Source organism: Thalassorhabdus alkalitolerans, from assembly GCF_042656525.1.
GTDB lineage: Bacteria > Bacillota > Bacilli > Bacillales > Marinococcaceae > Thalassorhabdus > Thalassorhabdus alkalitolerans.
Map to the genome: position 1 here is coordinate 229,608 of NZ_JBHSOZ010000005.1, position 56,289 is coordinate 285,896.

Annotated in this window: 60 protein-coding genes (2 of these 60 running past the window's edge); 17 read left to right on the forward strand and 43 right to left on the reverse strand. The window is 41.0% G+C overall.

The genetic code is table 11. The features are described 5' to 3' along the window. On the forward strand, positions 1–1,381 hold the 3' portion of the coding sequence (gene spoVB / locus ACFPU1_RS11985) for a stage V sporulation protein B (RefSeq protein WP_385941438.1). The gene continues 176 nt to the left of window position 1, outside the view; the window shows 1,381 of its 1,557 coding nt (coding positions 177–1,557); its start codon lies beyond the left edge, outside the window; it ends in the stop codon at positions 1,379–1,381. A 12-nt stretch (positions 1,382–1,393) separates the two neighbouring features. Here spoVB and ACFPU1_RS11990 read toward each other — a convergent pair whose 3' ends face one another. Together ACFPU1_RS11990 and ACFPU1_RS11995 are read right to left on the reverse strand one after the other, a co-directional pair. Continuing rightward, positions 1,394–2,044 carry a DUF421 domain-containing protein gene (locus ACFPU1_RS11990; protein WP_385941945.1) on the reverse strand — a complete coding sequence of 217 codons (651 nt, stop codon included), beginning with the start codon at positions 2,042–2,044 and terminating at the stop codon, positions 1,394–1,396. A gap of 154 nt (positions 2,045–2,198) precedes the next feature. Continuing rightward, on the reverse strand, positions 2,199–3,491 hold the full coding sequence (locus ACFPU1_RS11995) for an ArsB/NhaD family transporter (RefSeq protein WP_385941948.1): 1,293 nt from the start codon (positions 3,489–3,491) through the stop codon (positions 2,199–2,201). Between the two features lie 235 nt (positions 3,492–3,726). Between ACFPU1_RS11995 and ACFPU1_RS12000 the strand changes: the two genes are divergently transcribed. After that, complete coding sequence (locus tag ACFPU1_RS12000) at positions 3,727–4,104, forward strand: TIGR04086 family membrane protein (protein ID WP_385941441.1); 378 nt, start codon at positions 3,727–3,729, stop codon at positions 4,102–4,104. 173 nt (positions 4,105–4,277) lie between these two features. Here the strand turns inward: ACFPU1_RS12000 and yajC are convergent, their stop codons facing one another. The 10 genes from yajC to safA all read right to left on the reverse strand — a co-directional run bounded on the left by yajC (position 4,278) and on the right by safA (position 12,988). Continuing rightward, positions 4,278–4,532 (reverse strand): preprotein translocase subunit YajC, encoded by a 255-nt coding sequence (gene yajC, locus ACFPU1_RS12005; RefSeq protein ID WP_054635545.1) that lies wholly within the window; start codon positions 4,530–4,532, stop codon positions 4,278–4,280. Positions 4,533–4,572: 40 nt separating this feature from the next. Continuing rightward, the gene (gene tgt, locus ACFPU1_RS12010; RefSeq protein WP_054635546.1) at positions 4,573–5,712 is read right to left on the reverse strand and encodes a tRNA guanosine(34) transglycosylase Tgt; all 1,140 of its coding nucleotides are present in this window, start codon (positions 5,710–5,712) and stop codon (positions 4,573–4,575) included. Beyond that, positions 5,693–6,751, reverse strand: coding sequence for a tRNA preQ1(34) S-adenosylmethionine ribosyltransferase-isomerase QueA (gene queA / locus ACFPU1_RS12015; RefSeq protein ID WP_385941444.1), 1,059 nt, complete (start codon positions 6,749–6,751; stop codon positions 5,693–5,695). The genes tgt and queA overlap by 20 nt, the downstream gene beginning before the upstream one ends. 78 nt (positions 6,752–6,829) lie before the next feature. Continuing rightward, on the reverse strand, positions 6,830–7,048 hold the full coding sequence (locus ACFPU1_RS12020) for a DUF2905 domain-containing protein (RefSeq protein WP_385941447.1): 219 nt from the start codon (positions 7,046–7,048) through the stop codon (positions 6,830–6,832). Continuing rightward, positions 7,041–8,045, reverse strand: a complete 1,005-nt coding sequence (ruvB, locus tag ACFPU1_RS12025) for a Holliday junction branch migration DNA helicase RuvB (RefSeq protein WP_385941449.1) — start codon at positions 8,043–8,045, stop codon at positions 7,041–7,043. The genes ACFPU1_RS12020 and ruvB overlap by 8 nt, the downstream gene beginning before the upstream one ends. A gap of 19 nt (positions 8,046–8,064) precedes the next feature. Next, a complete protein-coding gene (gene ruvA / locus ACFPU1_RS12030; RefSeq protein WP_385941452.1) occupies positions 8,065–8,664 on the reverse strand; it encodes a Holliday junction branch migration protein RuvA in 600 nt (199 codons plus the stop codon). A gap of 342 nt (positions 8,665–9,006) precedes the next feature. After that, complete coding sequence (locus ACFPU1_RS12035; RefSeq protein WP_385941455.1) at positions 9,007–9,603, reverse strand: BofC C-terminal domain-containing protein; 597 nt, start codon at positions 9,601–9,603, stop codon at positions 9,007–9,009. Positions 9,604–9,675: 72 nt separating this feature from the next. Next, positions 9,676–10,431, reverse strand: a complete 756-nt coding sequence (locus ACFPU1_RS12040) for a YebC/PmpR family DNA-binding transcriptional regulator (protein WP_385941458.1) — start codon at positions 10,429–10,431, stop codon at positions 9,676–9,678. Positions 10,432–10,603: 172 nt separating this feature from the next. Continuing rightward, positions 10,604–11,695, reverse strand: coding sequence for a YhcN/YlaJ family sporulation lipoprotein (locus tag ACFPU1_RS12045; protein ID WP_385941461.1), 1,092 nt, complete (start codon positions 11,693–11,695; stop codon positions 10,604–10,606). Positions 11,696–11,803: 108 nt separating this feature from the next. Then, entirely contained in the window at positions 11,804–12,988 is a 1,185-nt protein-coding gene (safA, locus tag ACFPU1_RS17095; protein ID WP_465310009.1) for a SafA/ExsA family spore coat assembly protein, read from the reverse strand. A gap of 259 nt (positions 12,989–13,247) precedes the next feature. Between safA and ACFPU1_RS12060 the strand changes: the two genes are divergently transcribed. Next, a complete protein-coding gene (locus tag ACFPU1_RS12060) occupies positions 13,248–13,790 on the forward strand; it encodes a transcription repressor NadR (protein ID WP_385941464.1) in 543 nt (180 codons plus the stop codon). A gap of 29 nt (positions 13,791–13,819) precedes the next feature. Here the strand turns inward: ACFPU1_RS12060 and pheA are convergent, their stop codons facing one another. The 4 genes from pheA to ACFPU1_RS12080 form a co-directional block, all read right to left on the reverse strand. After that, a complete protein-coding gene (gene pheA / locus ACFPU1_RS12065) occupies positions 13,820–14,710 on the reverse strand; it encodes a prephenate dehydratase (RefSeq protein WP_385941466.1) in 891 nt (296 codons plus the stop codon). A 41-nt stretch (positions 14,711–14,751) separates the two neighbouring features. After that, a complete protein-coding gene (locus ACFPU1_RS12070) occupies positions 14,752–15,159 on the reverse strand; it encodes an ACT domain-containing protein (protein ID WP_054635639.1) in 408 nt (135 codons plus the stop codon). 231 nt (positions 15,160–15,390) lie between these two features. After that, positions 15,391–16,674, reverse strand: a complete 1,284-nt coding sequence (obgE, locus tag ACFPU1_RS12075) for a GTPase ObgE (protein ID WP_054635554.1) — start codon at positions 16,672–16,674, stop codon at positions 15,391–15,393. Positions 16,675–16,684: 10 nt separating this feature from the next. Beyond that, a complete protein-coding gene (locus ACFPU1_RS12080; protein WP_054635555.1) occupies positions 16,685–17,227 on the reverse strand; it encodes a Spo0B C-terminal domain-containing protein in 543 nt (180 codons plus the stop codon). Between the two features lie 203 nt (positions 17,228–17,430). Here ACFPU1_RS12080 and ACFPU1_RS12085 point away from each other — a divergent pair, with 203 nt between their 5' ends. Continuing rightward, positions 17,431–17,691, forward strand: coding sequence for a hypothetical protein (locus tag ACFPU1_RS12085; protein WP_054635556.1), 261 nt, complete (start codon positions 17,431–17,433; stop codon positions 17,689–17,691). A 201-nt stretch (positions 17,692–17,892) separates the two neighbouring features. Beyond that, positions 17,893–18,858 carry an agmatinase family protein gene (locus ACFPU1_RS12090; RefSeq protein WP_385941470.1) on the forward strand — a complete coding sequence of 322 codons (966 nt, stop codon included), beginning with the start codon at positions 17,893–17,895 and terminating at the stop codon, positions 18,856–18,858. 41 nt (positions 18,859–18,899) lie between these two features. Here the strand turns inward: ACFPU1_RS12090 and hemY are convergent, their stop codons facing one another. From hemY to ACFPU1_RS12110, 4 genes are all read right to left on the reverse strand, one after another. Next, positions 18,900–20,321: a protoporphyrinogen oxidase gene (gene hemY, locus ACFPU1_RS12095; protein WP_385941473.1), complete on the reverse strand. Its 1,422-nt coding sequence runs from the start codon at positions 20,319–20,321 to the stop codon at positions 18,900–18,902. A gap of 15 nt (positions 20,322–20,336) precedes the next feature. Further along, a complete protein-coding gene (gene hemH, locus ACFPU1_RS12100; protein WP_385941476.1) occupies positions 20,337–21,275 on the reverse strand; it encodes a ferrochelatase in 939 nt (312 codons plus the stop codon). Next, complete coding sequence (gene hemE, locus ACFPU1_RS12105) at positions 21,272–22,327, reverse strand: uroporphyrinogen decarboxylase (protein ID WP_385941479.1); 1,056 nt, start codon at positions 22,325–22,327, stop codon at positions 21,272–21,274. Before hemE ends, hemH begins: the two co-directional genes overlap by 4 nt. A gap of 457 nt (positions 22,328–22,784) precedes the next feature. Beyond that, a complete protein-coding gene (locus tag ACFPU1_RS12110; protein WP_385941481.1) occupies positions 22,785–24,905 on the reverse strand; it encodes a transglycosylase domain-containing protein in 2,121 nt (706 codons plus the stop codon). A 272-nt stretch (positions 24,906–25,177) separates the two neighbouring features. Between ACFPU1_RS12110 and ACFPU1_RS12115 the strand changes: the two genes are divergently transcribed. Together ACFPU1_RS12115 and ACFPU1_RS12120 are read left to right on the forward strand one after the other, a co-directional pair. Then, on the forward strand, positions 25,178–25,903 hold the full coding sequence (locus ACFPU1_RS12115; protein WP_385941952.1) for a cytochrome c biogenesis CcdA family protein: 726 nt from the start codon (positions 25,178–25,180) through the stop codon (positions 25,901–25,903). Positions 25,904–26,071: 168 nt separating this feature from the next. Then, positions 26,072–27,241 carry a M20 metallopeptidase family protein gene (locus ACFPU1_RS12120; RefSeq protein WP_385941484.1) on the forward strand — a complete coding sequence of 390 codons (1,170 nt, stop codon included), beginning with the start codon at positions 26,072–26,074 and terminating at the stop codon, positions 27,239–27,241. Positions 27,242–27,253: 12 nt separating this feature from the next. Here the strand turns inward: ACFPU1_RS12120 and ACFPU1_RS12125 are convergent, their stop codons facing one another. From ACFPU1_RS12125 to ACFPU1_RS12145, 5 genes are all read right to left on the reverse strand, one after another. Beyond that, positions 27,254–28,009 (reverse strand): EcsC family protein, encoded by a 756-nt coding sequence (locus ACFPU1_RS12125; protein ID WP_385941486.1) that lies wholly within the window; start codon positions 28,007–28,009, stop codon positions 27,254–27,256. Between the two features lie 44 nt (positions 28,010–28,053). Beyond that, positions 28,054–29,271: an ABC transporter permease gene (locus ACFPU1_RS12130; RefSeq protein ID WP_385941489.1), complete on the reverse strand. Its 1,218-nt coding sequence runs from the start codon at positions 29,269–29,271 to the stop codon at positions 28,054–28,056. Next, positions 29,268–30,011 carry an ABC transporter ATP-binding protein gene (locus ACFPU1_RS12135; RefSeq protein ID WP_054635562.1) on the reverse strand — a complete coding sequence of 248 codons (744 nt, stop codon included), beginning with the start codon at positions 30,009–30,011 and terminating at the stop codon, positions 29,268–29,270. The genes ACFPU1_RS12130 and ACFPU1_RS12135 overlap by 4 nt, the downstream gene beginning before the upstream one ends. A gap of 167 nt (positions 30,012–30,178) precedes the next feature. Beyond that, entirely contained in the window at positions 30,179–30,670 is a 492-nt protein-coding gene (locus tag ACFPU1_RS12140; RefSeq protein ID WP_385941492.1) for a PCYCGC motif-containing (lipo)protein, read from the reverse strand. 159 nt (positions 30,671–30,829) lie between these two features. After that, entirely contained in the window at positions 30,830–32,422 is a 1,593-nt protein-coding gene (locus ACFPU1_RS12145) for a long-chain-fatty-acid--CoA ligase (RefSeq protein ID WP_385941494.1), read from the reverse strand. Between the two features lie 226 nt (positions 32,423–32,648). On the opposite strand from ACFPU1_RS12145, the gene ACFPU1_RS12150 reads away from it, so the two are divergent. The 4 genes from ACFPU1_RS12150 (at position 32,649) to ACFPU1_RS12165 (ending at position 35,566) form a co-directional block, all read left to right on the forward strand. Continuing rightward, complete coding sequence (locus tag ACFPU1_RS12150) at positions 32,649–33,077, forward strand: HIT family protein (RefSeq protein ID WP_385941496.1); 429 nt, start codon at positions 32,649–32,651, stop codon at positions 33,075–33,077. Positions 33,078–33,303: 226 nt separating this feature from the next. Further along, positions 33,304–34,389 (forward strand): 3-phosphoserine/phosphohydroxythreonine transaminase, encoded by a 1,086-nt coding sequence (serC, locus tag ACFPU1_RS12155; protein ID WP_385941499.1) that lies wholly within the window; start codon positions 33,304–33,306, stop codon positions 34,387–34,389. A gap of 141 nt (positions 34,390–34,530) precedes the next feature. Next, the gene (locus ACFPU1_RS12160) at positions 34,531–34,905 is read left to right on the forward strand and encodes a YtxH domain-containing protein (RefSeq protein WP_385941502.1); all 375 of its coding nucleotides are present in this window, start codon (positions 34,531–34,533) and stop codon (positions 34,903–34,905) included. 97 nt (positions 34,906–35,002) lie between these two features. Next, on the forward strand, positions 35,003–35,566 hold the full coding sequence (locus ACFPU1_RS12165; RefSeq protein ID WP_100398199.1) for an HTH-type transcriptional regulator Hpr: 564 nt from the start codon (positions 35,003–35,005) through the stop codon (positions 35,564–35,566). Positions 35,567–35,590: 24 nt separating this feature from the next. Here the strand turns inward: ACFPU1_RS12165 and ACFPU1_RS12170 are convergent, their stop codons facing one another. Next, the gene (locus tag ACFPU1_RS12170; protein WP_385941504.1) at positions 35,591–35,929 is read right to left on the reverse strand and encodes a DUF1878 family protein; all 339 of its coding nucleotides are present in this window, start codon (positions 35,927–35,929) and stop codon (positions 35,591–35,593) included. A gap of 311 nt (positions 35,930–36,240) precedes the next feature. On the opposite strand from ACFPU1_RS12170, the gene ACFPU1_RS12175 reads away from it, so the two are divergent. Continuing rightward, complete coding sequence (locus ACFPU1_RS12175) at positions 36,241–36,795, forward strand: DUF3267 domain-containing protein (RefSeq protein WP_385941505.1); 555 nt, start codon at positions 36,241–36,243, stop codon at positions 36,793–36,795. 17 nt (positions 36,796–36,812) lie between these two features. Here the strand turns inward: ACFPU1_RS12175 and ACFPU1_RS12180 are convergent, their stop codons facing one another. Further along, positions 36,813–37,388 carry a YpmS family protein gene (locus ACFPU1_RS12180; protein ID WP_385941508.1) on the reverse strand — a complete coding sequence of 192 codons (576 nt, stop codon included), beginning with the start codon at positions 37,386–37,388 and terminating at the stop codon, positions 36,813–36,815. 146 nt (positions 37,389–37,534) lie between these two features. On the opposite strand from ACFPU1_RS12180, the gene ACFPU1_RS12185 reads away from it, so the two are divergent. Continuing rightward, on the forward strand, positions 37,535–37,720 hold the full coding sequence (locus tag ACFPU1_RS12185) for a hypothetical protein (RefSeq protein WP_054635569.1): 186 nt from the start codon (positions 37,535–37,537) through the stop codon (positions 37,718–37,720). Positions 37,721–37,932: 212 nt separating this feature from the next. Here the strand turns inward: ACFPU1_RS12185 and ACFPU1_RS12190 are convergent, their stop codons facing one another. Continuing rightward, positions 37,933–38,016 (reverse strand): YjcZ family sporulation protein, encoded by an 84-nt coding sequence (locus ACFPU1_RS12190; RefSeq protein WP_035710302.1) that lies wholly within the window; start codon positions 38,014–38,016, stop codon positions 37,933–37,935. Between the two features lie 155 nt (positions 38,017–38,171). Between ACFPU1_RS12190 and ACFPU1_RS12195 the strand changes: the two genes are divergently transcribed. Next, a complete protein-coding gene (locus ACFPU1_RS12195) occupies positions 38,172–39,065 on the forward strand; it encodes a foldase protein PrsA (protein ID WP_385941511.1) in 894 nt (297 codons plus the stop codon). A gap of 47 nt (positions 39,066–39,112) precedes the next feature. On the opposite strand, the gene ACFPU1_RS12200 is transcribed toward ACFPU1_RS12195, so the two are convergent. From ACFPU1_RS12200 to ACFPU1_RS12250, 11 genes are all read right to left on the reverse strand, one after another. Beyond that, the gene (locus ACFPU1_RS12200) at positions 39,113–39,388 is read right to left on the reverse strand and encodes a sporulation YhaL family protein (RefSeq protein ID WP_385941513.1); all 276 of its coding nucleotides are present in this window, start codon (positions 39,386–39,388) and stop codon (positions 39,113–39,115) included. 82 nt (positions 39,389–39,470) lie between these two features. Further along, positions 39,471–40,817: a sensor histidine kinase gene (locus tag ACFPU1_RS12205; protein WP_385941516.1), complete on the reverse strand. Its 1,347-nt coding sequence runs from the start codon at positions 40,815–40,817 to the stop codon at positions 39,471–39,473. After that, positions 40,814–41,494: a response regulator transcription factor gene (locus ACFPU1_RS12210; protein ID WP_385941518.1), complete on the reverse strand. Its 681-nt coding sequence runs from the start codon at positions 41,492–41,494 to the stop codon at positions 40,814–40,816. Before ACFPU1_RS12210 ends, ACFPU1_RS12205 begins: the two co-directional genes overlap by 4 nt. 123 nt (positions 41,495–41,617) lie before the next feature. Beyond that, a complete protein-coding gene (locus ACFPU1_RS12215; protein ID WP_385941521.1) occupies positions 41,618–44,506 on the reverse strand; it encodes an ATP-binding protein in 2,889 nt (962 codons plus the stop codon). A 5-nt stretch (positions 44,507–44,511) separates the two neighbouring features. Then, positions 44,512–45,747 carry a metallophosphoesterase family protein gene (locus tag ACFPU1_RS12220; protein ID WP_385941524.1) on the reverse strand — a complete coding sequence of 412 codons (1,236 nt, stop codon included), beginning with the start codon at positions 45,745–45,747 and terminating at the stop codon, positions 44,512–44,514. Between the two features lie 143 nt (positions 45,748–45,890). Next, positions 45,891–46,481: a hypothetical protein gene (locus tag ACFPU1_RS12225; protein WP_385941527.1), complete on the reverse strand. Its 591-nt coding sequence runs from the start codon at positions 46,479–46,481 to the stop codon at positions 45,891–45,893. A 61-nt stretch (positions 46,482–46,542) separates the two neighbouring features. After that, positions 46,543–47,271 (reverse strand): membrane protein insertase YidC, encoded by a 729-nt coding sequence (yidC, locus tag ACFPU1_RS12230; RefSeq protein ID WP_385941529.1) that lies wholly within the window; start codon positions 47,269–47,271, stop codon positions 46,543–46,545. Between the two features lie 28 nt (positions 47,272–47,299). Next, entirely contained in the window at positions 47,300–47,563 is a 264-nt protein-coding gene (locus ACFPU1_RS12235; RefSeq protein ID WP_385941531.1) for a hypothetical protein, read from the reverse strand. A gap of 134 nt (positions 47,564–47,697) precedes the next feature. Next, a complete protein-coding gene (locus ACFPU1_RS12240) occupies positions 47,698–48,375 on the reverse strand; it encodes a lytic transglycosylase domain-containing protein (protein ID WP_385941534.1) in 678 nt (225 codons plus the stop codon). 225 nt (positions 48,376–48,600) lie between these two features. Continuing rightward, positions 48,601–49,866: an ABC transporter permease gene (locus ACFPU1_RS12245; RefSeq protein ID WP_385941536.1), complete on the reverse strand. Its 1,266-nt coding sequence runs from the start codon at positions 49,864–49,866 to the stop codon at positions 48,601–48,603. Further along, positions 49,859–50,758 (reverse strand): ABC transporter ATP-binding protein, encoded by a 900-nt coding sequence (locus tag ACFPU1_RS12250; protein WP_385941539.1) that lies wholly within the window; start codon positions 50,756–50,758, stop codon positions 49,859–49,861. Before ACFPU1_RS12250 ends, ACFPU1_RS12245 begins: the two co-directional genes overlap by 8 nt. A 223-nt stretch (positions 50,759–50,981) precedes the next feature. Between ACFPU1_RS12250 and ACFPU1_RS12255 the strand changes: the two genes are divergently transcribed. Next, positions 50,982–51,164 carry a YhzD family protein gene (locus ACFPU1_RS12255; RefSeq protein ID WP_100398184.1) on the forward strand — a complete coding sequence of 61 codons (183 nt, stop codon included), beginning with the start codon at positions 50,982–50,984 and terminating at the stop codon, positions 51,162–51,164. 358 nt (positions 51,165–51,522) lie between these two features. Here the strand turns inward: ACFPU1_RS12255 and ACFPU1_RS12260 are convergent, their stop codons facing one another. The 4 genes from ACFPU1_RS12260 to ACFPU1_RS12275 form a co-directional block, all read right to left on the reverse strand. After that, positions 51,523–53,043: a coproporphyrinogen III oxidase gene (locus tag ACFPU1_RS12260; RefSeq protein ID WP_385941543.1), complete on the reverse strand. Its 1,521-nt coding sequence runs from the start codon at positions 53,041–53,043 to the stop codon at positions 51,523–51,525. Between the two features lie 145 nt (positions 53,044–53,188). Next, positions 53,189–54,031 (reverse strand): HAD hydrolase family protein, encoded by an 843-nt coding sequence (locus tag ACFPU1_RS12265; RefSeq protein WP_054635582.1) that lies wholly within the window; start codon positions 54,029–54,031, stop codon positions 53,189–53,191. 132 nt (positions 54,032–54,163) lie between these two features. Beyond that, the gene (locus tag ACFPU1_RS12270) at positions 54,164–54,517 is read right to left on the reverse strand and encodes a YlbF/YmcA family competence regulator (RefSeq protein WP_054635583.1); all 354 of its coding nucleotides are present in this window, start codon (positions 54,515–54,517) and stop codon (positions 54,164–54,166) included. Positions 54,518–54,594: 77 nt separating this feature from the next. Next, positions 54,595–55,731: a DUF445 domain-containing protein gene (locus ACFPU1_RS12275; RefSeq protein ID WP_385941547.1), complete on the reverse strand. Its 1,137-nt coding sequence runs from the start codon at positions 55,729–55,731 to the stop codon at positions 54,595–54,597. A 131-nt stretch (positions 55,732–55,862) separates the two neighbouring features. On the opposite strand from ACFPU1_RS12275, the gene ACFPU1_RS12280 reads away from it, so the two are divergent. Together ACFPU1_RS12280 and ACFPU1_RS12285 are read left to right on the forward strand one after the other, a co-directional pair. After that, positions 55,863–56,195, forward strand: a complete 333-nt coding sequence (locus tag ACFPU1_RS12280; RefSeq protein ID WP_385941550.1) for a hypothetical protein — start codon at positions 55,863–55,865, stop codon at positions 56,193–56,195. Positions 56,196–56,288: 93 nt separating this feature from the next. Beyond that, position 56,289 carries a 1-nt sliver of a YheE family protein gene (locus ACFPU1_RS12285; protein ID WP_100398180.1) on the forward strand. It continues 224 nt past the right edge of the window, so just 1 of its 225 coding nucleotides falls inside the window; only part of the start codon is in view: it crosses the right edge, with 1 base visible at position 56,289; its stop codon lies off the right edge, out of view.

Here is a 56,289-nt window from a genome sequence, read left to right on the forward strand (position 1 = left end):
TGGACTTCCCGTAGCTATATCAAAATTAATTGCCGAGGCTGATGCTGAAAACGACACAAAAAAGATGAAAAAGATTTTGGTTGTTTCTTTAGCTGTAACAGGATCTTCAAGTATTTTCTTTACAATAGGAGTCATGGCAGCTGCTCCTTTTCTTTCCTCATTTCTGCTGACAGATGCCCGGGCTCTTTATCCCTTATTAGCGATTATTCCTATCGTCCCTATTGTTGCATTGTCTGCCGTGCTGCGAGGTTATTTTCAAGGCCGTCAGAATATGAGACCTACCGCATATTCTCAAGTTATAGAGCAGGTTGTCCGCATTACCTTAGTTGCTATATGCACGAAAGCTTTTCTTCCTTATGGAGTTGAATATGCTGCTGCCGGGGCCATGCTTTCAGTAGTAGCTGGTGAGCTTATATCTTTGCTCTATATGATCTGGATGTTTAAAGCTAAGAAACCTATGAAAGTTCGCAAACAGTTTTTCTCCTACGTCAAAGGAGGGAAGAAAACATTTAACGATCTCATGACGATTGCCCTGCCGACTACCGGCAGCCGTCTTGTAGGGTCCCTGTCGTTTTTCTTTGAACCAATTGTCGTTGCCCAGAGTCTTGCCATTGCCGGCGTCGCTACTGCAGCTGCCACTGCCCAGTACGGTGAGCTCAGCGGCTTTGTGATTCCTTTACTCACTCTGCCTACTTTCATCACTGCTTCCCTTTCCGTCTCACTCGTACCTGCCATTAGTGAAGCTGCAGCTAGAAATGACTACCGTACAATTCAAAAAAGGCTGAGACAGGCTTCCAGAGTAGCTTTTATTTCTGGTGGAATTTCAGTCGTGGTCTTATATGTATTTGCTGCACCAGTCATGGACCTTATGTATAACGCTCCTCATGCAGCTGTCTTTTTGCATGTAATGGCTCCTTTTACCATATTCCTTTATTTCCAAGGACCGCTCCAGGCAACCCTGCAAGCTTTGAATATGGCAAAAGCTGCTATGTACAACAGCCTGGCTGGGGCGATTGTTAAAATAGGAACCATTGCTGTTCTAGCCTCCCAGCCTGGCTTGGGAATCATGGGGGCAGCTCTTGGCATTACTGTCAGCATGGTTTTAGTGACACTGCTTCATTTTACAGCTGTGGCAAAAACGATCAGCATTACAATCGAAACAAGAGAAATTCTTTCCATACTGGTTATCATGCTTGGTTCAGGTTGGGCCGGACACTGGTTTTTTCATGAAGCCCTTCAGCATTCCCTCCTTCTTCCAAGGACAATACTTTCCCTCATTTTTACAGTGCTTTGTTACGTGGCAGGGTTATTTCTCTTTAGAATCGTAACGATAAAGCATGTGTTACGCTTGCCCTTCTTTACATTTTTTCAAAAAAAATAGCCCTTACGCGGGCTATTTTTTGTTATCATCCAAATCCACAAACATGGTGCCATCTGCCCGGAAGGCACAGTATGATACTTCTTTAACTGTTTTAATTCCCGCTTTTCTTAATTCCCTTCTCAGCCAAAGTTCATTTTTGCCTGCTTTTTTTAAATGAGAATGCTGAATAACCCCGTCAATGATAAAGGGGAGAGGCATAGAAATTTGGTCTTCATCATTTTCTTCAAATACAGAGAGCTCTCCTGAAGGCTCCAGAATAGCAAATTCTACATCAGAAAGATCTTTTATGTTTTTTTGCCTTAACTGCATCATTAAGTCATCAAAATTGTATCTTTGTCTACGCATTTCCTTTTCATCTATTTTTCCCTCTTTAATAATGTATGAAGGAGTACCGTCCACCAAGTGGCGGATTTTTTCACTTTTCAAAGAAAGAAATGCTAAAGCAATTTGGATGACAGATAAAAGGACAATAGGAAGAAATGCTTCCAACATGGACATCCGAATATTTTCAATGGAGATGACCGCTAATTCTGCAATCATTATCGATACAACAAAATCCAATATAGAAAGCTGTCCAAGTTCTCTTTTACCCATCACTCTCAGGATGATCAGCAAGAAAATATAAACAAGCAATGTACGAATAAGGATAGTAAGCGGATCCATACCATTCACCCTTCTTCCCGCTGCAAATTCTAATCACGGAATGTTAGTATGCCCCTTTACTTTTTTTTCATAAAGGAAACAAAGATACAAAAAATCCCTCGCTTTTTACAAGCGCGGGATTTTTTTAGTTTGCTTTTGAAGTTGAAGTCAGTTTTTAGTAGAACATTAAATACCTTACATAAAGATAAATCGTTGATATCAGAAAAGACACTAAAGCAGTAGGGGCACCGACTTTAAAAAATTCATAATAAGAAAAGCCCTGATTTGCTTTTGCTGCAAGACCAGCAACAATCACATTAGCTGTAGCTCCAATAATCGTGGCATTGCCTCCAAGGCATGCTCCAAGAGCCAACGCCCACCATAAAGGCTCAAGATGACCAATACCATAGCTTTCAAATTCCAGTATAACTGGAATCATGGCTGCCACAAAAGGAATATTATCTACAAACCCTGATACAATGCCTGAAACCCAGAGAATAAGCAAGGAAGTCTGAGGCACGTCTCCCCCTGTATAATAAATCAGACTCCGTGCCATTTCTTCAATCAAGCCTGATTCTTCTAAACCTCCAACGAGCATAAATAAACCGATAAAAAAGAAGATCGTTACCCATTCAACCTGTTTAAAAACCTCTTCTACATTAGACTCTTCATGCGTTAAAAACAAGAGAAGAAGGGCGCCACCCATTGCAATAGCCGTTAATTCCACCTGAAGCATAGGCTGGGCAATAAAAGCTGTTACCGTCAGAAACAAGACAAACACTGATTTAATTAAGACGGATTTGTTTTTAATATAAGAAGCTGCGTTGATTTCCATCAGCTTCTTTTGAGCCATATTGTTTTGATTCGTTTGAAACTCACCCTTGTAATAAAATGCAAGTCCAGCCATCACCACGATGAAAATTAACACTACCGGAGGTCCCAGGTGAACAATAAAATCATTAAAGGTTAAGTGGGAAACAGCCTGGCCGATCATAAGATTTGGCGGGTCTCCAATTAAGGTGGCCGTCCCTCCAATATTTGACGCCATTACGATAGCTATCAAAAAAGGAACAGCGCTCATTCCCAGGATTCCGGTTAAGGTAAATATAATAGGTGCTACCAAAAGAACTGTGGTGACGTTATTTAAAAATGCAGATCCTACTGCAGTGAGAACCGAAAACATAATTAACAGGGATATTGGCTTTCCACGCACGATTTGCGCAGCTTTCACGGCTACATATTCAAACATACCACTCTGACTGGAAACAGACACCAGGATCATCATCGAAAAAAGTAAAGCGATGGTATGCCAGTCGATGTACCGAAAAAAAGCCATATCCAAGTCAATAATTCCTGCAAAGAGCATTAAAGAGCCGCCTGCACATGCTACTAAAGCCCGGTTCCCCTTTTCTGTAATAAGAAAGAAATAGCTGAAAATGAAAATAGAGATGGTTAAGATAGCTTCAATCACAAGGCCGCCACCTTTTCTCGGGGTTTGTACTATTTGTATGAGCAGGCTGCCCTTAACATGAAACTTGTTTTTCTGCTTCGTACAAATCAATCTCCAATGGCAGGGACTAACAAGCTCTTGCTCTTAATTGATCTATAAAAAATTTAAAAAGATCCTTTGAAAAGGATAGTACATTCTATTTAAGACGGGCCATGAATATACATGAGTACAAACTGTAAAAGAGGTGTGGACCATGGCGGAACAGCAACGGTTAATGACGGCAGTGTTCTATGGAACCGGGACCATCATTGCTCTTGTTTTTTTGTTTAGCTTCGTACTGTCTTTAATTCTTCGATTCACTAGTTTTTCCGAGCAATCTCTAACATGGCTTGTGGTTACTCTGTCTATTGGCGCAATGCTGGCTGGAGGAATCACAGCAGGGGTACGATCCTCTTCAAGAGGTTGGCTGACAGGATTTCTTGCGGCTCTTCTTTTTGTTTGCTTAGCTTTTTTAGTTCAATTCTTAGGCTTTGATAATGCCTTTACAGGACACCAAATGTTAATGCATGCCTTATTTCTCGGAATTGCAACGTTAGGAGGCATGATAGGTGTCAACCTTTCTTCTAATTAAGATTGTTTACTACACTGACATTGCTGACAATCTTGCATTGCAGCTAAATAAGAAACAGGCAATATCCGTATAAAGGCCTGACTCATTGAATTAAATTTTATTTCTATAAGCAAAAAAGCACACAGCCTATGTATGAGCTGTGTGCTTTGTATGTAGAAGTCATGAAGACTTAATTAATCTTCATTGACAACTTCTCTTACTGCACTGCGGTCAAAAGTCAGCTTACGGTTATCGTTTACAAGAACGATAATCGTATTTTCATCTAACGCATCGATCGTTCCGTGCAGTCCGCCAATTGTGACAACCTTGTCGCCTTTTTGCAAGTTATCGTGCATCTCACGCACTTGCTTTTGACGTTTTTGCTGAGGACGAATCAGCAGGAAGTAAAAAATAGCAAACATCAGGATCAGCATAATTATAGCTTCCATGAATGAAGTCCCTCCCTTCTTAACCTAATTGAGTGAATTGTTAGAAGTTCTTGGCACCGGGCTTATTAAACCCATATTTCTCAAAGACCTCGTCACGGAAGTCCAGCAGACGGTCTTCTCGAATCGCTTGTCGAACCTGCTCCATTAATTCTAACAAGAAATAAAGGTTGTGGTAAGAGGTTAACCGAAACCCGAATGTTTCATTGCATTTGACTAAATGACGAATGTAAGCCCGAGAGTAATTTCTGCAAACATGACAGCTGCAATTTTCATCTAATGGCCCAAAGTCTCTGGCATACTTAGCATTCCTGACCACAACTCTTCCAGTACTTGTCATACAGGTCCCGTTGCGCGCAACACGAGTAGGCAGGACACAATCAAACATGTCAATGCCTCTGATAACTCCGTCGATCAATGAATCAGCTGAACCTACCCCCATTAAGTAACGAGGTTTCTCTTCAGGCAGCAGGGGTGTGGTGAATTCAAGCACCTTATTCATTACATCTTTCGGCTCTCCTACCGATAATCCACCTACAGCATACCCGGGAAAGTCAAGAGAAATCAAGTCTTCTGCTGATTGTTTCCTCAGATCTTCATATTCTCCTCCCTGTACAATCCCAAATACAGCTTGTTTTTCAGTATTTTTATGAGCCTCCAGACAACGCTCTGCCCATCTGCTTGTCCGCTCTACTGATTTCTTCATATAGTCTCTCTCTGCTGGATAAGGAGGACACTCATCAAACGCCATCATAATATCTGAGCCGAGAGAGTTTTGAATCTGCATGGCCTTTTCAGGGGAAAGAAAGAGTTTTTCACCGCTAATATGATTACGGAAATGCACTCCTTCTTCCTTTATATCTCGCAGATCACTCAAACTGAATACTTGAAACCCTCCAGAATCTGTGAGAATAGGCTTTTTCCAGTTCATAAAGCTGTGAAGGCCGCCTGCTTCTTCAATAATATCTTCCCCAGGTCTGAGCCAGAGGTGATAGGTATTGCTTAAAATAATCTGAGAACCCATTTCTTCTAGTTCTTCAGGGCTCAATGTCTTTACTGTAGCAAGGGTGCCTACGGGCATAAAAATCGGAGTCTCTATCGATCCATGAGGGGTATGGATGCGGCCTAAGCGCGCCCCGGATTGCTTACATGTCTTAATCAATTCATATGTTACTGCTGTCATTTGAATCCTCCCTGTGGGTAATAAACATTGCGTCTCCAAAACTGAAAAAACGGTATTTCTCCCTCACCGCTTCGTTATAAGCCTTTAGAATAGTTTCTCTTCCAGCGAGCGCACTCACGAGCATGACTAACGTGGACTTTGGCAAGTGAAAATTTGTAAGGAGAGAATCAATACCTTTAAACTGATAACCTGGATAAATAAAAATATCTGTCCAGCCTGATTCTTCACGAAAAGACCCATTATTTCTGCCAGCTATTGTTTCCAGTGTCCGTGCAGAAGTTGTCCCTACTGCAATAATATTGCCGCCCTGCTCTTTTGTTTTATTTAATAAATCTGCCGTTCCTTGACTCATTTGATAAAATTCAGAGTGCATGACATGTTCACTAATTTCATCTACAGCAACAGGGCGGAAGGTACCTAATCCTACGTGAAGCGTAATGGTTGTCACGTGAATACCTCTGACTCTTGTCGCGTCCAGAAGCTCATTAGTAAAGTGAAGGCCTGCTGTTGGAGCAGCTGCCGACCCATCTTGTTCCGCGTAAACGGTCTGATAGCGTTCACGATCATCCAGCTTCTCTTTAATATAAGGAGGAAGCGGCATTTCACCTAAGGATTCAAGGACCTCAAGGAAAACACCTTCATATTGAAAATCAAGCACACGACCTCCATGTTCTAACACATCAGTGCAAACAGCTTTTAATCGGCCGTCTCCAAATTCAATCACTGTACCTGGTTTGACCCTCTTTGCAGGCTTTACCAGCGTTTCCCATTCATCGCCTTTTACTTGTTTGAGTAACAGGACTTCTGCCTGACCACCGGTTTCCTTTTGGCCGAGAAGACGAGCTGGAAGCACCCTCGTGTCATTTAAGACAAGGGTGTCTCCTTCTTTCATGTAATCTAAAATGTCCGGAAAATGTCTGTGCTCTATATTTCCATCAGCAGGGTTTACGATCATTAATCTGGAAGCATCTCTTTTTTTCAGAGGAGTTTGAGCGATCAATTCCTCTGGCAAAGTAAAATCAAAATCATTGACGTTCATTACGTCTACCTCTTTTCTTTCTGGCGCTGCGTAAACAATCTTTCTCATCATACAAAAAACAGGCATCTGTGACAAGCTTTACCTAAATCGTCCAATAATAAAAAGGATAATCGACAATACTACACTGATAATGATTGAAGTAACAATCGGAAAATAAATCGTTGTATTTCCTCTTTTAAAAAGAATATCCCCTGGCAGCTTGCCAAGAGATATGAATTTTCCTCCTACTTGCCAAATCAGCCCAAAGATAATTAATGCTATTCCTATTCCGATAATTATTTTGGGAAAATCAGCCATTTTTTGGCACCTCCATATTGAAATGCTCGTAAACAAGGTGGGTTACAACTCTTCCTCTCGGGGTTCTTTGCAAAAAGCCGATTTGCAGCAGATAGGGCTCATATACGTCCTCAATGGTGTGAGACTCTTCGCCTATCGTAGCAGCAATGGTTTCAAGCCCAACCGGACCGCCGCGGAACTTTTCAATAATATTTAATAAAAGCTTGTGATCGATATGATCTAACCCCAGCTTATCTACCTGGAGCCTTTCAAGCGCATCCACGGCAAGCTCTGTTGTAATAATCCCGTTTCCCTGTACCTGGGCAAAATCTCTGACCCTTTTTAACAAACGGTTTGCTATTCTCGGGGTTCCTCTGGATCGGCGGGCCATTTCCCCGGCTGCCTCTTCCTCCATCTCTACCATAAGCAGGTCCCCTGTCCGACTCACAATATCAGCAAGTTCTTCTTCTTTATAGTATTCCAGTCTTGAGAGGACGCCAAACCTGTCCCTTAACGGAGCAGACAGCATCCCCGCCCTCGTAGTAGCTCCTACCAGGGTAAAAGGAGGAAGATCCAATCGGACGGATCGGGCGGTTGAATCCTTTCCAATGACTATATCAATACAAAAATCCTCCATAGCCGGATAAAGGACTTCTTCGACCGACCTTGGCAGTCTGTGAATTTCATCAATAAATAATACATCCCCAGGCTCTAAAGCAGTCAGAACTGCTGCTAGATCGCCAGGCCTTTCAATGGCAGGGCCAGAAGTCGTCCTTATATTGACTTGCATTTCATTAGCTATGATCATCGCAAGCGTTGTTTTACCAAGTCCGGGGGGACCATAAAGCAGGACATGGTCCAGGCATTCCTCTCTCATCCTGGCTGCTTCAATAAAGATCTTCAGGTTTTCTTTTACCTTTGTCTGCCCAATGTATTGGTCAAAATCAAGAGGGCGTATCCCTTGATCAAAGGATTCTTCTTCAGCCTGGGCTTCTTGTGAGATAATTCTCTCGTCCATACTTACCACCCTCTTTTCATTAATTTAACATGAGCTGAAGAGCTTTTTTCACATATTGGTCAGCAGAAAGCTCTTCTTGTTTGAGTTTCGGAGTGACTTTGCTGATTTCCTTTTCACCATAACCTAAGGCCCTTAAAGCCTCCAGTGCCTCCTCAAGGGATGACATTGAAGCTGTGGATTCCTTGTGGGATGCTTCTGCAAACAAGCCTTCGGCTTCTACATATCCCAGCTTTCCTTTCAGGTCTAAGATCATCTGTCTGGCTGTCTTTTTGCCGACACCAGGAAATTTAACTAGAAATTTTTCATTTTCCTGTTCGATGGCTTCAACTACTTGATCCGGTCGTCCAGATGCTAAAATGGCCAACGCACCTTTTGGCCCAATTCCGGAAACCTGTAGAAGCTGCTGAAAAAGCTCTCTTTCCTGACGAGCCGAAAAGCCGTATAAGCGAATTGCGTCTTCTCTGACATGCTGGTATGTATAAACGGTTACTTCTTTTCCTTCATCCCTTTGATAAATGAAGGGATTAGCACAATAAACAAGGTATCCGATTCCTTGAACATCCATCGTAATAAATTCAGTCTCTATATAAACGATCTTTCCTCTGACAAACTCAATCACTGTTGCTTCTCTCCCCATGGCATTCAATTATAAATGCGAACGTGCATTTCCTTTATCATAGCAAATATATGCCAAGGTGGAAAATAACTCTTTTGTCGAATCTTTTCCAAGTCAATGATTTTCCCCTATTCGAAGGCTTTCATTTTGACTGAACTCATGAAAAAAAGCAGCCTTCCGGCTGCTGGGGCAAGAGCTGGTGGGTATTCTTTCCAACAGCCTGCTATTTAGTAATAGGCCTTTCTTGCACGATAAGCGAGTTTTTGGGACCTTGAAATATACAAAGAAGTGGCTCTCATCAACGGGAAACCCCTTATTTAATACCAGACCTTTATCCAAGCTCATTCACATTTGTTCTGCTTTGGCTTCTTCAAGGACTTTTAGGACACTTTCGTATGTTTCTTTGGTTTTTACAGGAATTCCTTCCCCTAACTGCTCAAGGTAATGACTTTCCAATCTCTCTGTATCAATTTGGTAAAAAGACTGAATGACTTCATTTCCCTCTGGTCTTCCTTTAAATATAGTAAGAACACCGTTTTCATCTAAGCCAAAATAGCCGCTCCATTTTAACAGGGGAGAAATATCTTCAATATCTTGTGTAAAAACAATTCTTTCATTATTTTGATCCTTTAACGACCATCCAGAATAATGAGCCCAAAAATCTTCTTGTGCCCAAATGGTCTCCTCAATCGTCTCTTCACTTATCTGCCCATCTAAATAACGTCTTTCAAGCACTACTTTTACCGTTTTAGGCCCTTTGACTGTTTCAACACTTTTTTCTAATTCCAGACTTTCCTCTTGATTGATCCTGCTTTCTCCACTTGTATTTTCTTCAGAACCAAGTAGAGCTGTAGAGGCATAAGAAATAACAAACAATAAGGTTAATAAAGCTGTCATCAAGAAAATAGCTGATTTCTTTACGCTTACTTCTTTTTTACTCATACTTTTCACCGCCAAAAAAAAGCTTCCATTTTGGTATAGTGTCACCAATAATGGAAGCTTTTATGCAGGAGTTTAAACCTCCAGCCGATCAAGCTGCTTTTGATCTATTTGAAAATTATGGTACACACTTTGTACATCATCGTTATCTTCGAGGGCATCAATAAGCTTAATCATTTTCTCAGCATCGTTGTCCCCAAGCTCGGACATGGTTGTAGGAACCATCGTAACTTCCGCTGTTTTAAAGGTGTATTCAGATTTTTCAAGGGCATTTTTCACGCTCTCAAAATCCTCCGGATCTGTCAATAATTCGTATGATTCTCCCAACACTTCAACCTCTGCAGCCCCTGCTTCTATGGCATCCAGCATTAAATCCTCTTCCTCTCCCCCTGCCGATTCCTTATCTATGGCAAGAACCCCTTTTCGTTGAAACAAGAAGGATACACACCCATTTTCACCTAGGTTCCCGCCGTTTTTGTTAAAAGCAAGTCGCACATTAGCGGCAGAACGGTTCTTATTGTCCGTAAGAACTTTCACCATAACAGCAGCCCCTCCCGGGCCATATCCCTCATAAGTTAATTCTTCGTATGTAACTCCTCCCTCTTCACCTAGAGCTTTCTTAATTGTACGTTCAATATTATCGTTTGGCATATTCTCAGCTTTGGCTTTGCTTAATGCCAGCCGTAATCTCAGGTTCGTTTGTGGATCATCTCCACTTTCTCTCACTGCTGCAAATATTTCAGTGGATATTTTGGTAAAAACCTTCGCTCTTTTAGTATCCTGACTTTCTTTTCTTCGTTTTATATTATTCCATTTAGAATGTCCTGCCATTAGGCTTCATCCTCTCTCCTTGCATTCCGTATTCTATACTATCATAACAGAGGTCAGCGAACTCCCTGAGTAAAATGAGCGAGTAAATATCAGAAAAATTTGTTGCCTGTCATATTTCTCATATTAAAAAAGGGCCCGACAAAAGCTAGGCTTTTGGGACCCTCTTCCAAAGTTAACGGCTGCGTTCAAAAGGACGTTGAGCAAAGTTTGCTACATCTTGAATCATATCGGTTATTGTTTCTCCAACTTCTTCAACAGGCGCTCCGCCTCTAAGCTGCTCATCAATGTTTCTAACGTTGGTATATTGCTCTTCATCAGACACGACATAGACATTTTTTTGTCCGTCAAATGCCTGCTCTACTTTTCTCTCGATACGGTTGCCTAACGTTTGTTTTTGTTCATCATTAATACCAGTGGTGTCGATGCCAATCAATACATCATCTTCTCTTACAATGACACGAGATTCGTTAACAGTGTCCATTTTTTCAACTGCATTTGAAATCTTCTGTGCTGTTTGTGCATCATAATCTTGATGGTAATTTCCTAATGCCTGAGGCTGCTGTTGAGTTCCAAATCCTCGATTTCTCTGAACTCCCTGGCCAGCTTGCCCTTGCTGTTTCTGGGCCCCCTGACCTGTAATTCCTGCCCCGGTACCTGCTCCACCCTGCTGCTGGCGAGCATTCAACGTGCCATTTTCACCAACCATACCAGGCCCGCCTACACGGCCGGTACGAGGAGCCAGCTGGTTTTGCATTCCATGGGTCATCTGCCTTCTTTCATTAAAAGCGCCAGTACCTGTCATTGTTCCGCCATAGGTACGGTCACCCCCGGCAAATCCGGTAGTTCCTCCCATTTGACCGGCTCCCCTGCGGTTGCCTTGCCCCAATCCAGCTCCTGCTCCCATGCCATCTCCTGCACGGTTTGCACCTACATTACCAGTACCTGTCTGGTGTCCTCTTGTTCCCATATTCCCAGCGCCCATACGATGACCAGTTCCCATACCTGCTCCCCAGCCTGTTCCACGCTGGATATTGTCACCTGTACGGCGGTCATCCACAGTCAGCATATCTGTAACGGGACCTTCACCACGATAATTATTACGCTGGCCAAATTGACCAGTATCACCACGTTGATCTAAACCTTCATATCCAAAATTTCTTGTATCTTGAGCGCCCATGTCGGCATTTTGATTATCTGCTCCACATCCAGCCAGCCCTCCAGCAATTATAGAAGCTGCTGTAATACTTAAAGCGAATTTTTTCATATTTTAAAACCTCCTTTCACCGATTAGGGTGAGTAAAGGAGGCTTAAAATAAACTGTTAGTTAGAGGAAAGAGTGGTAATCTCCCTAACGTTCTTTATACACTGGGTTTTATTCCTCGTCTTCCTCTCGCTGATACGGCTGAGGAGCTTCCATCTGACCATTGGGCCACATTCCATTGTAAAAATTTTGAGGGAACTCACCATTCATTGGCTGCATCATACCGCCATTGGTGAAATAATCTTCAAAGCCTGCCTGTGGCCACTGCTGATCTGGCCATTGCTGAGCCGGATCAAATTCCTGGCCAAGGTCGTGCATAGGCATCATCGGCTGCATTGGCTGCATCATGGGCTGCATCATGGGCTGCATCATGGGCTGCATCATGGGCTGCATCATGGGCTGGGCTCCATATCCAAAATAATCCGGGTAAGCTCCCATCCCCATACCATAAGGATGAGGTGCAGGCTGATAACCTAGAGGAGCACACCCTGGCATCACCGGAGTCACAGGAATCCAATGCACCGGAGATGGTGGGCACGGATAAGGTTGCTTCATTGGCTTATGGACCTCTGGTGCTTTCGGCATTGGCTGGTGGACTGGCAATTTAGGTGCTGGAGCTGTAGGTGCCACTTTTTTAGGTTTCTTCATTTCAGGTTTTTTTATCTCTGGTTTCTTTATTTCAGGCTTTTTCATGTAAGGCTCTTTCTTAGGTGCAGGTTTTTTTACAGGAGGTTTTACTGGCATTTTTTTCTTAGGTTCTGCTTTTGGTTTTGCAGGGGGCTTCGGTTTAGGCTGTACCTGTGGCTGGTATGGTGATTTGTAAAAGTTGATATTCATCTGCTGCTGAGGCTGAATGTGTGACACATGAGGCTGCTGTGGTTTCATTTCTGGCATTTTAATTTCTGGCATTTTAATTTGTGGCGGTTTTGGCGGCTTTGGAGCTTCTTTTTTCTTTGGGGCTTTCTTTACAGGCTCTTCATAAACAGGCTTTTCCTTCACTGGTTTTTCTTTCACCGGCTTTTCCTTCACTGGCTGTTCTTTTACAGGTTGTTCTTTTACAGGCACTTCTTTTACCGGCTGCTCTTTAGGTTGATATTCTTTCTTTACTTGCGGCTTTTTAGGTTCTTCTTTTTTAATTTGAACGCTTTTGGAAGGAACCTTAATTTTCATTCCCGGCATAATCATATCAGGGTTAGCCAGATGAGAATTCGCTCCCTTTAATTCTTCAAAGTCCACCCCGTATTTTTGTGCCAGATTCCACAACGTATCTCCTTTTTGGACGATATGAATTTTCATGCATTTTTCCCTCCTATAGGAACTGCAAATATTTATATAAATAACAATAAGGCCACACATTCTTCTTTGAATACAAACTTGATTTTCGTTCAAGCTACTCAGCACAACATATGCTGAAATCTCTAGTCATATGCCAAGGGACTCTTCGCACACGATAAGGGGAGCATGGTACAATAAGGAGTGTACTTAGGAAATAAATACTAATAAAGTCTGCACGTTTCTGGCATGCACTTTACCATAAACGGAAGGGAGAATAGTGGTGGAAGTTAATAAAGAAAAGATACTTGGAGAAAAACGCAGGAACTTACTTTTACAATGGCTTCGAGAATCTTCCAGCCCATTAACCGGAAGCAAACTTGCTGAACGTACCAATGTAAGCAGACAAGTCATTGTACAGGATATCTCTCTCCTTAAAGCAAGAAACTATCCAATTTTAGCCACAGCACAGGGGTATATGCTTATTCCCGGGGAGACGGAAAACATGAAACGCAAAAAAATTGTCTGTTTTCATGAAGATGATCCTGCAGTAACTGCTAAAGAGTTAAACTTGATTGTAGACCATGGCGCCACAGTTATCGATGTTTCCATTGAACATCCTTTATATGGGGATATCACTGCCTCTTTAATGCTTTCAAGCCGAAGAGATGTAAAACAGTTTATCGATAGGCTCTCGTCAAGTAATGCTGGCCTGCTTTCAGCCCTGACTGATGGAACGCACTTACACACGATAGAAGCCGCATCAGACGAAGTCCTTGATGAAGTAGTACAGATTCTTGATCAGGAAGGGTTTCTCTTAAAATAGTTAATAACATGCAAAAAACCCTGCTCCACTTATTTAGGAACAGGGTTCTTAGCACCTTCTTCTACGTTTTGTAACGAAAAACAGGGATAACTCCCAAGGACTCTTACCCCACAGCCGAGCGCTTCAAGCTCTTGAACTACTCCAGGGATTAACACCTCATCCATTGCCTGATCCACATCGATCACAAAAAAGTAATTACCCAGGCCCGTTTTCATGGGACGAGACTCTATCTTTGATAAATTCAGCTTTCTCCATGCAAAGGCTGAAAGCACCTGGTGAAGAGCTCCTGAATAATCGGAAGGGAGGGTTACCATTAAAGTTGTTTTCTCACCGGTCTTTAAAGAAGAAGAGACTTGAAACGAAGTCTCTGGCCTTTTTAAAATGACAAACTTTGTATGGTTATTCACATAGTCGTGAATGTTTTTCTGCGCGATTACAAGGCCGTATTTTTGTGCTGCAAGTTCATTGGCAATAGCAGCAATAGGCCGGTCAGACTCTTCCAGCACTTTTTTAGCGGCCGCTCCTGTGGAATTTGTATATTGCAAGTCACTTCCAGGCAGCTCTTTGTTGAGAAAGTCATGGCATTGTGCAATGGCATGGGGATGAGAATAAATTTCTGTACATTCCTTCCATTTATCTGCCATTGAGGGGGCTACAAGAAGATGTTGTTCTATAGGAACTACTATCTCTCCTATTATCGGGAGGGTATGCTTGTGTATTAAGTAATCCATGGATAAGTTAACTGAACCCTCAATTGCATTTTCCAAAGGCACAACTGCTAGATCTGCTTCCTTATTTGCAACAGCATCCATACACGCTGGAATAGTTGAAAATGGAAGGTGGGATCCTTCTTTAAATAACCCTTTTACCGCCAACTCCGTAAACGTTCCTTGGGGGCCTAAATAACCTATGGTCTTCATATTCTTTAAACAATCCTTTCTTCCCGGTCTCCTGTCATCTCTTATGAACCTGAACCGATGATTTCCACGCTTACCACCGCTTCAATTTCCTTAATCTTGGAGACAAGCTGGCGCAGCTCCATGCTTATAGCAGCAGTATCTATGGTTAATGTTACATTTGCTCTTCCTTGCAGTGGGATGGTCTGGTTGATCGTAAGAACATTAGAGTTCGCTTGTGCCACTACTCCTAACAACTCTGATAAGGAACCAGACCGGTCTTCTAAATGTATTGACAGAGTAATGATTTTCTCTTTTATCATCGTATGAAAGGGAAAAATGGCGTCCCTGTATTTGTAAAACGCACTTCTGCTCAAATCCACCCGTGTGACAGCGTCTCCTACTTTCGTTTCCTTGCCGCTTTCTAAGAGTGCTTTTGCATCTAATGTCTTTTGCATCGCTTCAGTGAGCATATCCTGCCTTACTAAATAAAATCGGTCAATGCGATCTGCCACAATTGTTCACCACCAGCGTTTTACTAATACTTAAAATAAGATTAGTCATGTCTTTACTCATTTGTCATCCTGACAAATAGTATAACTGTTTATTCATTATAAAGATGTATGACTTTTTTGACAATGTTTCTTGTTATGATATGGGCCCCTCATACATGGAAGAAGGCTGCTTTTACAGCAGCCTTCTCGCTATTCGATAAATTCAAATTCAAAATCAAGGAGGCGTACGGTATCTCCGTTTTTTGCTCCTCTCTCTCTTAATGCTTCGTCTACTCCCATGTTACGAAGCTTTCTTGAGAACCTTCGAACAGATTCATCATGAGTTAAGTCTGTCATTTTAAAGAGTTTTTCAATACCGGCCCCTGACAAAACAAAGGTGCCATCATCATCCCTTGAGACAATAAAAGGTTTCTGTTCTTTTTCATATTTGTAAAGGACTCGCTGCTCTTGTTCTTCTTCATCATAGAGTGGAAATTCAGGTGTCTGTTCAATTAAGTCAGCGACCTTTAATAACAGCTCTCTCAGTCCTTGTCTGGTCAGGGCTGAAATTGGGAAAACAGGGTAGTCTTCTGAAAGCTGTTCTTTGAATAATTCTAATTGAGCTTCGCTATCCGGCATGTCCATTTTGTTTGCTACGATGATTTGAGGGCGTTCAAGAAGTCGCATATTGTATTGTTTCAGCTCATCATTGATCTTAAGGAAATCTTCATAAGGATCTCTTCCCTCAAGGCCGGACATATCAATGACATGAACAATAACTCTCGTCCGCTCAATATGACGAAGGAATTGGTGGCCAAGACCTACTCCTTCATGTGCTCCTTCTATTAAACCAGGAAGGTCAGCCATCACAAAGCTTCTTCCGTCACCTGCTTCTACTACTCCAAGATTTGGGCTCAACGTTGTAAAGTGATAATCAGCGATTTTAGGTTTAGCGGCTGAAACAACGGATAGAAGGGTTGATTTACCTACACTTGGGAAACCCACCAGCCCCACATCAGCCAGCACCTTTAACTCCAGGTTTATAAATCGTTCTATTCCTGGCTCCCCATTTTCACTGATTTCAGGAGCCGGATTTGCCGGAGTAGCAAAGGTTGAATTTCCCCTTCCTCCTCTCCCTCCGCGTGCAACTACAGCTGTCTGCCCGTGAGTAAGAAGATCTGCTAATACTTCTCCTGTCTCATCATCGGTTACAGTTGTCCCCGGGGGAACTTTAATAACCAGGTCTTTTGCATTTTTCCCATGCTGGTTTTTGGACCTTCCATTTTCCCCGTGTCCTGCTTTAAAATGCTGCTGATAACGAAAGTCCATCAGCGTCCGCAATCCCTCATCCACTTCCAAAATAACATTAGCACCTTTTCCACCGTTCCCGCCAGCAGGCCCGCCTTCCGGTACATACTTCTCACGGCGGAAAGCTACCATTCCATTCCCGCCGTCACCGCCTTTAACAAAGACTTTTACCTTATCTATAAACACTAGGGTCACCTCATTTATCATTCATCATTAAAACTAATACTTCTTCGTTCTTTATTACAGCTTCCTTGGGAACCCAAGAAGTCTTTTGCTGCCACTGCCGCTCCACCCATTCCTCCATGGAAGCTTTATTCTTTAACTCCCCTTGAAAGTCCATTTCAATGTAAGGGGCATCTGTTAAATGGAACGTTACCAAAAGGTGGTTGTCTCCTTTTTCACTCACTGTTTTGTCAAGATGCTTTGTAAAAGAAGTGATTAGTGTATACCAGTCTTCTTCAAACCCGGCATAATCATTCGTTTCCCCCAGTACTTCTACATCTAAGATAAACCAATGGTTTCCCCAGTTGAAGGTTAATAAAAAATCAGCAACTTTTGGCACATTCATTGTCGACAGTCTGCTCTCGTGTCTTGCTTTCTGGACAATACCCCTTATAATTTCTTCCACGCGCTCATATCTGCCCAATGATATATTTCCCTGAATAAGCTGTATTTGATTCAGCCAATCATGTCTAGCATGCTTTAGTATTTCTACTGCCCTTGTACTATTTTCCGCCATAATTGCACTCCTATAACTCTAAACTTCGAGCTTTTTATTGCAGATAAATCATATTGTACCATAAAGTAACAAAAAATTGGCAGAGAGGCTTTTTTAAGGACGTATCCTTGATTTATATCGCTGTTGCTTACTGATGTATATTCTAGGAGCCAAGGGACAATATAAATATCGCTACACCATTTATCTTTTCAGGGAGGTTCATTATGCCACAACAAAACCAGCAAGCTCAACAAGCCCAACAAGCAATTCAACAAGCTCAACAAGCTGTACAAAATGCCCAGAATAATCCCCAGCAGCTTCAGCAGGCTCAGCAGCAGCTTCAGCAGGCTCAGCAAATGCTTCAACAGGCTTCCCAGCAGGCCCAGCAGCCTCAGCAGGCCCAGCAGCAGCAGTTCCAGCAAATTCAACAAGAGCTTCAGCAGGCTCAGCAGCAGCTTCAGCAGGCTCAACAGTCTCAACAATAAATGATGCAATGTTAAGCGGAGTCGGACCTATCCGATTCCGCTTTTTTTAGAAATGCCGTTAATAGAACAACCAGAAACATTTATCCATTCACACTCTGGGACATAGCTGCTTCAAAATCATTAAGGCATGAGAATTTTAATGTTTGATTATTTTTAATTAGGGAATTTTTAACCTTATACTTATGTTGAAAGGAGCCGCCTATGTCACAGGAAACAATTTATGGAAATACTCCTTGCTTTTTAAACAGTGAAAACTTAGTTAATAACCGAGATAAAATGAGCGAAAAGGATATAGTTTTTTATGGAGTACCATGGGAAGGGGCTGTCACATGGGGGGATTATACAGGCTGTGAACTTGCTCCTAAGGTAATCCGCCTCTGTTCAGCGAGATACAGCTGCTATCTCCCAGAACTTAATCATATGGACATGGCAGAACACCTTACCATGGGCGACCTTGGAGATGTGGATGTAGTGCCTGCTCAAGTAGACGAAACAATGGAAAGAATCCAATCTTTTTCCGGAGAGATATGGAAAAGCGGTGCCTTTCCGATTGCTTTTGGAGGCGATCATGGCATCACCTATCCGATTATCGAATCCTTAACCAAGGAGACCGAAGGCAAAGTAGGTATTATACACCTTGATGCCCATTATGATAATAACCTCCGCTCCGGGGGCGATTTGTATGGACGCGGATCTCCCTTTGCCCGCCTGTATGAAACCGAAGGAGTGAGAAATGAAAGCCTTGTCCACCTTGGAATACACGGTCCTAGAAATAAACCGGAAAATGGAAAGCTTGCTAAAGAAGCAGGAGCTTCAACGTTTACGATTAAAGATATTCGTGAAGCTGACAGCCTCCAGAACTTTTCCAAAAAGATTTATGATATTGCCTCTGAAGGAACAGATAAAGTGTACCTGAGCATTTGCAGTGATGTGCTAGACTATGCTTTTAATCCAGGGGGCCCGGCTGACGGAAACGGACTTACACCTTATGAACTTGTCACTATGATACATGAGTTTGCCAGCATGGGCCTTTGCGGGATGGATTATGTAGAAGTATATCCTCAGCAAGACACAAACGACTTTTCATCTCACTTTGTTTCAACAGCCGTGCTTTATGCGCTGGCAGGTGTAGTAAAGAATCGCCAGTCTGATCAAGCTGAAGCGTAGAATAAAAAAGAAGCCGCTCTCTTTTAAGTGCGGCTTCTTTTTTATTTAGAAACAGCCATAGGTTTTTCGGGAACAGAAGAAAGAACTTTGTGTACTGCTTTTTCCCCTTGAGTAATACAATCAGGAAGACCAAGCCCTTCATAAGAAGCCCCGGCTAAATGTATACCCGGCATTTCCTTATCAAGGAGTTCCCTCATTTTTTTAAGTTTCTGCTTGTGTCCGACTTCGTATTGAGGCATTGACTGCCTCCACCTTGTAATACGGAAAAAGGAAGGCCTGCCCTCTACGTTCATGATTTTGTTTAAATCCTTCAATACAACCTCAAGGATCTCTTCATCACTTTTCTCAACGATTTCTTCTTCTCCTGCTCTTCCTACATAGCACCTGAGTAATGCTTTCCCTTTAGGAGCTACATGTGACCATTTTTTATGAGTCCACGTACAGGCAGTAATCGTATAGTTACTTTTTTTCGAAACGACAAAGCCAGTTCCTTCAAATTCCTGTTTTACCTGCTCTTCGTCAAAGGCCATAGCTACTGTGGCTACTGATGTTGAAGGAATTTCCATAAAATCGTCAGTATGGAGATCTTCAGGCAGCATGTTCTTCACTACATCCAGCGGGGTTGTGATAATGACTCTGTCAAAATAAGCTGTGGACTGATCTTTAAAGTTAATTTCATACCCGCTTTCCTTCTTTTTAATAAGGGTAATCGACGCATTTTTATGAACTACATCCTCATCAAGATGATTTTCAATACTATCAACGAGGGATTGCAGCCCTTTTTTAAAAGAAAGAAAATTACCTTTTGCTTTTCCCTGAGCAGGCTGTTCTTCCTTCTGAGCCATTGAGGACTTCATGCCAAGGATTAAACTTCGATGTTTCTGTTCTATTTCTTCAAATTGCGGGAAAGTTGCTTTTAAGCTTAAATTATCTATATTCCCTGCATAAATACCTGAAAGAAGCGGATCAATTAAGTAATCAACCACTTCATCACCCAGGCGAGTGCGAAAAAATTTCCCTAGTGATTGATCATCGCTTCCGTCACCAGATTTAGGGATGATTAAGTCTCCGGCAGCCCTTGCCTTCCCAAGAGGAGAAAAAAGCTTGGTCTTTACAAATGGCCCCCACTTTGTCGGAATCCCCATCACAGCCCCTCCTGGAATTGGATGCAATGTTTCCTCTTTAAGCACATATGCCTGGCCGGTCTGGTTGTAAAGGAGCTCCCCTTCAAGTCCAACTTCTTTTGCCAGACGGAAAGCGCTCATTTTTCGCGCCAAAAATGAATCTGGCCCTTTTTCAATAATAAATCCATCCGAGTAATCAGTTTGTATTTTTCCACCTAAGCGGCTGTCTGCTTCATACAAATGATACTCAGCATCCAGATTCTTGGCCAAAATTTCTTTTTGCAAGTAATAAGCGGCTGATAACCCTGTAATTCCTCCACCTATAATGGCTATTTTCATATCTCATTCCCCGTTTTAAATGATCCGTACTTTTTCAAGCTTGTCACTCACAATGTCTGCCAACGCATCTATAAAAAGCGGCTCGGCATTAGGCATGGCCGGACGATAATACTTGGCTCCAATTTCATCAGTCACCAGCTTACATTCCACATCGTTGTCAAACAGTACTTCTAAGTGGTCCGCGACAAATCCAACCGGACAATACACAAAAGAGGTATACCCATGTTTGTTGTACAAATCCCTGGTTAAATCCTGGACATCAGGACCAATCCATGGTTCAGGAGTGTTCCCTTCGCTCTGCCACCCGATTTCATAATTCTTAATGCCAGCTCTCTCAGCTATCAAGTCAGCAGTTTCTCTCAGCTGTTCAGGGTAAGGATCATTGTTCTGGATAATTTTCTCTGGAAGGCTGTGCGCAGAGAAAATGACGACGGCCTCATCCTTATTTTCAATTTCGGCAAAAGTGCTTTCAACTTGTTCTGTCCAATATTGAATAAATTTGGGATGATCATACCAGCTTTCGATACTGGCAATCTCAGGACCACCGATTCTCCCTGTTTCTTCCTGGGCCCGTCCGTTATAAGACTTCACACTAAACGTGGAGAAGTGAGGAGCGAGGACAATGCTCACGGCTTTTTCAATCCCGTCTTCCTTCATTTGTGCAACAGCATCTTCAATAAACGGATCAATATGCTTCAGTCCAAGGTAAGGGATAAATTCTTGATCTGGGTGGATTTCATTTAGACGCTCCGCAAGGCGATGTGCCTGCTCTTCTGTTATTTTTGCTAAAGGAGAGATTCCCCCAATCGCTTCATACCTGGAAATCAAATCTTGAAGGGCCTCATCGGAAGGTTTTCTTCCTCTGCGAATGTGCGTGTAATAAGGCTCCACTTCTTCAAGACTTCTAGGTGTTCCATACGCCATGACCAATAATCCTATTCTTTCTCTAGTCATGCCTCTCTCTCCTTTTTTCTCTGTGAAGTATATTCATGTACAAATGCAGTTAACTTTTTTAAAGTTTCCGGCTTTACTTCTGGAAAAACGCCATGACCTAAATTAAAGATGTATCCATCATCTTCCAAGCCTTGATCCAGAATTTTTCTTGCATGCTTTTCGATTACTTCCCAAGGTGCCAATAAAATGGAAGGATCAAGGTTCCCTTGCAGAGTCTTGGTTACACCCATTTCCCTTGCTTCTTTTACTGACAGGCGCCAGTCAAGACCAATTACGTCCAGCGGAAGGTCATCCCATTCTTTAATTAAATGACTTGCACCGACACCAAACATGGTTAGTGGTACCCCTTCTTTTCTAATGGCTGTAAAAATCTTGTTCATAACGGGCTTTACAAATGTGCGGTAGTCCTCTACATTCAGCGTCCCCACCCAGGAATCAAATATTTGGATAGCCTGGGCTCCTGCTTTCACTTGTGCCTGCACATAAGTTATTGTCATTTCCCCAAGCTTATCCATCAACTCGAACCAGGCTTCTTGCTCAGCATACATAAAGGCCTTTGTTTTATGATAGTTCTTTGACGGGCCGCCTTCTATCATATAGCTTGCAAGAGTAAAAGGCGCACCGCTGAAGCTGATTAAGGGAACAGATAACTGCTCTCTTAAAAGTTTAATCGTCTCAAGTACATAAGGAACGTCTTCTTCCGGATTGATTTCCCCGAGCTTTTTCACATCGTCCAGTCCTGTTATCGGGTTATCAATTACCGGGCCTATCCCTGATTTAATCTCTACATCTACCCCTATGGCAGGAAGAGGAGTCATAATATCTTTATATAAAATAGCTGCATCATTGTTATATTGATCTACCGGAAGCTTCGTCACATAAGCACAAAGTTCAGGCTGCCTTGTAATTTCAAATAATGAATATTTTTCTTTAAGCTTTCGGTATTCGGGCTGAGACCGTCCTGCCTGTCTCATGTACCACACTGGTGTATGATCTGCTTTTTCCTGCCGGCAAGCTTTTAAATAGGTATTATTTTCTGGCTGTTGCGCCATATATAGCACTCCTTTATTTCCTAGTAAGTTATATCAGTATGTACTCTTTATTATTGTTTCACACGAGCAAATTCCAATCCCTTTTTACCATAACCCCATCCTTTTGTCATGTATAGTCCAAATAAAAAATGTTCATAAAATAGAAGAAAACAACCCTTATTCTGTTTGCTGCCGCCTAATATCAGCGTATGTTACCTTTACCACATTCTATTAAAAATTGATACAGCAGCATAAACCATTATATCCTGACAAGTTTGTCATAGGAAAAACTTATGCTTACAAGAAGAGTTCATCATTTCTCCTAAGTCCATTTCAGTTCCTTTTATGGAAAAAATACCCATACCCTAAAAACAGAATAGCATAAAAAATGAGCCGGGATATTTAATCCTGACTCATTTTTTTCGAAGGAAGGTGTGGGACAGTTCCTGAATGTCAAACACGCAAGTTTATAAAGCATTTAAAAAGAGAAACCGATATTAACCTCAGCCACATTAGAAGGTTCGCCTTCTGTTTCTGTAAGTGGATTATAGGGGACGATCATGTAATCATCTAATGAAAACATATTGACACCGTCAACTGTATATTCACCTTTTCCTTCCACTTCTCCAACCTTTTCACTTTCACCATTTTTCACTTCATAAACTTGATAAATAATTCGATCATCCTGCGAGGGCGTCCAGGATAAGTTTACATTCAGCAGACCTCCACCTCTCAAGCTGAGTGAGGCATTTAAGTCACCAATGTTTGCAAGCTGTATCGGTTCTTCTAAATCTTTCACGTCTTCCGGCTTATGAAAGGCAATGCTCTCTCGATCCAGATCCTTTCCATTCAAAATCTTTTTAAATAAGGCTGTAGGATAGGAGCTGCTGGCAATCGATTCTTCTTCAACAGCTTCGTCGTACCCCATCCACAGCGCCCCGGTCCATTTTGGTGTGAAACCGACAAACCATGCATCTCTCGCTCCTGTTGTTGTCCCTGTCTTGCCTGCTAATGCATGCTCTGTGGCCCCGGCAGTACCTGTACCTTCCGTGACGACATTTTCTAGCAGCCTTGTCATATACCAGGCATTTTGAGGACTTATTACTTCATTTAATTCAGGGTCTGCTTCCCCTATTTGCTGCCCATTCCTATCATAAATTTCTTCAATGACATAGGGCTCTACTCTATTTCCTTCATTTGCAAAGGCTGTATATGCTGAGGCCATTTCAAGGGGGGTATAGCCTGTAGAAAGACCGCCTAATGCCACTGCCAGCCCGTCATCCTCAACAGGAAGGCCGAAATCTTCCATCCAGGAGGTTGCATAATTTACTCCTAGTTCATTAAAAAGCCAGACAGCAGCTGTGTTAGTTGACTGTGCCACAGCTTCAGCCATTGAGATTTCCCCTTGATATTCTCCATTAAAGTTCGCAGGTGAATAACCATCGTAATCAATCTGCTCATCTACCAGCATGGAATAGGGATGGTAGCTTCCTGATTCCAGTGCTGGACCATAAACCGCAGCTGGTTTAATAGCAGATCCTGGCTGCCGTTTTACATTAACCCGGTTAAGGCCATGCCTTACATATTCTCTTCCTCCTTGGAGTGCAGCCACACCGCCGGTATGGTGATCAATCATCACATATGCGCCCTCTACAACATTTCCTGGGAAATTCCCGGAATCCTGAAACATGTCATAGGCTTCCAGCTGCAGCTCTTCATCTACAGGAACCACAATATCATAGCCGCCTGTATGGATTTCTCTGGAAGTCAGATTATACTTTTCTTCTGCCTCTTGAAGAACCATATCAATATAGGTGAAATAAGCAGGATTATTTTCATACCTCTGCAAATCCTCAGAAAGAGACCTTCCTTGATAAGCCACCGTTTCCTCTGCAGTCAAAAAGCCGTGGCGTTCCATAACAGCCAACACTGTATTTCTTCTTTGTTCTGCTCTTTCAATATCATTGGCAGGAGAATAATGGCTTGGTGCTTTAGGAAGAGAAGCGAGCAGGGCTCCTTCGTCCACTGTGAGTTCCCCCACATCTTTTCCAAAATACAATCGTGAAGCCTGTTGAATGCCGTAGGCTCCGTGCCCAAAATATATATTATTTAAATAAAAACCAAGGATTTCATCCTTGCTGTATTTTCTTTCAAGGCTCATTGCAATGAGCACTTCTTTTGTTTTTCTCAAAAGCGTTTTGTCGTGGGTCAAAAAGACATTTTTTGCTAATTGCTGAGTGATCGTACTGCCGCCTTCTACCCTTGCACCAGCTAGAATATCTCTATACAGGGCGCGGCCAATTGCTCGCGGGTCAATCCCCTGGTGATTGTAAAATCTTACATCCTCTATTGCCACAAAGGCATTTTGCACGTGAGATGGTACGTCATTAATGTCTACAACCTCTCTGTCTTCCTGAAATAGCTTTGCTATCAATTCGCCATCTGTATCATAAATATGGGAGGTTTCATTCATAACCAGCTGTTTCTCATCAATCGCTACTGTCCCGATGACAACTACTGCAAAATATATAGCAACACCAAGTCCAAAAACAGCGCTGAGCATGGCCATCCATAATAAAATTTTTCTTTTTATCCTCATTCGACAACTAACTCCTTTTGTCGATCACTTCTTTATGTAAAATCATTATAGTATAGATTCGTTCATACCTGAATATATTTTCTCCAATTGTGGTGCCTGGCACCCATCTTTTTGTAACATTCCTGTAACATACAACTCTTGGTCAGTTTGCACTTCCTCACCCCTTACTGCTGTTTCGTTTGTAAAAATGTCAATGTTCGTCCATTGTTTCTTTACTAAAATAAGCTATAATTTACTATGGTGCTTTTCTTTAAATATCTTTCGCATTGGAGGTGCCTTATTTGACTGAGGTAACCATCTGGTTAGCATTTGGAGCTGGTGTCATTTCTTTCCTGTCTCCTTGTATCTTTCCCCTGGTGCCAGCGTATCTGGCTCAATTAACAGGGACAACCATATCAGAAAACCAAATTCATGCCGAACGCCGCATGATTGTATCAAGAAGTCTTGGTTTTATTTTAGGGTTTACTATTATTTTCCTTATTTTAGGAGCATCCTCTACCTTTATCGGCCAGTTCTTTGCCAGATACAACACGCTAATTGAACAGCTCGGCGGAATTATCATTGTAATTTTTGGTTTGCAAATGGCCGGGATCATTTCTATTCGTGCTCTTTTATCTGAAAAGAAAATGAAACATAACCCTAAAAAGTCAACCAGCTTTGCAAGCTCAGTCGTATTCGGACTAGTATTTGCTGCTGGCTGGTCACCGTGCATAGGACTTGTTCTTGGAGCTATCTTGACTCTTGCCAGTCAGGCAGAAACAATGACTTCTGGAATGGTGATGCTCTTTGTCTATTCTATCGGACTCGGGATTCCTTTCCTTTTAGTTGCTCTTTTATATTCACGCTCCTTAAACAAAATGAAGAAAATAAATAAGATTATTCCTCGCATTCAAAAGATAAGCGGGTATATTATGATCGGCCTTGGAATTATGCTCTTTACCGGATACTTTCAACTGATTTCCAGTTATTTGGCAAGGTTTGTTCCTTTCGGTATTTAATTTAATTCTGGTAGAATAAAAGAATAACATTGTCTCTCAATAAGATTGGGCTCATACAGCAATACCTTCGGGTTATCGCATAAGCTTGGCTGTATGAATAATTGGGAGACTTCTTTGTTGATAAATATTTCGCTTAACGAAAAAAATCAAAAAGGGGGCTAAGAAACTATGGAAAACAAAGTATATGATTATCTGGACACGCTATACAATGAAATGGTTGATATCCGCAGATATCTTCACCAGCATCCTGAACTTTCTTTCCAGGAAGTACATACACCTAAATACATCGCCGAGTTTCACGAAAAACTTGGCCACAAAGTTGAAACAAACGTTGGCGGTCGAGGAGTCGTAGCACGTCTGGAAGGCGGAAATCCTGGTCCTGTCATTGCGCTCCGTGCTGATTTTGATGCTCTTCCTATTCAAGATGAAAAAGAAACCCCTTATAAGTCCACCGTTGATGGCGTAATGCATGCCTGTGGACATGATGGTCATACTGCCACATTACTCGGTTTAGCTAAAGCACTGAACAAAGTTCAGAGTGAACTTAAAGGTACGATTGTTTTTATCCACCAGCATGCAGAAGAGTATGCTCCAGGCGGAGCGATTGAAATGATCAAAGACGGCTGTCTCGATGGTGTCGATGTTATTTTTGGAACCCATTTGTGGGCCACAGAGCCAGTTGGAAAGATTCAATATCACTCAGGGCCAGTCATGGCAGCTGCAGATCGTTTTGAGATCAAAATCCTTGGAAAAGGTGGACACGGTGCCATGCCTCACCTTACAAAGGACGCCATAGTCATTGCTTCTCAGCTTGTTGGAAATATACAACAGCTTGTAAGCCGCCATGTAGATCCTCAGGAATCGGCAGTAGTTTCTATCGGAAAGTTTGAAGCGGACAATGCCTTTAATGTGATTGCTGATACAGCTAAGCTTGTTGGCACGGTCAGAACTTTTAACGAAGAGGTCAGGGATCAAATTGAAGCAGATTTAAAAAGATTAGTAGATGGTGTATGCCTCGGAGCAGATGTGCAAGCTGAATTTGATTACTTTAGAGGGTATCCTCCTGTAGTGAACCATGAGGAGGAAACTGCCTATCTGGCTGCTGCTGCTAAAGATGTGCCGGGAGTAGAGGTTATTGAAGACATGAAACCAATGATGGGCGGCGAGGATTTTGCCCATTATCTAGAACATGTAAAGGGAACCTTTTTCTTTACAGGGGCTAAAAGCCCTGAGTGGGAAACTGCCTACCCGCACCATCACCCCAAATTTGATATTGATGAAAAAGCCATGCTGATCGCAGCGAAAACGATGGCTAAAGCAGTTATTCAATACAAATAGAAAAAGAGGATCCTATTTATGAGGATCCTCTTTTTCTGTTAAAAGACGGAGGCGATATCCGTTCTTTGCTGTTTCCGCCAGCACATCCAGGAAATGATAGTTCGCGGCTGCCCCGACAATAGCACCAAAGCCCGGGATCAGCTGAAGCGTTTTAGGGAGGTCAATAAAATCCCGGTATTCAAGCTGAAACTCAGTCCAGTTCACCTCGTCATTTAAGGAAAGCTCTTTTGGTTTATCTTTAATATACTCTCCCCAATTTTCTAGTCTGTCGACTACTTCCAAACGCTTTCTTTCACTTGAAAATGCTGTTTGAAATAAATGGAGAATATATAATCTTTCTCTGTAATCAGACGTATCAAAGCCATAAATGGCAGCTGCTGAAAACAAGAACCTCATCTTTATTCCCAGTAGAAGAGGAAAATCTGCCATTCCTAAAAGAATTCCTCCTGCGCCGGTGCCAGCTCCCTCAGCTGCTGCTGTTCTCCTGTATGCAGCAATGGTTTCTTCTAGTTTTCTTTCCCTTTCTTCTAGTGAAGCATGCAAGATGACTTCTTGTTTTTTACCATACTCTGTCCCTGCCAGAGCTGTGTTTACCACATGCCTTACGGCTTCCCCTATAGAGTCATGAACTTTCTTTGGAATATAGCTGTTCATTTTCGTCTGCATTGTTTTTGTTAGTTTCTTAGACATAGAGGAAGGCTTTTTTACCTTTCTCAGCCAGCTTTCAAGCTCATCATGAGCGCGTTGTTCATATTTATAAGCAGTCACAACAACCCTCCTCTTTGATCAAAGGTGCTGACTCTTTATCCACTTTATGCCGTTTTCCTTTTTTTAAATACCAGTTTTCTTGCATAATACGAGCTAAATACGATACCGGCGGCTAAAGCGGCTATGAGAATAAAGATATTGACTCCATAAAGTCCTAATATGACACTAAACAAAAGAGCCTGCCCCCAAAGGAGTCTCTCTATGATAAACGTGAAAGACTGCTTTTTTAATTTATGTCTGACCGGGTACAGGTCCGTCCAAATTTTCACATCATAATGATTCCAAAGCGTGGAAAGCTGAAGTCCGGTCATGTAAATAAACAAGACTGCTAAAAACCCTCTCCCCAAGTCTGAAGGAATAACAGACATCACTAAGCTTCCTACGATAAACAACCGAACATAAATGCCAAAGTAATCATTTGCTCTAATAAATGTTTTTCCATAAAGATATGTGTATACGGAGGTCTTATTATGGGCGGCTTTATCTACCCATTTAGAAGCCCATATACGTCCCTTCACGCTTGACTTCAAGTGAGGAACGTCGATAAATGAGTTAGCAATCCTGTAGAAGAAGCTTACCATTCTCTCTTCCATTTCTAATACATGCTGCCATTTTAATCCATGTTGAGTATGAAGTTTCCGGTAGTAAAAAAGATAGACAAAAACCATTGCCCCAATGATGACAAGCGGGTAAACGACAGGAGCTGCTGAAAAAAGGAAAAACGTGAATGTAACGTTAACTAAAAACCTTAAACCAATGTGAATATCCCGAGTGGTGACAGATTGAATTCTCATCTCTGCCCACCTGCTTATAAGGTTCCACCATTTCCCTGCAGCAAGCCAAAGAAGGACAGTAAATAGATAACCTGTATCCGGATCAATTCGGTCTAAAAATAAGGGACCGAGAACCATAAATAACAAAGCGATGAAAAAGAGCTGCATGATGAAGGTATATATCAATGATTTTCTAAAATAGGAAGTAAGCTTGGTCTCGACTGGAAGCAAGAAAACCAGGTCTCCTTCTTTTAAGAAGGTACGGATGGGGCTTCTTGTCAAAAGCAATGCAAACAGTACTGAAAAAAACAGAACAGCTGGAAAGGCCGGAGGCAGCCATTCCAGAAATGAACTGTAATAGTATCCCCCCATCAAAAACAGGACATATAAAGTGAACACAAACCCGCTGTTTCCTATCAAACGAAGATACCTGACTGCTTCACTCCAAAATGTTTGGGATCGATGTTCCCACAATTCTTGAACCTTCATGATCCTTCTTCCTTTGTCATTTCAATGTAAATATCATCCAACGTAGCTTCAGGCATTCCAGCTTGTTCTCTTAGTTCACTCAGGCTGCCCTGCATACGAATTCTTCCTTCGTGCAGCAATACGAACCTGTCACAATAGCGTTCGGCCGTAGAGAGAATATGCGTAGACATTAAAATCCCTGCCCCCTGAGACTTCATTTCCATCATCATGTCAAGTAGTGACTTAATAGCTACTGGATCCAGACCTACAAACGGTTCATCAACAATATACAAATCAGGCTCTACAAGGAAGGCACACATAATCATAACCTTCTGACGCATCCCTTTGGAAAAATGGCTTGGAAACCATTTACGCATTTTTTCCATTCTATATTCCCGAATAAGCTTATCAGAACGTTCTTTAAAGGTTTTTTCGTCAATATTATAAGCCATAGCGGTCAAACGGAGATGTTCCATTAATGTTAATTCTTCATACAATACCGGTGTTTCAGGGATAAAAGTAAAATTCGAACGGTATCGGTCAGGGTCCTGCTGAAAGGTCTTTCCATTTATGCGGATCTCACCTTTAGAAGGCTCCATAAGCCCTAAAACATGTTTAATGGTAGTACTTTTACCTGCTCCGTTTAAACCTATTAAACCGACTATTTCCTCTTCGTTGATAGAGAAAGATAGGTCGTGAAGTATTGGTTTATGTATGTTGTACCCTCCGCTTACTTCCTCTATTTCGAGTAACCGTGCCATAGTGGATGCCCCTTTTTTTATAAAGATAATCGTCTCTGACATGTAAAGTATGTAATTAGATATTATACGTTGCTCCGGTTCCTATAGCAAAATGTACTGCCTTTACGTCTATTTCATAGAAAAAACAGCTTTCTCCTATAAAGAAAAGAAAGCTGTTTTTGTAGTCTTTACGCTTCTGGCTGCGGAGTAGGAGTAGCTTCAGGATAGTCACCTGTATTATAGTAGTCATCAATAGCATCTCTGATTTCTTTGTCTGAAGCACCATTTTCACTCATTTGAACAGCAGAATATGCTATTTCAAGACAAACACCGCATTTCATGCCATGATCATCCCAAGTAATTGTACCATCTTCATTTACTTGATTTACAAAGCAGTCATACACATTCCGGTGGCCTGCAGATTCATAACAACCACAGTAACAGGGAATATGTTCAAGAAGGTCTTTATGATGGACAGACTCAGCATAGACAGAGGAAATATCTTCATGAGTATGCTCCAGAAACTCAGGAAGTTCTGCAGCTGAAGCTGTGGTTTCTAAGATATCAAAGCCGTGCTCCTTTTGTTCCCCGACTGCTGGACTTCCGTCTGCATTTTCATTCCCGCATCCTGCCAATCCTGTCAGTAGAACTGCGAACATTAGAATACTCAGCCATTTCATAACAGCTCTCTCCTTTACTGTCGATAAGATACCTAGAAAAAATTATAGCACAGCAAATATGAGGATTGAGAGATAATTTTTGTCGAGGAAATGACAGAATAGGGCTCACTGTAAATATTCTAAAACCAATCTTTTCATCCTGGGCCGAGCCCTTGCCTCTTAATTTACCATTCGGTCGTTTTCTCCCCAGAAGTCCTTTCTGATTTGTACTTTTTGTATCTTTCCAGAGGCAGTTTTTGGCAGGGCGTCTGTGAAGGTGATCCCTTTTGGGGCCTTAAAATGAGCCATTTTAGAGCGGACAAATGAAATTAATTCTTCTTCATCAGCTTGGGCTCCTTGTTTGAGTACAATCACAGCGTGAGGCACCTCTCCCCATTTCTCATGAGGAACAGCAATAACGGCTGCTTCCAAAACAGCTGGGTGATTATACAGCACTCCTTCCACTTCGATTGAAGAAATGTTTTCTCCTCCGCTGATAATAACATCCTTTCTCCGATCTACTATTTCTATATAATTATTATCATAGACCACAGCCATGTCCCCTGTATAAAGATACCCGTTTCGTATCGTTTCTGAGGTAGCTTCCGGATTTTTCAAGTATCCTTCCATTACATTATTGGACCGGACGGCGATTTCTCCAATCGTTGTTCCGTTACGAGGCACTTCCTCCCCGTTTTCATCTAAAACCTTCACGTCAGTGCCTATCATGGAATACCCTGTTTTTGCTTTTAACAGGTGTTTCTCTTCTTTCGGCAAGTGTTCCAACGTAGAAGGAATATCTGAGATGGTAACTAAAGGGGAGATCTCCGTCATCCCATATACCTGGATAAATTCCCAGCCAAAGTCCTCCTCCACTTTTGTGACAAACGCCGGCGGCGGCGCTGACCCGGCAATGACCACTCTCATATCCTGTCCGAGCACATGTTCTTCAGGGTTCAGACTATGCTCTTCGAGAAGCATATTTAAAACGGTCGGAGCCATATGAGCAATGGTTATCCCGTACCTGTCGACTTTTTTAAAAATTTCCTTCGGGTCGACTTTACGCTGCATAACCTGTGTTGCCCCGTTAGCAGTATAGTAGAAAGGCGATCCCCACCCATTAACATGAAACATAGGAAGCACGTGTAGAAGAGTATCTCTGTCAGTGACTCTAAGATGATGCATAACGGTCAGAGCATGCAAGTAATTAGACCGGTGCGTTAACAACACTCCTTTAGGGTTTCCAGTGGTTCCGCTCGTGTAAAGCAGGCTCGCTATATCAGATTCATCAAGTTCCTCCCGGTCAAAGGCTGAGTCTGGAAATTGCGTAAGCCACTGATCGTAGCTGTAATAATTCTCCTGATCTTCGGCTGCTCCATGGGCAATGATTGTTTCAATTGTAGTCAGCTGATCTTTGATCGGTTCTATTAACGGGTAAAGTTCCTTTTCAACAAACAGCACTTTACTTTCACTATGGTTTAAAATAAAAAGATAATCTTCTGGCTTTAATCTTGTATTTAGCGGAGTCATTACAGCTCCAAGCTGAAATACTCCATAAAACCCTTCAAGCATTTCCAAAGTATTAGGGGCTAAGTACGCTACCTTGTCCCCTTTTCTGATGTTAAGCGCTTTCAATCCATGAGAAAGCTGATTTACCCTGCTGTTTAACTCTCTGTACGTGGTTTCCCTTTCTTCATCAATTACAGCAACCTTTTCACTATACAGCTTTACGGCCCGGTCTAGAAATTGTGTTAATACGAGAGGGACATACATAACAGTTCCACCTTTCCCTTCATTGCTATTTCAATATTTTTTCTGCCTCACAACTATAGTACAACACATTTGCTAAAAGTGTAAGAAAATTTAGAACTACGGTAAAATCCTTTTCTACTGATATATTTTTTTGAGCAATTGTTATACAACATAACTATTCTTGTACAGGCAATACCATTTTTTGCTACACTAAGGCTAGGATGTCTTTTCATAAGGAGGAAATCATATGTCTCACTCGCCCGATTGTATTTTTTGTAAAATAATAGGTGGAGAAATACCTTCAGCAACTGTTTATGAAGATGAACACGTAGTAGCATTTATGGATATTGGACAAGTGACTAAGGGACACACCTTGTTAATTCCCAAAGATCACCAGGAAAATATTTTTGAACTTGAAGAGGAAACAGCTGCTCATTTATTTTCAACTGCTCCGAAAATTGCACGTGCATTACGAAAAGAATTCCAGCCTAAAGGGATGAACCTTGTGAATAACAACGGAAAAGCAGCATCTCAGTCTGTGTTCCATTATCATTTACACTTCATTCCTCGATATGACGAAAATGATGGATTCCAACCGACCTGGGAGGACAATAGTTCCGATTACTCCCCGGAAAAGTTGCAGGAAATGGCTAAAGCTGTGCAACAAAATATGTAAAAAGTGCACCATAAAGGTGCGCTTTTTTTATCGGTTGGTTTTGACTCTTTCGTTTTAAGAGAACTGAAAAAATCACAATTTGTTCTTTTCCCGGAATGTTTGCTTTAAATTTTCTTTTTTTATGGTGTTAGAAGGTTCACAAATTTAACAGAAAACTGTAACGTATTAAATATGTAAAGCAAAGTAACCCTAATTACCAGAGATTTAAAAGGAGTGGAGAGAGAAAATGAACCGAGCCCATAATTTTAACGCCGGTCCTGCTGCCTTGCCAGCCGAGGTATTAGAAAAAGCGAAAGAGGAACTTCTTAATTTTGAAGAAACAGGCATGTCTGTCATGGAATTAAGTCATCGGAGCAAAGAATACGACAACGTACATAATAAAGCAATATCGCTTCTAAAAGAGCTTCTTAACGTACCTGATGATTACGAGGTTATTTTATTGCAAGGCGGTGCAAGTCTGCAATTTTCCATGATCCCTATGAACTTTTTAAAGTCAGAAGAGACAGCAAACTATATACTTACCGGCTCATGGTCTGAAAAGGCTCTAAAGGAAGCCAAAATTCTTGGTGAAACGAAAACAGGAGCTTCTTCCAAGGAAACGAATTACGACCGTATCCCGGAACTTTCTGAAATAGACGTAGATCCAAAAGATTCTTATGTCCACCTTACTACCAACAACACCATTTTTGGTACCCAGTGGCCATCCTTTGAATTTGATTGGGATACACCCGTAATGGCTGATATGTCCAGTGACATATTATGCCGTCCAATCCCTTTGGAAAAATTCTCTCTTATTTACGCCGGTGCTCAAAAAAATCTTGGTCCATCAGGTGTTACTGTGGTTATACTTAAGAAATCCCTTCTTGAGAAAATTCCTGATGATATTCCTACGCTGCTGAGATATGACACACACACGAAATCTAATTCGTTGTATCATACACCTCCAACTTTTGGTATTTATATGCTGAAAAACGTTCTTGAGTGGATTCAGGAGCATGGGGGATTAGAAGGCATGGAGAAAAGAAATAAAGAAAAAGCAGATATTCTCTACAAAGCTATTGATGAGAGTGATGGCTTCTATAAAGGCCACGCTGATAAAGACAGCCGCTCCTTAATGAACGTGACTTTCAATCTGCCTAATGATGAGCTTAACAAACTGTTTTTAAATCAAGCCAAAGAACGTAACATGATTGGCTTAAACGGCCATCGTTCGGTTGGCGGCTGCCGCGCATCCATATACAATGCTGTATCAATCGAGTCTTGTAAAGCCCTTAGAGATTTTATGGTTGAGTTTCAGCAACAGCACGGATAATAACTTTAATTGCACAGGACCTCCGTCCTGTGCTTTTTTCTCAAAGGTATCTTTAAATAATAGTTTGAAGGGATACAGAAAAGAGGAAAATAACCAAATAAGAGTTTTCCGTAAAAATATTTCGAAAAAGGAGCGAGAATCGTGAATACAAAATCAATTGTTTCCGGAATAGCAGCAGGCGTTTTAATAGGAGGAGCCTACGTGCTGTTAACCGCGCCCCAATCAGGAAAAGAGCTAAGAGAAAAGGCTAAAAGAAAAGAGGAATGGACAGCGCTTAACGAACAGACGCTCAATAAAAAGGATGAGATAAAAGAAAAGTGGAATGAAATTTCTACAGAAGGAAAAGAAGCACTCTCAAATCTTTCCTCAGAGATGCAAAGAACCTATAACCGTTATGAAGAGGAAGTAAAGCCTGAAGTACAGGCAATTCAAAAAGAAGTTCAGGAAATTTCAGACACGATTGCCACTTTAAGTGAAAAAATAAGGAAAGAAGCTGATGGTAATGAAAATAAATAATGTTATTTTATAAAAAAATCTTAGTTCTCCTTTATTCCTTACTCAATTGTTGTCATAATAGTAAGAAAGTATCTGCCTATAATAAGGGGGGAAATCTATGGCTAACTATTCTTCTGACTCCATTCAGGAGTCCATTATTTTCAGCCACAAAGTGGCACAATTAAGTAAAGCATTGTGGAAATCCGTTGAAAAGGATTGGCAGGCGTGGATTAAACCGTTTGACTTAAATATTAATGAACACCATATCCTATGGCTCTCTTACCAGATGAAGGGTGCCTCTATATCTGATATCGCTAAATTTGGTGTCATGCATGTTTCAACTGCTTTTAACTTTTCAAAAAAGTTAGAGGAAAGAGGCTATTTAACTTTCTCTAAGCGTGAAAAAGATAAAAGAAATACCTATATAAAATTGACTGACAAAGGTGAAGAGCTTCTGCTAAAAACTTTTGAAAGTTATGACCACAATACCTATAGTGTTTACCAGGGGGCTATGCCAATTAAAGAATTGTATGGAAAATTCCCAGAATTTTCAGAATTATATACCATTGTTCGTTATATATACGGGACTGAATTTATGAATTCTTTAGATGAGTCCCTTCATACATTTGAAGAAGAATTTAAAGAAGAAGAGGGGGCTCTTCGGCCAACTTCTGCAAAGTAGCCGGGTTTAGGAATTCCCCCCTATTCATCTCTCCCTTTTCCGATCCTGGAGGACCGTCACCAAATCTATGTACAACCCCTGCTTTTTCAGTGCCATGATGGTTTCTTCAGGATTTAACTTAGGGTTCAGTTCTCCTATAAATTCATCCAGCAGCTCCCCGTGATAGACCATTCCCTGTTTTCTTTCTTCAGCCAGCTTTCGCTCTAACACAGCGCACAAAGAATACAGTTTACTCATTTCCTTTTCTGTTATCTTTCTTTTTATAATTAGCCGGTAAAAGGGATGTCTTTCATCAATAAGCTCCATCAGAAGCTTTTGATGAAACTCCAGCCTTTCAATTCTCTCTCTCCATTCTTCATCCATATAATAATTTTTCCTCCTTCCCTATTCTTTTTTGTCTCTGTTAAAGGCGAATGTTGATTTTTAAAAGTTATTTGCGTGTGGATAAAGTCGTGAAGACCACATGAATTCGGATGAAGGAAAGCAAGGTACCTTTAGGTGCAAGCAAGCGTCTAAAAACAAAAATCAACGACAAATGGAACAAAGCTTTTTTATAAGAAAAGTACAAAATTGTCGAAAATCTATGTTTTTTAATAATTTATGTCTTACCTATTGATTTTTTAAGCAATTCCCTCTAAATTAATCAAAGAGATGGCTGAAGGGAGGAGATTGGGATGAACTGCTGGAAATCAGTAAATACACTCAAAGATTTCGATTCATCACGACTGATGCTTATTTCATTAGGTATAACATTATGTATTTTCATTATAAGTTACCTGATTTTTAGTCTCTATTATGGAGATATCAGCTCACAAGGCATCGGTTTCACGCTTACGGTTGCTGCCATAGTCACATTATATCCAGTTCATACCATGTTGCATTATGTCCCCCTTTGGTTTGCAGGGATCAAGACGGACGTACGGCTTTATAAAGTGAAAAAAAAAGGAAAACAAAAAGTAACAATGAAAGTACAGTTTAACAAGCCTGTGGCAAAAAATCTCTACATTACTGCTTTACTATTTCCCTCATTTTTAATTACGATAGGGGCTCTTCTTGGAGCATTAACCTGGCCTGAGTACATGCATTATTTTCTGTTAATCACTTCAATTAATGCAGGGCTTTCTGTTTATGACTGGGTTTATGTAAAACAATTAATAAAAGCACCTAAATACAGCGTAGTAGAGAGAAATAAAAATGGTGTCGACATTTTAGTAAAGCAGCCATCTTAAGACGGCTGCCTTACCCATTATTCCTGAATTCTCAGAATATCAATTTCGATATTATTTTCCAGCAAATCAATTTCTCTGATCGCTGGTACATATTCATCATTAATCTCTATTTCTGAAAGAGAGATATAGATGGCTCGCTCTTCCGGATAAATTTCTGCCCATTCAGGCAAGTCTGCTTGTGATGTAAGGACTTGTAAGGCTTCGGATCCTGGCAGTTGCAAAATGCCAAGACGGAGACCATCCTCGCGAAGTATAAGATCTCCATTTTCCTGAACTTCTGGAGCAAAGTTCATCTCTAATTCAATAGACCTCCCAAGAAGCTCTATTGAAGATTCAAGGATCAGACGGTCCTCTGCTGCTTCTACACTGAATTCTTCATCTTCCAGTTCTTCATATAAGAAATAATTCAGTTGTTCCTTTGTAGTAGTAAGGGTAAAAACCGGTTCGCCTGGCTCTTCCACTGTCCTTTCAGGCAGCTCTTTAGAGTCTTCTGTCTCAGGTAAGTAATGGTTGATAGCTGCCACCCCTCCGATTATAACAATTATATTTACACTAAGGAGGAGGAAAAAGGCAATCATCCAAATATTTTTCATTTTTCTGTTCTCCATTGCCACACACCTGCTTTATAAATTATTTCCTCCGCTTTCTTTGTAGTTTCCTTTTTTGGAAGTGAAAAAACTATCTTTTTCCTTGAACTTTTGGTAAGGTAAAGAAGATATGAGTTATTGGGGGTAACATTATGTTCGTTGTCTTCTTTGTAATTTTTGCTCTTTTTTATTTATTTGTAATCAATTCCATGACTAACGCCCTTTGCACACAAAAAGAAATCTCGGAAGAGCGTCAGCCTAAAGTGTTTCGTACAATTAACGTTCTCATTACAATTCTGTTAACATCAACGTACGTCAGAATGTTAATTGCAGCCTAGACGCATTTCATCCAGGCTGCTACAGTATGCAAATCAAGCCTGAACCAGGTCGTTTATCAATAAGGGTCTCCCTTGAGGCTTTTCTTCATGTTTCCAGCAGGAAATGGTTCTGTTTCTATCTGCCCATTTCTTATTGGATCCAGTGAGGAGAAGACATCATAAGGGAGACCCTTTTTTTGGTTAAATAAGCTGCTCGAAAGCTAACCTTTATCTTAATACCATGAAGCTCCAACAATAACTAGTAAGATGAACAGGACTACAATTAACGCGAACCCGCCGTAATATCCTTTAGACATGAGAACACCTCCCCCTGCCATGTTTACAATAGTTTATTCTTTCCCTCTTTCGGATGCGTGGGCTTTTGCCTAAAAACTCTTTTTTCTTCTATAGCGTTTATGGTATAGTATGTTTGTCTATGAGAAAGGCACTACTTGAGGAGTGAACAACAAAAATGAATAAGCGATTAATCACGTTGTTAAGCATTGGCGGAGCTGTAGCAGCCTTAACTGCTTGTAACAACAATGAACAAGATGCACAAAACGGTGAAACAATTGTTGAAGTCAATGATACTGTTATTACTGAAGAGGAATTTATAAACGAACTAAAGGAAACTTACGGCGAGCAAATGTTAAATGAAATGGTACAAACAACTGTGCTTGAAGATAAAGCTGAAGAAGTTGGAGTGACAGAAGAGCAGGTTCAAGAGGAACTAGACCAGTATAAGGAAAACTTTAATGCAGAAGATGATGATGAGCTGCTCATGCTGTTACAGACACAATATCAGCTTCCTGTTACTTCTATAGAGCAATTTAAGAATGAACTTATCCGACCACAGCTTATTCTAGAAGAGCTGACACGTGAAGATGTTGACCTATCTGATGAAGCGAAACAAGAATATTTTGAGGTGAATGAAGAAGACCTGGCTGAAGTCAGGGCTCGCCACATTCTCGTTGAAAGTGAAGAAGAAGCAGATGAGCTTTATGAAGAATTACAAGAAGGTGCTGACTTTGAAGAGCTGGCATCAGAGCATTCAATTGATCCAGGATCCGGGGCACAAGGCGGAGACTTAGGGTTTTTTAGCCGCGGAGAAATGGTAGAAGAGTTTGAAGAAACTGCATTCTCTCTTGACGAAGGCGAAGTCAGTGAACCTGTAGAATCAGACTTTGGGTTCCACATTATCGAAGTCATAGAAAAAAGGGAATCTTTTGAGGAGCTTGAAGAGCAAATTGAAGAAGCACTCATTCAGCAAGAAGCACGCAGTCCAGAAGAAGTAATGGAGGAAATTATGGCTGAGGCAGAGATTAATGTGCAAGACCCTGCATACAGCGATTGGATTGAGCAATAAGAAAAAAGCGCGGGACAGGCTGATGGCCAGTTCCGCGCTTTTTACATTCAAGAAAGAGAATTTTCCCTGTTTCTTTTTGCCTTTTCATCTTCCATCCGCCGAATAAAGATTCTACCTTCCTGCTCTATCCACTTTTGTTCTTCCTGCCGTTCTTCTTTCGATGTTTTATACCACATATACCCGCAATATACTGAGCCGACAGCTATTAAAATAACCCACCAGGGCAAGGCTATCCCGCCCATCTCGGCAAGACGCTGTAAGGTTACCAACACTAAGAATAAGGCCACTGATATAAAAAGCAATCGCTTGGAATGAAGGTTCATGGTCTCCCCCTCCTCTTACATTTAAACTTGTCCTCCTGGTTATTAATTTATGAGCGGGAGCACCATTGTATGCCAGGGTTTTTTACGATTTAGGAATCGTAATCTTAAAACTTACACCATCTTCTTCATTAAGAACCTCGTGATAGCCGTGATGAAGCTCAGCTATGCGACGGACGATAGCCAGTCCTAATCCAAATTGCCCTTTGTTCCCTTTTCTGAAAGGATCAAATAAATGAGGGATGTCCTCCTCTTCTATCTTTTCACCATTGTTTTTTACAATAATGGCTATATTTTTTCCTTCATCAACAGCCCGAATCCATATGGTATCCTTGGCATACCTCATCGAATTTTCTACAAGGTTTTCCAAGAGAACTTGCAGATGCTCAGAGTCCCCTTTGAACTTCAGGTCGGCTCCCTCAATGACAAAGGTTATATCCTCCCTTTGCATCCGGAACCTCTCTTCTATTCTGAATGCTAATGCTCCAAATACAAGTTCCTCCAAGTTAATTGTTTCTTTTTTTAAGGCGTCAAGTTTTGTAAAATAAAGCATGTCCTTTACACGCTTATCCATCCGGTCCGCTTCCTCCAAGATAACATCCATGGTCTGCCCGAGATCATCTTTAGGCATGATGCCGTCTTTTACTGACTGGGCATACGTTTTTACCACCATAATGGGTGTCTTTAATTCATGGGAAGCATGCTGGATAAATGTTTTTTGAGAACGGTCGTACCTGATAAGATTTTGGCGCATTCGCTCAAACTGATCTGAAAGCTTTTGAAAATCTTCGTCCCCTTCCCATCGAAATGGCTCTTTCCAATTTCGTTTAGCAATCTGCTCAAACCGATCTCCAAGCACTCTTAAAGGTTGTCTTAAATATCGTTTAAGCCAAATAGCCGGCAGAAGACTGAGGGCACTTGTAATTAACATTAAATAAACTAGTCTTTCCCATAGACGATTTACCATCAAATCTCTATATGTGTCCCACATATAAGAGATCTGATAGGCCTCTTCTCCATCAGATTCGATACGAGAAATTACATAGAATAAAGTAGCTCCGTGATACGTTAACTCATACCTTTGCCGGTTTCCCTCCTGGTTTACTGCATTTGAAACGATTTCCTGCAGTACCTCATCCGGTGGAATAGGCTCTCCGCGCAGAGTGCCGAGCTGGTCAAATAAGAATAAATGACCTACTGACCTTTCTGCTTCCCTTCTTTCAATAAAATCAAGCTCTGATTGCGGTGGAGAGAAATAGTCACTGAATGGATTGGCAAACCTGGCCTGCTCCTGTTCTATAATCCTGTATGTTTCATCAGTCAAAGTGCCGCGAATCGAAATTGGATAAATAATTGTAATTGTCAGGCCAACCAGAACAATAATTGCAATAAAAGAAAGCCAGATTCTCTGGGTTAAATTTACCTTCATCATGATGATAGAACACGGTATCCATAACCATACAGTGTTTCAAGATGTATGCGATCCATCTTCTTCCTAACTCTGCGCACAACATCATCCACTGCCCGTTCAGACCCGAAGTAATTTTCCCCCCATACTTGTTCAATGATATCCTCTCTGGAAAGAGCTTTCCCAAGCTCTTCTGTAAGCAAAAGAATTAAATCCATTTCCTTTGTTGTTAAATCAATGACTTCATTATTATCAAGTCTGTCTGTTACTGTTCTTGCCTCAGGGTCGATAACATAATCGTTAAGCTCCCTTTTCTTTACTTCCTGAACCTGAGAGCCATATACGCGAGAGAGAAGCTTTTTCGCACGTATGATTAACTCCTGAGGGAGAAAAGGTTTAGCTAAATAATCATCACTTCCCATTTCCAGTCCCAAAACCCGATCAAGATCCTGGTCCCGGGCTGAAATAAAGATTACTGGGACCTCTCCTTCTTTTTCACGGATCCCTTTTAGAATTTGGTATCCATCTGTTCCAGGAAGCATAATATCCAGGACCCACAGGTGGGGAGGCTTATCGATCGCGGCAATGGCGTCATCCCCATTATCATATATCTCTACTGTCCAGCCCTCTTTTTCCATATATGCTTTTAAAACTTCCGATAAATTCTGTTCATCTTCCACTAAGTAAACGGTATAACTCATAAGCCTCTATTCCTTTCACCTTAACGTTATTTGGCCTTACAAGGCTTTACCTTCGATCTCTTCCCACACATCGTATCAATCTTTTTATGAAAGTGCCATCTCTTTGTAGTAGATACCAAATTTTTAAACACTTTCTCCGTATTCCTCTGATAAGTGATTTACTTTGGCAGGGTTTATCTCTTCCTTACTATGAGAATGACATGAAAAGTAAATAATCTGCCGGGTTTGTGACAATTGGCTTAACAGGGCAAAAGCTCGTTTTCTTCGCTGGTCATCAAAATTCACAAAAGGATCGTCCATAATCAGCGGAAAGGAAAGGGCAGGATCATGAATTTCGGCCAGTGCTAAGCGTAAAGCCAGATATAACTGTTCAGCCGTTCCCCTGCTTAATTCCTCAGGAGAAAACCTTAGACCAAGTTTATTTTCTGCCACAAACCGCTGTTCCCCCAAAGGGGCAAACAAATTTACGTATTCCCCTTCTGTAAGGTCAGCAAAGTATCTGGCTGCCTGTTTCATCACTTGAGGCTGTCGTTCTTTTTCATGGACAGCTTTTGCTTTTTTAATCATTACTAACGCCGTTTTGTAAACGGCCCATTCTTTTGCCAGTTCATTTACGCTTATTGTATCTTCTTTGTACCGTTGAAGCTGCTCTTCATAGGTTCCTCCCTTTTCTATAGAGGTCAGCCTTTGTTTCTTCTCTGCTTTTTTTTCTTGAATTTCCTTTTCTCTGGCCTGATAATATTCTATTTTTTGTTCCTTCTCACCAAGCAATACAGAGGATGGCTCATCCATTGCTCTTATTTCGGCCTTTAGTTCTTCAATAGTCTCTCCTTCATCCATGTAAGGTTTCATTTGACCCAAAATGAGTTCATATCTTTCAGTCAAGCGGTCATGCTCACGTTTTTTTGTCATTGCGTTATAATACTCTTCAACTGTGTTTACATGAAAAGAAAAGAGGATTGAATTGATAGAATCCTTTATTTGATACATGTTTTCTTTTTTCTTTTTCATTTCTTTTTGCAGATTCATCCATTCTTTTTCTTTATCGCTTTTTTCTGTTGCTTTTTCTTTTTCCAGGTCGATAGCTTTTTCCATCTGGTAAATCAACATTCGAGTCTCCTTGACAGATGAAACCGAAAACGTATCAGCCATCTGTAAAACCTCTTTTTCATACTGATTAAGGCTTTTTTCTATTTGCCCGATATCTTCTTTTTTTTGAGCCAGGGAACGACTCTTGTTTTGCAGTTCTTTTATCCGGTAAAACAATTTCTCAGCTAACCTGGTATTCAGGTAATCTGGGAAACCATACTCTTCTTTCCAATAAACAAACTCGGTCTCTTTTTGCAGGCGAGTGCGGGAAAATTCTTCTTTCTTTTCATGAAGCTCCTGAAAAGTCTTTTCTTCTTTTTCTTTTTTCCATTGCAATTGCTCCAACTGCCTTTTTAAAAAATCATCAACCTCTATTCTTCTTCTTGCATCCATGCTGTTGTCATCCTTTACAGAGCCTTGAGTTCCGTTTTTATTTGCTCCTTGTGTTCTTACCAGCCATAAGTAACCTGCTAACGCCAAGGCAAAGAATAACACCCCGAGAAAGGGAGAAGCTGTAAAGACCTGCCAACTTCCTAGGAATACGAAGCTTATTATAAATAACGATACTGCAAAGACAGAAGAAGAGGTATTCTTGTCTTCTCGTTTAGCTTGTACCTTTTCTTGTACATTTGCTCTTTCCTCATAAGAGAGCAGCCTCCTATTCACTTCTGTTGCATCTTCTTCTGCCAGTCTGACTTTCTCTTCCTGAAGGGAAAGTTGTTCTTGAAAAAAGCGTTCACGATCAAGTGCCTGCCTTACGGCTTCTGTAATGGTTACCAGTTCCTGCTCTGCTGCAACTGAGGTATCTGGATAAAAAACGTCTTCAGGTCTTTCGCTTTTCCAGCCCGCATCTCTTGCCAGCGATAAAATTTCCTCCTTTTCTTTTTCCACTTCTTTTTTTATCCCGGCTATTTCTTCTTTTTGTCGTTCATGAACTCCAAGGCGGTCTTTTAGAGCATAAAAATGTAATTGGTTTTTCAATACTGTTTCATTTATCTTAATGGAAGAGATATCTTCTTCAAGCTCTGTCATCTTATATGCTTCTGTTTCAATACTTTCAGAAAGCTCCTTTTCTGCTCTCTGTAAACGCTCTAGTTCTTTCTCAGCACTCACTGAAAACAAACTGTACTCTTTTAATTCTTGTCCTCTTTTTTCAAGATGATCCATTTCTTCTACCAATGTTTCTAAGGCAAGAAGACGTTTTGTTCTTTCTATTTCCCTAGCTGTTTTTTCTTTTTTCTTTTGCAGCAGCTGAACTTCTTCTTGTAAAGATTTATGTTCCTCCTGAAGTTTATCATATTCAGAAAAGTAAGCTTCCCATTGGAGTAAAGCCTTCTTTTTCTCTTGTAAATCATTGATCCCCTTATTAAGAGAAGGATTTTGGCCTCTGGGCTTAAACAGTTCATCAAGCTTTTGTTTATATTCCTTTTCAATATAAGAAACCTGTCTGGTTCCAGTCATTCCTGCTTCATACAGGTAGTTGCTCAATGTCTTACCGCTTGCCTGCTGTATATGATAAAGGCCCTCAAGGCCAAAGCTGTAAATGGCTTTATATAAAGAACGGTCCATTTGATGCAAAAAGGCATTCAGCCATTCTTCCCCTTCGGTTGTACCATCCTCCAGAAAAACACTTACATCTCCTGTTGCTTTTTTTCCTTTTACACGCTGTATTTTCACCTTATTACCATCTTTTGAGATAAGAGTAATAATACCTCCATATGCAGAAGAAGATCGAGGTTCTAAGCGCTGCTCTTTTTCCTTTTTTGTAGGAAATCCGAATAATACAGCTTGAATGAATGCCATTATCGTAGACTTTCCAGCTTCATTTTTCCCATAAATCACTTGAAAGTGATCATCCGAAAAAGATAGAGAAAAATCCTGAAACTGACCGAAGCCAAATATATAAATTTCCTTTATTCTCATCAGCATTACTCCTTCATCCAAGCATCACCAAGCAATTTTTCTGCTTTTTCAATGATTTCCCTGCTTTCATCTCTATCAGGCTTCGTAATAAACTTTCTTGCCTTGGGGTGGGAAAAGAGCTCCTCCCATTCTTCCCATATAGATTCAGGGTCATTTTTGAAGACTTCTCCAGCTTTAAAAACGTCACCTAGAAAATGACCTTCCCTCGCCAATGCTGCTTTGTCCCATTCGAGGTTTGTCTCGTTTTCTACAGCAATGACTTGTATAAAAGGTTTATCAGTCTCTCCAAGAGTATTTATAACATCTTTCATTTCCTCTACAACTTGTTCTTCTGATAAATGTGATGAGAGAGCTCCCGTGCCTGTTAAACAAAGTGACACAAGGTAAACTTTCACTTCTTCCAAAACATTCATCTTCATTTTTTCCCAAAACTTATTAATCAGCTCATCTACGCTTTTACAGTCAGTCACAGATAGCGTTATATTAACAAATTGTACAGGAGCGGAGGAACAAAAGGTTACCACAGGATCCTGGGATTCTTTAAGTTCTACATATAAATACCCTTTTTCTCCTGTTTCTTTCTTGTTTCTTCCTTGAATATTGCCCGGGTAATGAATGGAGGGATGAAGAGACTGCCTGGTGTGAATATGTCCTAACGCCCAGTAATCCATTCCTTTCTCTGATAATTCTTTTACAGTAAAAGGTGCGTAAGGAGCATGACTATCCAGCGACCTTTCCTGTCCATGTAGAATGCCAATATGAAAGCAGGGTTCGTCTTGCTTCTTATAGGAAGCAGCCAGGTTTTCAGTTACAGCCTTTTTGGGATAACTGCAACCGTACAAATTAGCAACAGGAAATTTATCTTTCTCCACTGTCATAGCTGTACTTGCTGTAGGAAAAACATAGACATTGTCAGGCCAGGTGACAGGAGCAAAACGGCTGTCCAAAGGATCATGGTTCCCAAAAACGATGTACACCTTTATGTCAGCCTCCTTTAGCTTTAAAAACTCCTCTCTCAGCCAAAGCTGTCCCTTGACACTTCTGTTTTCATCATCAAATAAATCGCCTGCTAAAATGACAAAATCAACCTTCCTGTCAATTGCATCACGAACCATCCTCGTTATTGACTGATGAATGCACTCCCTAATAATATCTTTTATATAATCGCTTCCATGAATTTGGGCAGAAATAGGACTGCCTATATGTAAATCTGCAGCATGAATAAATTTCAATTCTTTCATAAGTTGATACACCTGCTTTTTATATCCTTTTTTCTCCATTATATCAAAAAGGGAGCATTTGTTCTTACATATAATAGTTCCTTCTATGTTTAACATTTTTCAGCAAAAAATAAAAGAAGGCACTAAGAAAGTGCCTTCGTGTCTTACCAGTATCCAAACCCAGGTAGTGCAGAAAGAGCGACAAGAGCTGCTAATGGAAGAATAAGCCGTTGGAAGCGGCGCGGACGCGGGAAGAATGGTGGACGACCATACCATCCGTATGGATATCCTCCAAAACCATAACCTCCTCCATAGGGGCCTATAAATTGTCTTTGTTCTTCAGCCCCTGGGCTCGCATTTCTTGTACCGCAGCCGCATCCTGATCCTGCCGGCTGCTGCATCATATGTGTCGGTATATGCTGTGTCGGCATGTGCTGTCCGGGCTGCATGCCACCATAAGGCATCATCTGCTGATGCATCTCTGGCATCATGTGAGGCTGATGCATCATTTGCTGCATATGCATCATATCTGTTTCATCGTATTCAGGTACAGACAGATAAACATTTTCATCATCTACATTCTCAATAATCCCGTTGAACATTTGATGATCAGCGGTTTGCAGAGCTACATGCTGGCCAATGTGCTGCTGACAAAGCTGTTTCATATCCCCCATGGCGTGATGTGAACCAGGGTTATTATTCCAATTATTGTCCCAGCCGTTGCCGTTCCAGTTATTGTTGTTCCAGTTATTCATGATAAAAGCCTACCCCCTTTTACACGAGTATCCTATTCAGGGAGCAGGCTTATTGTGTTAATTATTTTATTTTTAACACGAGGTACGTTTGTGTAATCATAAATAAACTTCCTGCGAACCAGTACAGTGAAAGGGCAGAAGGCAGGGCAAACCCGACACCAATAAGCATCACAGGCATTAAATACATGGCAGGTTTCATATTAGCAGGCATTTCATTCATTCCGAGCTTTGTCTGCATAAACATTGCAGCACCTGCCAGAAAAGGCATGATATAAAAAGGATCAGGCTGACCAAGGTTCATCCACAAAAACGAGTGTGAAGAAATCTCCTCTGTCCTCATAATAGCAAAGTAAAAGGCCATCAGAATTGGAAGCTGTACCATAATGGGGAGACAGCCCGCAGCCGGATTGATTCCATTGCTTTGATAAAGACCCAGCATCTCTCGCTGATACTTTTGCATTTCTTTTTCTTTCTTTAGATCATACTTATCTTTAAGTCGCTCCATTTCAGGCTTTAAGTCTCTCATCGCCTTCGCGCTCTTTTGCTGCTTTAAAAACAAAGGAAGGAGCAGAATTCTAATAAAGATAGTCATTAGAATAATAGCCGCACCGTAGCTTCCATTTAAAAGGTTGGCAACAGCAATAAGCATCCAGGAAAGAGGAAAGACAAAGTAATGATTCCAGACCCCTTCACTTTCCATTGTGATAGGAGATTTGTCCATTCCGCAGCCTGCTGCCAAAACAGAAAGTAAAGCAAGCAAAACAATAAAGATTAGCGTTTTTTTATTCAATTATTATTTCCTCCCTATAATCGTATTTTTAAAATACAAATAGGGAGGTGTCTTCGTCATCCTTATTTTCGTCTGCTCCGGGAATTTTCCTGCGCTGCATAATAAAGGTAAGACGCCTTGCTGTTCGCTGAGCAGGAAGCGTTTCTTTTTCAGATACGGATTGGGAGACAGGACGTTTATGGAACGAAAAAGCTGCGCCTAGTACTTGAACTGCTATCCAGCCGGAAATCATAAGCACGGATAGGGTAAAAATAATTTCAAGCCAGCTTATATCAAGTAATAACTCCATCATTTTCCTGTCCCCCCTTTCGCTATTTATTCTTCCTAATAGACAAGGTTTTACACCGGCCTGTGCTTGCCATCCAATTCACTAACGTCCTTCATTATATCCGCTCTACAGGACATTCATAATCAAAACAGCTATTTTTAAGGCAGAAAACTTGAAAATAGTTTCATTACGGTTTGTTCAGACTTATCTACTGCAACAAAGTCTTCGCTATAGTTGTCTGCGTATTCCAGCACCTCATCGACATACCAGTCTGCCCGATTGTAAGCAAAGACAGCATTTTCATAGTTCCCTTCTGCAGCTCCATTAGCAGCAAGGAATTTAGCTGCAGAAAATACTGCGTCCTCAATGTCCCATGGATCAGCTTTCCCATTACCGGATGCATCGACGCCGTATCCGCCATACTCATTAATCACGTCCGGATCGGTCATTTCATCTTCGGCTATTTCAGCATCCCCTAAGCCTCCGGCACAACCTGGGTAGTTCCAGCCTACAAATGTACAAGGCATAAACTGCATATGACCGATTGCCCCTGCAGGACTCACCATGTTATCCATAGTGGAAAAAACGGTTTCTATTCTATGAATAGAAGCTAATAGATTCCAAGGAACTCCGTATTCCTCCTCCGCTTCTTTATACACAGGTATATATTCCTCAGGTATTTCATTTTTTCCAAAATATGTCATAGACCCGCCTTTAAAACCTCTGAATGAGTCTTTGTTTTCTATATAAAAACCCCAACCCAGCGCCAGTACAGCTATGCAGAGAACTGCCGGGACGATAATCAGTCTTTTTTTCTTTTTCTTATTTTTTGCCATCAGACACCTCCGGCACCCTATTCAAAGGCACCCCATTTACGATTCTATGATCTTATTATACTTCACTAGAAAAAAAAACAAAGAGATAAAATAGGCTAATTTCGAAACATTTCTTTCCTTTTTTCATTGCTGCACCAGGACTTTGAGCCGAATTTAAAAAGGAAGAGCACACGCTCCTCCTTTTATTACAAAATCATTACAATCTCTCTTGGTGCCAGGCACCTTCTATTTTAGCTTGAATGCTTTTCTTAGTTCTTTCAGGGAACGAGAGGTGCCATACATCAAGACTCCCCCTCTGTATACACGAGCACCGACCCAGGCAAAGAAAGCGATAGCAGCCAGCATCAATACGATAGAAAGAGCGACTTCCCATACCGGTACCTCCAGCATTCCCACTCGCAAAAACATAATCATTGGTGTAAAAAACGGGATAAAAGAGGTAACCGTGATAATTGGCGATTCCGGGCTGCTCAACCCAAACATTGCTATGAAAAAAGCTGATATGACAAGCATGTTCACAGGTGTAATAGAGGCGTTGACATCCTCTATGCGACTTACAATTGAGCCGAGCATGGCTGATAGGGTGGCGTATAACAAATATCCAAGAAAAAAGAAGACAAAAGCATATAAGAGTAATACAAGAGAGAGATCAGTAGCTTCAAAGAACGGCAGGCCCCCAACTGGCCCTTGAACATCTGCTGGCTGCTGAGCCGGCTGACCCTGAAAGGACCAGAGTCCTATTAAGAAAATCAAGAAAAACTGCGTTAACCCTAACAGGCCGATGCCTGCTATTTTCCCGAACATCTGTTTCACCGGAGAAGCGCTGGAAATTAGTATTTCCATAACGCGAGACGATTTTTCCGTGGCCACTTCCATTGCTATTAAGCTCCCTAAAAACAAGACAGAAAAGTAAATGACGAATAGAAGAATATAAACGAGAAAACGAGCTTGATTTAATTCCGCTTCAGACCTTGCTCCTTCATCTAACGCGGTTCTTTCAAACGACACAGGAGCGTAAATCGCTTCCACCGTTTCCTGATCAAGATCTAAAGTAGCAGTCATGTGCTCTATTTTCACCTGCTGGAGAGCCTGCTCAAGCTGCAGCGGCAAGCTTTGTTCTGCGACAGTCGGTGCATAGTATTCACCGCCTGGAACCTCCCCATTTTCATAATCTAAAATCAGCAGACCGTTAAAATCTCCTCGTTCCACAGCTTCTAACGCCGCCTCTTCATTTTCACCTACATCAACCAGGATAATATTGTCGTATAATTGCTGAACATGATAGTCTGCCGCTTCAAACAAATCGTTTGTTTCATCAATCACGGCTACCTCTGCAGCCGGTTCATCATCCGTTTCAAAAAGTGCTATAATCCGATCTATGTTCATAAACCCGAACACAAATAACAGGGTAATCAGAGTAGTAACAATAAATGCCCTTGATTTTAGTTTTGACAAGTACGTATGGAACATAATGATAAAGAACTTATTCATAAGACTTACCTGCCTGTTCAATGAAAATATCATTTAAGGACGGATCTTCCAAAGAAAACCTGCGGACAAAACCTCTTCCCTGCAACGATGAAAATATATGATGAGCTGTTTCTTCCGAGCTGATCTGCAGTAGCACCCCTTCTGCTTTTGGCTGGTATTTCACGACTCCTTCTACATTTTCTAAATACCTTGTGTCAAAATCTGCATGAATAAGTAAATTCATTTTGCCAAAGGAGCGTTTTATCTCCGTCAGTTTTCCATAAACGACAGGGCTTCCTTGCTGAAGTATGCAAAGGTGCTGACATAGCTCTTCTACATGCTCCATTCTATGACTTGAAAATACAATCGTGGTTCCTGTTCTCTTTATATCTAGTACGGCTTCTTTGAGCATTTCCACATTTACAGGGTCCAGCCCGCTAAAAGGCTCATCCAAGATCAGAACTTCTGGTCTATGTAAAATAGAGGCTATAAATTGTATCTTTTGTTGATTTCCTTTCGAAAGCTCTTCTACCTTCTTTTTTTCATAATGAGCTACTTCAAAACGCTTCAGCCATTTCCTCATTTCCGGAATAATGTCAGCCTTTTTCATCCCTCTTAACCTGCCTAAGTATACAAGCTGGTCTACCACTTTTACTTTAGGATATAATCCTCTCTCTTCGGGCAGATAACCTATTCTGTGACTTTCTTTGTAGCCAAGTGGCTTCCCATTCCAAAGAATGTTTCCTTTTGTAGGGTCAAGAAGCCCGATAATCATGCGAAAGGTTGTGGTCTTTCCAGCACCATTTGAACCAAGCATTCCAAACATCTCTCCACTTGGTATCTCAAGGTGTAAGTTATTTACAGCAGTATGCCCGCCAAACTTTTTTGTAACTCCTTTAAGTTCTAATGACATAGTTGTCCTCCTAAGACATATAACAAGTTTCAAGATACATTATGATACCACAAGCTGCTTATTCGAGAACAGAAGTCCTTACTGTTTCCTAGTATAACAGCTATGAGCCACGACCATTTATTTTGTGGCGGTGTTAATTTCTTTCTTCTATCTTGCCATTTTAAAAAGGTTTCTTTACAATAAAAATATGAATGGTTATTCAGTCATGTGAGGGGGAGATCTAATGAAGGATTATTTTCTGACGGTCTTTGATAAAAGCGGAGAAATGCTCTTGAATGAAAGTTTTCAGTTCAAATCCGATGATGAAGCTATTACCCATGGGAGAAAGCGTTTAGAGGAAGAAAACTATGAAAAAACAACACACCGAATGACCCGTTCTGGAAAATTACTTATTTTTCAGCGTTAGAATTAAAAAAGGGGCTTTGTCCCTTCAGGTTGCTGAGTGATTAAATACTGATTTAAAAATTTTTTCAGATGTGAAAAAATTGGAGCAAAGCCCCAGCTAACGAAAATGAAGCAGGAACAAAACCTAGCTAGAGAGAAGAGCCCTCACCATTGGTGAAAGCTCTTTCTTTATTTTCAATACTCTGTTGGCTGAATGTTTAAAGATAAACTCGCATGCCAGAAAAAGCGTCCGAGTGTGAACTGTGTTTCTAGTGGGTGAATCTTATTTAATAACACATATTCATCTGCAGCATCTAAGTAAATAGTAATATCGTGTAAAAATTGCTGATGAAAAAGCCTGTGGGGAACCACATCCCTCTTTACTTTGTGGATGCAGCTGAGTTGTTGATTTGAAACAGCTCTTCTAGCTGTTTAATTTTTTTATTTGTATAATCTTCATATCCATTATTATAACTGACAGGGTCTTTGGGATTGGCAAACCGGGTTATTTTTCCGGTTCCAGGCTCCACCCATTTGCTGGCTGCCCCGCACCCCAGCCCGATAATCGTCTGCACTTCTTCCATAATAATAATATTATAGAGGCTTTCTTTCCCTCTAAAGGAGTACCCCACGTTCTCTAAATTTCCAAGGATGTTTTTCTGCCGGTATAGATAATAAGGGACATACTCATTTTCCTTTGTCCATTTTGAGGTCATATCCATCATTTGTCCAATTTCTTTACGGCCAGCCACTTTATACTTATTTTTTTGCTTTGTCATAGCAGAAGCTCGTTTAAAAGAAAGTGTATGAACTGTGAGAGATTCAGGCTTTAACTTTTCCGTTTCCTGCAAAGAATACTCCATTTCTGAAACTCCCTCTCCCGGAAGCCCTATGATTAAATCCATATTAATATTTTGCAGTCCCATATCGCGTGCAAGCTTGTATTTTGTCACAGTTTCTTCCACAGAATGGTGGCGTCCGATTGCTTTAAGAGTCGTATCCTCAAAAGACTGAGGATTAATGCTGATGCGATCGATATTCCACTTCTTTAGTACTTCAATTTTTTCCGGGGTAATTGTATCAGGCCTGCCGGCTTCCACAGTAACTTCCCTTACCTTCTCCATTCCAGAAAAAACCTTGTACATATGACTGTATAACTTGTCCATTTCTTCTGCTGAAATGCTTGTAGGGGTCCCCCCGCCAAAATAAACAGTCGTTACGGGAATGTTATGTTCTTTAAGCCATTTTCCTGTTTGTTCCATTTCATAATGAAGACCTTCAAGGAAGGTTTCCACTGACCCGTTTCTACCGTTTATAGCATAGGCTGGAAACGTGCAATAGGCACATTTCGTAGGACAGAAAGGAATACCGATATAAATGCTTACACCTCTGTCAAGCTCATATAAATCAGGGAGGACACTGTGCTGACGCTCAACAATCTCCGCTAAAAGATTAAGTTTTTCGTCTGAAAGGAGATAGTCTGTTTTTAAATATGAATGGATTTGGGTGGTTGTCCATCCTTCCCGGATAAGCTTGTGATAAAGCTTTGTAGGCCTGATGCCCGTCAAGGTGCCCCAGGGCTGTACGGTACCGGTATACTCGGATAAAAGCTTCACCATAATGTGACTTACAGCTTGTTTTGCTTTCTTTTTTCTATCCTTGTCACTTTCACCAGAAAACGTTTCCTTCCAAAAGTCTGCTTTTTTAGTGCCGTCTTTTTTGTCCTGTAACTGTCCTTCTGTATAATAGGCGGTTTGTTTATCTGCTTGGATAATATGAATAAAGAGATCCCACTGATCGGTTTCTCCAATGATGATTGTGCTTTCTTCATAATAAAGATTGGCAATATGCTGAAGGGTTTGATGCATATTTTCTTCTACTCCGGTGACCTTTATAATCATCGCTAAAATCCCTTCCTCTTCTAAAATCACGTTAAGTTTACAGAATTGCCTTCTCTCAGTCAACTGTATCTTAGCCTTTACTCCTTATTTGCCGTTCCTGAGTTTCTTTTCTTTACCAAACCAAAAAAGGGCACCTGCCGGCCCTTTAAGGTTGATCTACTTTCATTTGTTTTCTAAATACCTCTTTTATCATATAAGGAACGCCATTCTGGTTATTCGAACGGGTAATCCAATTTGCTTCAGCTTTTACTTCTTCCGGCGATTGTCCCATGGCCACTCCCAGACCCGTCATTTTAAGAGAAGGAATATCATCCGGCTTTGAACCAACCATGACTACCTCTTCAGACTGAATACCCAATTCTCTGATCAAGAAAGCCAAGGCATTTTCTTTTGAAGCCTCTTCCCTGCATATTTCCAATTCCTGTTCCTTCCTCCGTACCTTGATTCCGGGGATGGAATGATTCAAATCTTCAAAAGCCTCTTTGCTTTCCTCTCTGCTTTCAAAATTGCCTTTTATTTTTAAGGCACCAATCTGATGATCAAAGATATGACCGGTTAAATTATCTACATATGTTTTAGGATAGAACAAAGACTCGCTAAGGCCTACAGACATTTTTCCTAATAAATTCTTGGACTGCTGATGTCTGTTTGCCAGCTCAAACCTTTCATTTTCTACTTGTACCTGACAGGAAAACCTTTCAAGAATTTCAACCACATCATAAGTCAGGTCTGGGTTCATTCTGGCTTCATAAATTGGCTTTTCCACATGGCCCGCAATAAATGCACCGCCATGGGAAATAATCTCATGCTCCATCTTTAGCAGTTTAGCTACCTTTTTCGCTCCATGATGTGTTCGGTTGGTAATAAGAGTGACATAGACGCCTTTATTTCGTACGAAGTCAATAGCCTCTTTGGTTTCTTTCGCCATTCTGCCATTTGACCTTAAGACTGCCCCATCAATGCTTAAAGCTAATAAACGATAGGTCACTGCTGCATTCCCTCCCTTGTCGTTCACCTTTTCTTCTACACTTTATGTAGGACAGGATGCAAATAGAACGAAAAAGTCAGGACGTCCTCCAACCATAAAAAAACCCTGCTCTTTTGAGCAGGGGTATTACTTTTACTGTTCTTCCGGCTTGCCGTAAAGTTCTTCTAATGGTTCAGTAATAATCTTGTTAACATCGCCAATCACTGTGCTCATACGTTGTTCTTCTTCCATCAATTTTGAAATCGTCTCATGCTGCTGTACCATTTCAAATTGCTTTTGAGCCTGTGTGATTTCCTCTTCTGTTGGCTGCTGGCCTTGCATTTGCTTTTGTTGAAGCTCTAATTGAAGCTGGCGGAAATTATCGAGCATACGCTTTGCCACGTCGTCATTTTCCACTTTTTCATGAAGGTCCTTCAAATTAGAAAATTCATCGCTCTCACGCAATGTGCGTGCTAGTTCATGAGCCTTATCATATACATTGGACATAGTTTATAGTCCTCCTTTAATGAGTCTTTTACGAGGATAACATGAAGAAGGGTTAAAAATCACCAATAAACAATGATTTATGCGAAAAAAGTTACGATAATACCTTGAATAAAGCCGACAAATCCTCCTAGAAGTGCTCCAAGGTAAGTAATCATTTTAAATTCTCGGCGTGAGATCGTAAGGACCATGCTTTCGAGTCGCTGCACAGAAAATGCTTCAACCTGTAGTCTGATCACTTCAGCTAAATTTAAACGCTGTAAAAATCCACTTAGCCTAGAAGCAAGAAAGGACTGGGCTTCTGTCACCATATAAGGAACCCCTTCATAGAGTACTTTTTCCTCATATTGCATTACCCACTCATTTAAAGGAGCGTCAAGCCAGTCATATACAGGGACCTTTTGTACCACCCACTCTGTAACTTTCCCGGCACTTTTTTCTTTGTCAATCCAAGTTTCAACCTTAGAAACTGGAAGTTCTTTCAATTGGTCCCATTCTTTATAAATCAACTGCTCAATAAAACGTTTTGAAGCAGGATCTTTAAAAAATTTCACAATTTCAGGCTGAAGCTTAGCTACTATTTTATCATTTCCAAACATTGTCCCTAAAAAATTAAACATTGAACCTTTTCCGGCGAAGAATTTTTCAAGAAGAACATGAAGCTGATCTTTGCCTTCCTGGCTGGAAAAATACTGAGCTCCTCGTTTCGTAACCCATTCTCCTATAAGGGGTGCTAAGTCATCTCCTCTTTTTAATACTTCTAACGGTGCGACATCTTTAATTTTTTTGTATCTGTTTTCCTCAAAGAACTTACCAATCGACTCTTTTATAAAGTCATGAGTCGTTTGTTCAGCCCACTCTCTTGGATTTCGCTCAAATTTCTCAATCATAAATCCAGAAATCGATTGCTCGGTTCTAAGGAGCTTAGACGTTTCATCCTGAGCCCACTTGGTCATTTCTTCTTTGAAAAAAGGGTCGTTAATTTTCCCCTGAATTCCTTCAGGAGTTAACAAATGAGTAACGACTAAGTGCCCAAGCTGTTCAGCCAATTCTTTTCTTCTCTTTGGAATCAGGCCGGGAGTAAAGGACACCCTCCACTTTCCGATATATTTTGGGCTGTAAGGCCGGAATAACATTTTTATCGCTAATGAGTTCGTCATGCCGCCAATTAATGCCCCTATGATAATCATCAGCAAAAATAAAAAAATAACTTCCATTTATGTGCTCTCCTTTTTGACAACCTCACACTTTTTGAACGTGGAACATACAATACTGTATCAACTCCTATGTTTTACCGCAAGCATGGCCGCCTACCTTTCCCTGGGAGAAAACGAAAGGAGTAAGCTTCATGATAATTCTCTCCCTTCACCAAAACAATTGGCGCAAATACCGGAAGAAAGCCTTAAAACTCATTAAAAAGACAGGAAACAAAAAAGAAAGACAAGTATTTTCTGCGATAAATGAAGAAGACATCAATTCAGGTTCAGTAAAAATTGAAGCTGTGTTATGGGATGGAAAAATAATTGCACTATCTATTATTTTTCCAAGGATTCAGGCCTGGTGGACGTTTATTGATCCAGATTATTATTTTACCTCTATTTCGTATTTTGTAAAAAGCAAGCAGCCAATAGTTACACACTGGCACCAAAAGGTTTGGTTTATACCCAACTGGTCTTCCTAGCGTTTCGTCCAAAGAAACGCTTTTCTTACGAAAACGCTGTCATTTGTGCTAAAATATATACTAACTGATAATGCACTTGAAGGGGCGAACTGCA

Excerpts from the sequence above, each read along its gene's own strand:
- ACFPU1_RS11990 (WP_385941945.1), bottom strand. The coding sequence starts at position 2,044 with ATGGATCCGCTTACTATCCTTATTCGTACATTGCTTGTTTATATTTTC.
- ACFPU1_RS12000 (WP_385941441.1), top strand. The coding sequence starts at position 3,727 with ATGGCGGAACAGCAACGGTTAATGACGGCAGTGTTCTATGGAACCGGG.
- yajC (WP_054635545.1), bottom strand. The coding sequence starts at position 4,532 with ATGGAAGCTATAATTATGCTGATCCTGATGTTTGCTATTTTTTACTTC.
- tgt (WP_054635546.1), bottom strand. The coding sequence starts at position 5,712 with ATGACAGCAGTAACATATGAATTGATTAAGACATGTAAGCAATCCGGG.
- queA (WP_385941444.1), bottom strand. The coding sequence starts at position 6,751 with ATGAACGTCAATGATTTTGATTTTACTTTGCCAGAGGAATTGATCGCT.
- ACFPU1_RS12020 (WP_385941447.1), bottom strand. The coding sequence starts at position 7,048 with ATGGCTGATTTTCCCAAAATAATTATCGGAATAGGAATAGCATTAATT.
- ruvB (WP_385941449.1), bottom strand. The coding sequence starts at position 8,045 with ATGGACGAGAGAATTATCTCACAAGAAGCCCAGGCTGAAGAAGAATCC.
- ACFPU1_RS12035 (WP_385941455.1), bottom strand. The coding sequence starts at position 9,603 with ATGAGTAAAAAAGAAGTAAGCGTAAAGAAATCAGCTATTTTCTTGATG.
- ACFPU1_RS12040 (WP_385941458.1), bottom strand. The coding sequence starts at position 10,431 with ATGGCAGGACATTCTAAATGGAATAATATAAAACGAAGAAAAGAAAGT.
- ACFPU1_RS12045 (WP_385941461.1), bottom strand. The coding sequence starts at position 11,695 with ATGAAAAAATTCGCTTTAAGTATTACAGCAGCTTCTATAATTGCTGGA.
- safA (WP_465310009.1), bottom strand. The coding sequence starts at position 12,988 with ATGAAAATTCATATCGTCCAAAAAGGAGATACGTTGTGGAATCTGGCA.
- pheA (WP_385941466.1), bottom strand. The coding sequence starts at position 14,710 with ATGAAGACCATAGGTTATTTAGGCCCCCAAGGAACGTTTACGGAGTTG.
- ACFPU1_RS12070 (WP_054635639.1), bottom strand. The coding sequence starts at position 15,159 with ATGCTCACTGAAGCGATGCAAAAGACATTAGATGCAAAAGCACTCTTA.
- ACFPU1_RS12080 (WP_054635555.1), bottom strand. The coding sequence starts at position 17,227 with ATGGCGGAAAATAGTACAAGGGCAGTAGAAATACTAAAGCATGCTAGA.
- ACFPU1_RS12085 (WP_054635556.1), top strand. The coding sequence starts at position 17,431 with ATGCCACAACAAAACCAGCAAGCTCAACAAGCCCAACAAGCAATTCAA.
- ACFPU1_RS12090 (WP_385941470.1), top strand. The coding sequence starts at position 17,893 with ATGTCACAGGAAACAATTTATGGAAATACTCCTTGCTTTTTAAACAGT.
- hemY (WP_385941473.1), bottom strand. The coding sequence starts at position 20,321 with ATGAAAATAGCCATTATAGGTGGAGGAATTACAGGGTTATCAGCCGCT.
- hemH (WP_385941476.1), bottom strand. The coding sequence starts at position 21,275 with ATGACTAGAGAAAGAATAGGATTATTGGTCATGGCGTATGGAACACCT.
- hemE (WP_385941479.1), bottom strand. The coding sequence starts at position 22,327 with ATGGCGCAACAGCCAGAAAATAATACCTATTTAAAAGCTTGCCGGCAG.
- ACFPU1_RS12110 (WP_385941481.1), bottom strand. The coding sequence starts at position 24,905 with ATGAGGATAAAAAGAAAAATTTTATTATGGATGGCCATGCTCAGCGCT.
- ACFPU1_RS12120 (WP_385941484.1), top strand. The coding sequence starts at position 26,072 with ATGGAAAACAAAGTATATGATTATCTGGACACGCTATACAATGAAATG.
- ACFPU1_RS12130 (WP_385941489.1), bottom strand. The coding sequence starts at position 29,271 with ATGAAGGTTCAAGAATTGTGGGAACATCGATCCCAAACATTTTGGAGT.
- ACFPU1_RS12135 (WP_054635562.1), bottom strand. The coding sequence starts at position 30,011 with ATGGCACGGTTACTCGAAATAGAGGAAGTAAGCGGAGGGTACAACATA.
- ACFPU1_RS12140 (WP_385941492.1), bottom strand. The coding sequence starts at position 30,670 with ATGAAATGGCTGAGTATTCTAATGTTCGCAGTTCTACTGACAGGATTG.
- ACFPU1_RS12145 (WP_385941494.1), bottom strand. The coding sequence starts at position 32,422 with ATGTATGTCCCTCTCGTATTAACACAATTTCTAGACCGGGCCGTAAAG.
- ACFPU1_RS12150 (WP_385941496.1), top strand. The coding sequence starts at position 32,649 with ATGTCTCACTCGCCCGATTGTATTTTTTGTAAAATAATAGGTGGAGAA.
- serC (WP_385941499.1), top strand. The coding sequence starts at position 33,304 with ATGAACCGAGCCCATAATTTTAACGCCGGTCCTGCTGCCTTGCCAGCC.
- ACFPU1_RS12165 (WP_100398199.1), top strand. The coding sequence starts at position 35,003 with ATGGCTAACTATTCTTCTGACTCCATTCAGGAGTCCATTATTTTCAGC.
- ACFPU1_RS12170 (WP_385941504.1), bottom strand. The coding sequence starts at position 35,929 with ATGGATGAAGAATGGAGAGAGAGAATTGAAAGGCTGGAGTTTCATCAA.
- ACFPU1_RS12175 (WP_385941505.1), top strand. The coding sequence starts at position 36,241 with ATGAACTGCTGGAAATCAGTAAATACACTCAAAGATTTCGATTCATCA.
- ACFPU1_RS12180 (WP_385941508.1), bottom strand. The coding sequence starts at position 37,388 with ATGAAAAATATTTGGATGATTGCCTTTTTCCTCCTCCTTAGTGTAAAT.
- ACFPU1_RS12185 (WP_054635569.1), top strand. The coding sequence starts at position 37,535 with ATGTTCGTTGTCTTCTTTGTAATTTTTGCTCTTTTTTATTTATTTGTA.
- ACFPU1_RS12190 (WP_035710302.1), bottom strand. The coding sequence starts at position 38,016 with ATGTCTAAAGGATATTACGGCGGGTTCGCGTTAATTGTAGTCCTGTTC.
- ACFPU1_RS12195 (WP_385941511.1), top strand. The coding sequence starts at position 38,172 with ATGAATAAGCGATTAATCACGTTGTTAAGCATTGGCGGAGCTGTAGCA.
- ACFPU1_RS12200 (WP_385941513.1), bottom strand. The coding sequence starts at position 39,388 with ATGAACCTTCATTCCAAGCGATTGCTTTTTATATCAGTGGCCTTATTC.
- ACFPU1_RS12205 (WP_385941516.1), bottom strand. The coding sequence starts at position 40,817 with ATGATGAAGGTAAATTTAACCCAGAGAATCTGGCTTTCTTTTATTGCA.
- ACFPU1_RS12210 (WP_385941518.1), bottom strand. The coding sequence starts at position 41,494 with ATGAGTTATACCGTTTACTTAGTGGAAGATGAACAGAATTTATCGGAA.
- ACFPU1_RS12215 (WP_385941521.1), bottom strand. The coding sequence starts at position 44,506 with ATGAGAATAAAGGAAATTTATATATTTGGCTTCGGTCAGTTTCAGGAT.
- ACFPU1_RS12220 (WP_385941524.1), bottom strand. The coding sequence starts at position 45,747 with ATGAAAGAATTGAAATTTATTCATGCTGCAGATTTACATATAGGCAGT.
- ACFPU1_RS12225 (WP_385941527.1), bottom strand. The coding sequence starts at position 46,481 with ATGAATAACTGGAACAACAATAACTGGAACGGCAACGGCTGGGACAAT.
- ACFPU1_RS12235 (WP_385941531.1), bottom strand. The coding sequence starts at position 47,563 with ATGATGGAGTTATTACTTGATATAAGCTGGCTTGAAATTATTTTTACC.
- ACFPU1_RS12240 (WP_385941534.1), bottom strand. The coding sequence starts at position 48,375 with ATGGCAAAAAATAAGAAAAAGAAAAAAAGACTGATTATCGTCCCGGCA.
- ACFPU1_RS12245 (WP_385941536.1), bottom strand. The coding sequence starts at position 49,866 with ATGAATAAGTTCTTTATCATTATGTTCCATACGTACTTGTCAAAACTA.
- ACFPU1_RS12250 (WP_385941539.1), bottom strand. The coding sequence starts at position 50,758 with ATGTCATTAGAACTTAAAGGAGTTACAAAAAAGTTTGGCGGGCATACT.
- ACFPU1_RS12255 (WP_100398184.1), top strand. The coding sequence starts at position 50,982 with ATGAAGGATTATTTTCTGACGGTCTTTGATAAAAGCGGAGAAATGCTC.
- ACFPU1_RS12260 (WP_385941543.1), bottom strand. The coding sequence starts at position 53,043 with ATGATTATAAAGGTCACCGGAGTAGAAGAAAATATGCATCAAACCCTT.
- ACFPU1_RS12270 (WP_054635583.1), bottom strand. The coding sequence starts at position 54,517 with ATGTCCAATGTATATGATAAGGCTCATGAACTAGCACGCACATTGCGT.
- ACFPU1_RS12275 (WP_385941547.1), bottom strand. The coding sequence starts at position 55,731 with ATGGAAGTTATTTTTTTATTTTTGCTGATGATTATCATAGGGGCATTA.
- ACFPU1_RS12280 (WP_385941550.1), top strand. The coding sequence starts at position 55,863 with ATGATAATTCTCTCCCTTCACCAAAACAATTGGCGCAAATACCGGAAG.